Origin of the sequence: Paenibacillus sp. FSL R5-0519 (genome assembly GCF_037974275.1) — a bacterium.
In the GTDB taxonomy this organism is placed as follows: domain Bacteria; phylum Bacillota; class Bacilli; order Paenibacillales; family Paenibacillaceae; genus Paenibacillus.
The window spans coordinates 4,784,975-4,841,348 of the sequence record NZ_CP150234.1 but is presented as its reverse complement, the minus strand read 5'-3'; the positions used below and the strand labels follow the sequence as shown (position 1 = coordinate 4,841,348).

The 56,374-nt window shown below is 43.4% G+C and carries 72 protein-coding genes and 1 pseudogene (1 of these 73 only partly in view); 68 read left to right on the top strand and 5 right to left on the bottom strand.

Features of this window, described 5'->3' with window-relative positions; translation table 11 throughout:
* Window positions 1-499 precede the first annotated feature (499 nt).
* Both MKY73_RS21820 and MKY73_RS21815 read left to right on the top strand, forming a co-directional pair.
* Window positions 500-2,115: pseudogene (locus MKY73_RS21820) on the top strand (FGGY-family carbohydrate kinase).
* 293 nt (window positions 2,116-2,408) lie between these two features.
* Entirely contained in the window at window positions 2,409-3,050 is a 642-nt protein-coding gene (locus tag MKY73_RS21815) for a FusB/FusC family EF-G-binding protein (protein ID WP_339303428.1), read from the top strand.
* A gap of 102 nt (window positions 3,051-3,152) precedes the next feature.
* On the opposite strand, the gene MKY73_RS21810 is transcribed toward MKY73_RS21815, so the two are convergent.
* Window positions 3,153-3,740 carry an NAD(P)H oxidoreductase gene (locus MKY73_RS21810; RefSeq protein ID WP_339303427.1) on the bottom strand — a complete coding sequence of 196 codons (588 nt, stop codon included), beginning with the start codon at window positions 3,738-3,740 and terminating at the stop codon, window positions 3,153-3,155.
* A gap of 247 nt (window positions 3,741-3,987) precedes the next feature.
* Between MKY73_RS21810 and MKY73_RS21805 the strand changes: the two genes are divergently transcribed.
* The 14 genes from MKY73_RS21805 to tnpA all read left to right on the top strand — a co-directional run bounded on the left by MKY73_RS21805 (window position 3,988) and on the right by tnpA (window position 16,344).
* Complete coding sequence (locus MKY73_RS21805; RefSeq protein ID WP_339303426.1) at window positions 3,988-4,386, top strand: helix-turn-helix domain-containing protein; 399 nt, start codon at window positions 3,988-3,990, stop codon at window positions 4,384-4,386.
* Complete coding sequence (locus MKY73_RS21800; protein WP_339303425.1) at window positions 4,383-4,877, top strand: NUDIX domain-containing protein; 495 nt, start codon at window positions 4,383-4,385, stop codon at window positions 4,875-4,877. Before MKY73_RS21805 ends, MKY73_RS21800 begins: the two co-directional genes overlap by 4 nt.
* Before the next feature lie 2 nt (window positions 4,878-4,879).
* Window positions 4,880-5,326 carry a hypothetical protein gene (locus MKY73_RS21795; protein ID WP_339303424.1) on the top strand — a complete coding sequence of 149 codons (447 nt, stop codon included), beginning with the start codon at window positions 4,880-4,882 and terminating at the stop codon, window positions 5,324-5,326.
* 59 nt (window positions 5,327-5,385) lie between these two features.
* Window positions 5,386-5,901 carry a hypothetical protein gene (locus MKY73_RS21790; RefSeq protein ID WP_339303423.1) on the top strand — a complete coding sequence of 172 codons (516 nt, stop codon included), beginning with the start codon at window positions 5,386-5,388 and terminating at the stop codon, window positions 5,899-5,901.
* A 28-nt stretch (window positions 5,902-5,929) separates the two neighbouring features.
* The gene (locus MKY73_RS21785; RefSeq protein WP_339303422.1) at window positions 5,930-6,793 is read left to right on the top strand and encodes a DUF4085 family protein; all 864 of its coding nucleotides are present in this window, start codon (window positions 5,930-5,932) and stop codon (window positions 6,791-6,793) included.
* Between the two features lie 30 nt (window positions 6,794-6,823).
* Complete coding sequence (locus tag MKY73_RS21780) at window positions 6,824-7,264, top strand: oxidoreductase (protein ID WP_339308683.1); 441 nt, start codon at window positions 6,824-6,826, stop codon at window positions 7,262-7,264.
* A 12-nt stretch (window positions 7,265-7,276) separates the two neighbouring features.
* Window positions 7,277-7,564, top strand: a complete 288-nt coding sequence (locus MKY73_RS21775; RefSeq protein ID WP_339303421.1) for a hypothetical protein — start codon at window positions 7,277-7,279, stop codon at window positions 7,562-7,564.
* 22 nt (window positions 7,565-7,586) lie between these two features.
* A complete protein-coding gene (locus tag MKY73_RS21770) occupies window positions 7,587-7,802 on the top strand; it encodes a hypothetical protein (RefSeq protein WP_339303420.1) in 216 nt (71 codons plus the stop codon).
* A gap of 60 nt (window positions 7,803-7,862) precedes the next feature.
* Entirely contained in the window at window positions 7,863-8,411 is a 549-nt protein-coding gene (locus tag MKY73_RS21765) for an HAD-IIIA family hydrolase (protein ID WP_339303419.1), read from the top strand.
* A gap of 21 nt (window positions 8,412-8,432) precedes the next feature.
* Complete coding sequence (locus MKY73_RS21760; RefSeq protein WP_339303418.1) at window positions 8,433-8,906, top strand: NUDIX domain-containing protein; 474 nt, start codon at window positions 8,433-8,435, stop codon at window positions 8,904-8,906.
* Between the two features lie 23 nt (window positions 8,907-8,929).
* Window positions 8,930-9,793 carry a phosphotransferase gene (locus MKY73_RS21755; protein ID WP_339303417.1) on the top strand — a complete coding sequence of 288 codons (864 nt, stop codon included), beginning with the start codon at window positions 8,930-8,932 and terminating at the stop codon, window positions 9,791-9,793.
* 637 nt (window positions 9,794-10,430) lie between these two features.
* A complete protein-coding gene (locus MKY73_RS21750) occupies window positions 10,431-12,932 on the top strand; it encodes a X2-like carbohydrate binding domain-containing protein (protein ID WP_339303416.1) in 2,502 nt (833 codons plus the stop codon).
* 4 nt (window positions 12,933-12,936) lie between these two features.
* Window positions 12,937-15,687: an InlB B-repeat-containing protein gene (locus MKY73_RS21745; protein ID WP_339303415.1), complete on the top strand. Its 2,751-nt coding sequence runs from the start codon at window positions 12,937-12,939 to the stop codon at window positions 15,685-15,687.
* 183 nt (window positions 15,688-15,870) lie between these two features.
* Window positions 15,871-16,344, top strand: a complete 474-nt coding sequence (tnpA, locus tag MKY73_RS21740) for an IS200/IS605 family transposase (protein ID WP_339303414.1) — start codon at window positions 15,871-15,873, stop codon at window positions 16,342-16,344.
* A gap of 597 nt (window positions 16,345-16,941) precedes the next feature.
* Here the strand turns inward: tnpA and MKY73_RS21735 are convergent.
* Window positions 16,942-17,925, bottom strand: coding sequence for a cation diffusion facilitator family transporter (locus MKY73_RS21735; protein WP_339303413.1), 984 nt, complete (start codon window positions 17,923-17,925; stop codon window positions 16,942-16,944).
* Between the two features lie 290 nt (window positions 17,926-18,215).
* Between MKY73_RS21735 and MKY73_RS21730 the strand changes: the two genes are divergently transcribed.
* The 7 genes from MKY73_RS21730 to MKY73_RS21700 all read left to right on the top strand — a co-directional run bounded on the left by MKY73_RS21730 (window position 18,216) and on the right by MKY73_RS21700 (window position 24,543).
* On the top strand, window positions 18,216-18,893 hold the full coding sequence (locus tag MKY73_RS21730; RefSeq protein WP_289391667.1) for a response regulator transcription factor: 678 nt from the start codon (window positions 18,216-18,218) through the stop codon (window positions 18,891-18,893).
* Window positions 18,890-20,266 carry a HAMP domain-containing sensor histidine kinase gene (locus MKY73_RS21725; protein WP_339303412.1) on the top strand — a complete coding sequence of 459 codons (1,377 nt, stop codon included), beginning with the start codon at window positions 18,890-18,892 and terminating at the stop codon, window positions 20,264-20,266. The genes MKY73_RS21730 and MKY73_RS21725 overlap by 4 nt, the downstream gene beginning before the upstream one ends.
* 67 nt (window positions 20,267-20,333) lie before the next feature.
* Window positions 20,334-21,464, top strand: a complete 1,131-nt coding sequence (locus MKY73_RS21720; protein ID WP_339303410.1) for an ABC transporter permease — start codon at window positions 20,334-20,336, stop codon at window positions 21,462-21,464.
* On the top strand, window positions 21,461-22,138 hold the full coding sequence (locus tag MKY73_RS21715) for an ABC transporter ATP-binding protein (protein ID WP_339303409.1): 678 nt from the start codon (window positions 21,461-21,463) through the stop codon (window positions 22,136-22,138). The genes MKY73_RS21720 and MKY73_RS21715 overlap by 4 nt, the downstream gene beginning before the upstream one ends.
* Before the next feature lie 127 nt (window positions 22,139-22,265).
* Window positions 22,266-22,841 (top strand): NUDIX domain-containing protein, encoded by a 576-nt coding sequence (locus MKY73_RS21710; RefSeq protein ID WP_339303408.1) that lies wholly within the window; start codon window positions 22,266-22,268, stop codon window positions 22,839-22,841.
* 382 nt (window positions 22,842-23,223) lie between these two features.
* The gene (locus tag MKY73_RS21705; protein WP_339303407.1) at window positions 23,224-24,231 is read left to right on the top strand and encodes a phosphotransferase; all 1,008 of its coding nucleotides are present in this window, start codon (window positions 23,224-23,226) and stop codon (window positions 24,229-24,231) included.
* Window positions 24,232-24,249: 18 nt separating this feature from the next.
* Window positions 24,250-24,543: an RNA polymerase alpha subunit C-terminal domain-containing protein gene (locus MKY73_RS21700; protein WP_339303406.1), complete on the top strand. Its 294-nt coding sequence runs from the start codon at window positions 24,250-24,252 to the stop codon at window positions 24,541-24,543.
* Between the two features lie 19 nt (window positions 24,544-24,562).
* On the opposite strand, the gene MKY73_RS21695 is transcribed toward MKY73_RS21700, so the two are convergent.
* Window positions 24,563-25,501 carry a hypothetical protein gene (locus MKY73_RS21695; RefSeq protein ID WP_339303405.1) on the bottom strand — a complete coding sequence of 313 codons (939 nt, stop codon included), beginning with the start codon at window positions 25,499-25,501 and terminating at the stop codon, window positions 24,563-24,565.
* A 290-nt stretch (window positions 25,502-25,791) separates the two neighbouring features.
* On the opposite strand from MKY73_RS21695, the gene MKY73_RS21690 reads away from it, so the two are divergent.
* From MKY73_RS21690 to MKY73_RS21500, 39 genes are all read left to right on the top strand, one after another.
* Window positions 25,792-26,298, top strand: a complete 507-nt coding sequence (locus MKY73_RS21690; RefSeq protein ID WP_339303404.1) for a DUF2569 domain-containing protein — start codon at window positions 25,792-25,794, stop codon at window positions 26,296-26,298.
* A 142-nt stretch (window positions 26,299-26,440) separates the two neighbouring features.
* Window positions 26,441-27,055, top strand: coding sequence for a histidine phosphatase family protein (locus tag MKY73_RS21685; protein ID WP_339303403.1), 615 nt, complete (start codon window positions 26,441-26,443; stop codon window positions 27,053-27,055).
* 52 nt (window positions 27,056-27,107) lie between these two features.
* Window positions 27,108-27,764 carry a pyridoxal 5'-phosphate synthase gene (locus MKY73_RS21680; RefSeq protein ID WP_339303402.1) on the top strand — a complete coding sequence of 219 codons (657 nt, stop codon included), beginning with the start codon at window positions 27,108-27,110 and terminating at the stop codon, window positions 27,762-27,764.
* Between the two features lie 76 nt (window positions 27,765-27,840).
* A complete protein-coding gene (locus MKY73_RS21675; RefSeq protein ID WP_339303401.1) occupies window positions 27,841-28,413 on the top strand; it encodes a GNAT family protein in 573 nt (190 codons plus the stop codon).
* A 32-nt stretch (window positions 28,414-28,445) separates the two neighbouring features.
* Window positions 28,446-29,078 carry a hypothetical protein gene (locus MKY73_RS21670; protein WP_339303400.1) on the top strand — a complete coding sequence of 211 codons (633 nt, stop codon included), beginning with the start codon at window positions 28,446-28,448 and terminating at the stop codon, window positions 29,076-29,078.
* 140 nt (window positions 29,079-29,218) lie between these two features.
* Complete coding sequence (locus MKY73_RS21665; protein WP_339303399.1) at window positions 29,219-30,175, top strand: radical SAM protein; 957 nt, start codon at window positions 29,219-29,221, stop codon at window positions 30,173-30,175.
* Between the two features lie 284 nt (window positions 30,176-30,459).
* Window positions 30,460-31,473 (top strand): phosphodiester glycosidase family protein, encoded by a 1,014-nt coding sequence (locus MKY73_RS21660; protein WP_339303398.1) that lies wholly within the window; start codon window positions 30,460-30,462, stop codon window positions 31,471-31,473.
* Window positions 31,470-32,483: a bifunctional glycosyltransferase family 2/GtrA family protein gene (locus MKY73_RS21655; RefSeq protein WP_339303397.1), complete on the top strand. Its 1,014-nt coding sequence runs from the start codon at window positions 31,470-31,472 to the stop codon at window positions 32,481-32,483. Before MKY73_RS21660 ends, MKY73_RS21655 begins: the two co-directional genes overlap by 4 nt.
* 121 nt (window positions 32,484-32,604) lie before the next feature.
* Window positions 32,605-33,315, top strand: coding sequence for an AAA family ATPase (locus tag MKY73_RS21650; protein ID WP_339303396.1), 711 nt, complete (start codon window positions 32,605-32,607; stop codon window positions 33,313-33,315).
* A 73-nt stretch (window positions 33,316-33,388) separates the two neighbouring features.
* Window positions 33,389-33,877 carry an isochorismatase family cysteine hydrolase gene (locus MKY73_RS21645; protein ID WP_339303395.1) on the top strand — a complete coding sequence of 163 codons (489 nt, stop codon included), beginning with the start codon at window positions 33,389-33,391 and terminating at the stop codon, window positions 33,875-33,877.
* Between the two features lie 259 nt (window positions 33,878-34,136).
* Entirely contained in the window at window positions 34,137-34,658 is a 522-nt protein-coding gene (locus MKY73_RS21640; protein WP_339303394.1) for a GNAT family N-acetyltransferase, read from the top strand.
* 24 nt (window positions 34,659-34,682) lie between these two features.
* The gene (locus tag MKY73_RS21635) at window positions 34,683-35,093 is read left to right on the top strand and encodes a hypothetical protein (RefSeq protein ID WP_339303393.1); all 411 of its coding nucleotides are present in this window, start codon (window positions 34,683-34,685) and stop codon (window positions 35,091-35,093) included.
* A gap of 149 nt (window positions 35,094-35,242) precedes the next feature.
* Window positions 35,243-35,725: a hypothetical protein gene (locus MKY73_RS21630; RefSeq protein WP_339303392.1), complete on the top strand. Its 483-nt coding sequence runs from the start codon at window positions 35,243-35,245 to the stop codon at window positions 35,723-35,725.
* 70 nt (window positions 35,726-35,795) lie between these two features.
* Window positions 35,796-36,260, top strand: coding sequence for an NUDIX domain-containing protein (locus MKY73_RS21625; RefSeq protein WP_339303391.1), 465 nt, complete (start codon window positions 35,796-35,798; stop codon window positions 36,258-36,260).
* A 48-nt stretch (window positions 36,261-36,308) separates the two neighbouring features.
* Complete coding sequence (locus tag MKY73_RS21620) at window positions 36,309-36,944, top strand: hypothetical protein (protein ID WP_339303389.1); 636 nt, start codon at window positions 36,309-36,311, stop codon at window positions 36,942-36,944.
* A 47-nt stretch (window positions 36,945-36,991) separates the two neighbouring features.
* On the top strand, window positions 36,992-37,495 hold the full coding sequence (locus MKY73_RS21615) for a DUF4188 domain-containing protein (RefSeq protein WP_339303388.1): 504 nt from the start codon (window positions 36,992-36,994) through the stop codon (window positions 37,493-37,495).
* Between the two features lie 25 nt (window positions 37,496-37,520).
* Entirely contained in the window at window positions 37,521-38,021 is a 501-nt protein-coding gene (locus MKY73_RS21610) for a hypothetical protein (protein ID WP_339303387.1), read from the top strand.
* A 209-nt stretch (window positions 38,022-38,230) separates the two neighbouring features.
* Window positions 38,231-38,677 carry a LytTR family DNA-binding domain-containing protein gene (locus MKY73_RS21605; protein ID WP_339303386.1) on the top strand — a complete coding sequence of 149 codons (447 nt, stop codon included), beginning with the start codon at window positions 38,231-38,233 and terminating at the stop codon, window positions 38,675-38,677.
* Window positions 38,674-39,084 (top strand): hypothetical protein, encoded by a 411-nt coding sequence (locus MKY73_RS21600; RefSeq protein ID WP_339303385.1) that lies wholly within the window; start codon window positions 38,674-38,676, stop codon window positions 39,082-39,084. The genes MKY73_RS21605 and MKY73_RS21600 overlap by 4 nt, the downstream gene beginning before the upstream one ends.
* Before the next feature lie 15 nt (window positions 39,085-39,099).
* Window positions 39,100-39,498 (top strand): hypothetical protein, encoded by a 399-nt coding sequence (locus MKY73_RS21595; RefSeq protein ID WP_339303384.1) that lies wholly within the window; start codon window positions 39,100-39,102, stop codon window positions 39,496-39,498.
* 126 nt (window positions 39,499-39,624) lie between these two features.
* On the top strand, window positions 39,625-39,972 hold the full coding sequence (locus tag MKY73_RS21590) for a hypothetical protein (RefSeq protein WP_339303383.1): 348 nt from the start codon (window positions 39,625-39,627) through the stop codon (window positions 39,970-39,972).
* Window positions 39,973-40,344: 372 nt separating this feature from the next.
* Complete coding sequence (locus tag MKY73_RS21585; protein ID WP_339303382.1) at window positions 40,345-41,187, top strand: adenylyl-sulfate kinase; 843 nt, start codon at window positions 40,345-40,347, stop codon at window positions 41,185-41,187.
* Between the two features lie 68 nt (window positions 41,188-41,255).
* Window positions 41,256-41,753: a YcxB family protein gene (locus tag MKY73_RS21580; protein ID WP_339303380.1), complete on the top strand. Its 498-nt coding sequence runs from the start codon at window positions 41,256-41,258 to the stop codon at window positions 41,751-41,753.
* 15 nt (window positions 41,754-41,768) lie between these two features.
* Window positions 41,769-41,954, top strand: a complete 186-nt coding sequence (locus tag MKY73_RS21575; RefSeq protein ID WP_339303379.1) for a hypothetical protein — start codon at window positions 41,769-41,771, stop codon at window positions 41,952-41,954.
* Window positions 41,935-42,573 (top strand): histidine phosphatase family protein, encoded by a 639-nt coding sequence (locus tag MKY73_RS21570; protein ID WP_339303378.1) that lies wholly within the window; start codon window positions 41,935-41,937, stop codon window positions 42,571-42,573. The genes MKY73_RS21575 and MKY73_RS21570 overlap by 20 nt, the downstream gene beginning before the upstream one ends.
* A 20-nt stretch (window positions 42,574-42,593) precedes the next feature.
* Window positions 42,594-42,737 carry a hypothetical protein gene (locus MKY73_RS21565; RefSeq protein ID WP_339303377.1) on the top strand — a complete coding sequence of 48 codons (144 nt, stop codon included), beginning with the start codon at window positions 42,594-42,596 and terminating at the stop codon, window positions 42,735-42,737.
* A 22-nt stretch (window positions 42,738-42,759) separates the two neighbouring features.
* Window positions 42,760-43,272, top strand: a complete 513-nt coding sequence (locus MKY73_RS21560; protein WP_339303376.1) for a nucleoside deaminase — start codon at window positions 42,760-42,762, stop codon at window positions 43,270-43,272.
* A complete protein-coding gene (locus tag MKY73_RS21555; RefSeq protein ID WP_339303375.1) occupies window positions 43,269-43,643 on the top strand; it encodes a hypothetical protein in 375 nt (124 codons plus the stop codon). The genes MKY73_RS21560 and MKY73_RS21555 overlap by 4 nt, the downstream gene beginning before the upstream one ends.
* 41 nt (window positions 43,644-43,684) lie before the next feature.
* Window positions 43,685-44,227, top strand: a complete 543-nt coding sequence (locus MKY73_RS21550; protein ID WP_339303374.1) for a GNAT family N-acetyltransferase — start codon at window positions 43,685-43,687, stop codon at window positions 44,225-44,227.
* A 20-nt stretch (window positions 44,228-44,247) separates the two neighbouring features.
* Window positions 44,248-44,913, top strand: a complete 666-nt coding sequence (locus MKY73_RS21545) for a Type 1 glutamine amidotransferase-like domain-containing protein (protein ID WP_339303373.1) — start codon at window positions 44,248-44,250, stop codon at window positions 44,911-44,913.
* Entirely contained in the window at window positions 44,906-45,799 is an 894-nt protein-coding gene (locus MKY73_RS21540; RefSeq protein ID WP_339303372.1) for a PhzF family phenazine biosynthesis protein, read from the top strand. The genes MKY73_RS21545 and MKY73_RS21540 overlap by 8 nt, the downstream gene beginning before the upstream one ends.
* A gap of 25 nt (window positions 45,800-45,824) precedes the next feature.
* Window positions 45,825-46,586: an aminoglycoside adenylyltransferase domain-containing protein gene (locus MKY73_RS21535; protein WP_339303371.1), complete on the top strand. Its 762-nt coding sequence runs from the start codon at window positions 45,825-45,827 to the stop codon at window positions 46,584-46,586.
* 95 nt (window positions 46,587-46,681) lie between these two features.
* Window positions 46,682-47,272 (top strand): HD domain-containing protein, encoded by a 591-nt coding sequence (locus tag MKY73_RS21530; RefSeq protein ID WP_339303370.1) that lies wholly within the window; start codon window positions 46,682-46,684, stop codon window positions 47,270-47,272.
* A 43-nt stretch (window positions 47,273-47,315) separates the two neighbouring features.
* Window positions 47,316-47,645: an HIT domain-containing protein gene (locus tag MKY73_RS21525; RefSeq protein WP_339303369.1), complete on the top strand. Its 330-nt coding sequence runs from the start codon at window positions 47,316-47,318 to the stop codon at window positions 47,643-47,645.
* 178 nt (window positions 47,646-47,823) lie between these two features.
* Entirely contained in the window at window positions 47,824-47,982 is a 159-nt protein-coding gene (locus tag MKY73_RS21520) for a hypothetical protein (protein ID WP_162158967.1), read from the top strand.
* A gap of 107 nt (window positions 47,983-48,089) precedes the next feature.
* Complete coding sequence (locus MKY73_RS21515) at window positions 48,090-48,869, top strand: hypothetical protein (protein WP_339303368.1); 780 nt, start codon at window positions 48,090-48,092, stop codon at window positions 48,867-48,869.
* 133 nt (window positions 48,870-49,002) lie between these two features.
* Window positions 49,003-49,692, top strand: a complete 690-nt coding sequence (locus MKY73_RS21510; RefSeq protein ID WP_339303367.1) for a zinc dependent phospholipase C family protein — start codon at window positions 49,003-49,005, stop codon at window positions 49,690-49,692.
* A gap of 91 nt (window positions 49,693-49,783) precedes the next feature.
* Window positions 49,784-50,206 carry a hypothetical protein gene (locus tag MKY73_RS21505; RefSeq protein ID WP_339303366.1) on the top strand — a complete coding sequence of 141 codons (423 nt, stop codon included), beginning with the start codon at window positions 49,784-49,786 and terminating at the stop codon, window positions 50,204-50,206.
* Between the two features lie 27 nt (window positions 50,207-50,233).
* Window positions 50,234-50,794, top strand: coding sequence for a GNAT family N-acetyltransferase (locus MKY73_RS21500; protein WP_339303365.1), 561 nt, complete (start codon window positions 50,234-50,236; stop codon window positions 50,792-50,794).
* Between the two features lie 117 nt (window positions 50,795-50,911).
* Here MKY73_RS21500 and MKY73_RS21495 read toward each other — a convergent pair whose 3' ends face one another.
* Complete coding sequence (locus tag MKY73_RS21495) at window positions 50,912-51,139, bottom strand: helix-turn-helix transcriptional regulator (protein ID WP_339303364.1); 228 nt, start codon at window positions 51,137-51,139, stop codon at window positions 50,912-50,914.
* Between the two features lie 20 nt (window positions 51,140-51,159).
* Window positions 51,160-51,483 (bottom strand): DUF2975 domain-containing protein, encoded by a 324-nt coding sequence (locus MKY73_RS21490; RefSeq protein WP_339308682.1) that lies wholly within the window; start codon window positions 51,481-51,483, stop codon window positions 51,160-51,162.
* A gap of 418 nt (window positions 51,484-51,901) precedes the next feature.
* On the opposite strand from MKY73_RS21490, the gene MKY73_RS21485 reads away from it, so the two are divergent.
* From MKY73_RS21485 to MKY73_RS21460, 6 genes are all read left to right on the top strand, one after another.
* On the top strand, window positions 51,902-52,399 hold the full coding sequence (locus MKY73_RS21485) for a PH domain-containing protein (protein ID WP_339303363.1): 498 nt from the start codon (window positions 51,902-51,904) through the stop codon (window positions 52,397-52,399).
* On the top strand, window positions 52,396-53,964 hold the full coding sequence (locus MKY73_RS21480; protein WP_339303362.1) for a PH domain-containing protein: 1,569 nt from the start codon (window positions 52,396-52,398) through the stop codon (window positions 53,962-53,964). The genes MKY73_RS21485 and MKY73_RS21480 overlap by 4 nt, the downstream gene beginning before the upstream one ends.
* 75 nt (window positions 53,965-54,039) lie before the next feature.
* On the top strand, window positions 54,040-54,816 hold the full coding sequence (locus tag MKY73_RS21475) for a Cof-type HAD-IIB family hydrolase (protein ID WP_339303361.1): 777 nt from the start codon (window positions 54,040-54,042) through the stop codon (window positions 54,814-54,816).
* 112 nt (window positions 54,817-54,928) lie between these two features.
* Window positions 54,929-55,099: a YHYH domain-containing protein gene (locus MKY73_RS21470; protein WP_339240672.1), complete on the top strand. Its 171-nt coding sequence runs from the start codon at window positions 54,929-54,931 to the stop codon at window positions 55,097-55,099.
* Window positions 55,100-55,134: 35 nt separating this feature from the next.
* Window positions 55,135-55,797, top strand: a complete 663-nt coding sequence (locus MKY73_RS21465; RefSeq protein WP_339303360.1) for an HAD family hydrolase — start codon at window positions 55,135-55,137, stop codon at window positions 55,795-55,797.
* Window positions 55,798-55,894: 97 nt separating this feature from the next.
* A protein-coding gene (locus tag MKY73_RS21460; RefSeq protein ID WP_339303359.1) for an NUDIX domain-containing protein crosses the window boundary here: on the top strand, window positions 55,895-56,374 show its 5' portion. 45 nt of this gene lie beyond the right edge of the window; the window shows 480 of its 525 coding nt (coding positions 1-480); the start codon lies at window positions 55,895-55,897; the stop codon falls past the right edge of the window.

The following is a 56,374-nucleotide window of genomic DNA, read 5'->3' as shown; positions in this document are numbered from 1 at the left end:
TCTAATTACTGGCCATTTTCCATATATCATCATACATTATTTAATTTTAACATACTGTAAATGGAAATTTCATATTTATAGTATTAAAAATTTGTGCAAATATCACTCAAGATACGAGGTTTTTGATACAGTATACAAAGCTCGGGCAAAGGGAAAAGGAGGAAATCCAAAATAGAATCTAGAAAAATAACCTGGATACTTTTATCGAAAGCATTGAACTTAAAGTCACTCCAGACCAAACAAAGATTCATATCCTCGAACCTCACCTACAAACCTGAGAATGTAGTTGCGAAGAAAATTTATGATTCTCTTGGCTTTATTCAAACAGGCGAGATATTGGCATGTGGCGAAGTACAGGCGGTATTAACCTTGTAATTGTACGTACACCCCGCGATTCTGTTCGTTGTTCGTAAAATTCACACCATGACTTGGCCTACTAGTGAGATGACTTTATTCTCAAATCGGCTGAATTCCAAATTCAGAGAGGATGAATACGATCATGGATCAAAGCTTGAAACAAGCAATACTCAGGGGAGAAACTTCGCTGGGCATTGAATTTGGATCCACACGAATCAAAGCTGTACTCATGGATTACCATTTCAACACCATCTGTTCCAGCAGTTATGCGTGGGAAAATCAATTGATTGATGGTTACTGGACTTACCATATGAATGATATGATTCACGGGTTGCAACAAACCTATCGTCAATTAAAGCAAGAGATCGAAAAAAAATATGGTGTAACGATACAAAAAATCGGTTCAATTGGATGTTCTGCCATGATGCAGGGTTACATTGCACTTAATCAAGCAGGAGAGTTATTGGTTCCGTTCCGTACATGGCGCAATGCCACAACGGGTAAGGCTGCATCGGAGCTAACCGAGAAATTCCAGTTTAAAATTCCAGAGCGCTGGAGCATCGCACATTTGTATCAAGCGATTTTGAATGGAGAAGAGCATGTCACTAACATCAATTATATTACGACACTATCGGGATACATACATCGGCTGTTGACTGGCAGTAAAGCCATTGGCATAGGGGATGCCTCAGGCATGTTCCCCATTGATGAATCCACACGGGGATATCATGAAGTTATGTTGAAGAAGTTTGACGATATCATTGCCGATCGAGGCTACGCGTGGCATCTTATAGATATTTTACCTAAAGTGTACACTGCCGGTGAACATGCCGGATATCTTAGTGAAGCTGGTGCACGACTGTTAGATCCATCAGGTAACTTGGAATCCAATATTCCACTGTGCCCTCCGGAAGGCGATGCTGGAACAGGCATGGTCGCTACGAATAGTGTTCAAAAACGTACGGGCAACATTTCCGTAGGTACATCGATTTTTGCCATGATTGTATTAGAGAAAAACGTATCTGCGGTGTACCCTGAGATCGACATTGTGACTACACCTGATGGCAATCCTGTGGCTATGGTTCTTGCGAATAACTGCTCCAGCGATTTAATGCCTGGGTTAACATGTTCCGTGAATTCTATGAGGCAATGGGGCTGAAACCCGATATGAACCAGTTATTCAGTGTGTTGTTCAATGAAGCGCTGAAAGCTGACGCGGATGGCGGCGGCTTACTGAGCTACGGCTACTACTCAGGCGAGAACATTACAGGAATTGCGAAAGGTCGTCCGTTGTTCGTGCGTTCTCCAGAGAGTCGCTTCAATCTGGCAAACTTTATGAGAGTCCATCTGTTTGCTGCGTTTGCTGCACTAAGGCTTGGGCTGGATATTCTTACACAGAAGGAGCACGTCACGATTGAGCACATATGGGCGCATGGCGGATTGTTCAAAACCCCACTAGTCGCGCAAAAAATATGCGCTTCCGCACTGAACATTCCCGTTTCGGTCATGTCTACCGCGGGCGAAGGCGGCGCATGGGGAATGGCTATTTTGGCTTCCTACATGGTGAATAAGCAACAGAACGAGGGTTTGGCGGAGTACCTTACCACTAAAGTGTTTGAAGATGCAGAAGGACAAGAGGTTTTCCCAGATCGTGTGGACGTGGATGGATTTGCCTTGTTCATGGAACGTTACACGGAAGGACTGGCCATTGAGCAGTCAGCAGTAGATCATTTCGTGGAAAATTGGAAGAAAGCCTAAGATGTAATCCTATTTCTTGAAAAGAGAAAACTGGAACGAAGTCCGTTGCCTACGCTATGCTACCCTGTTATAATTCCGATATATCTATCGTATTGGGGGTTATGACGTGGCAATAGGGATGATGCCGGATTGCTCGTTCGCTAGAAAGCCTTACGCAAAGCCTGAATAGGGGCGGACTTTGTGTAGGGCGCGACATATGAGATCGTGTGCCCTGGAATCAACATCAACATGGTTCAATCCGCAGGCTTTGCACCTTACTTTATTTTCTTAATAAATATAAGGGGCTGAAAGCCATGCAAACACCATTTATTCACAATCATCAATTCAATTATATTCATAAACAAGCTGATTTCCTGCTCAAAACGTTACGCTCGGTCGTTGATCCCAAAGTATTGGAGACCGTCCGTTATACGGTGGGCACGAATGCCGTAGGCATCTTCAATGAACTGACGCCGGAACAAAAGCAATTGCTGGAGCAGTTATCCACGTCTGAGACGACGCATGAGTTGCAGACGTATCTAAACCAGCTGGAAGCATATCTGATTCCGTTTCCACAAGTATCCGCGAAGCAGATTCAGAAGCTGTACCCGAAGGCGAAGAAGCTCAAAATGCCTGATCTCGAATCCATCGATTACGCACGTACAACCTACCTGAGATGGACCGACATTGCAACCAATCGCTTGTTCATCGTGTACCCGTACGAGGGCAAATTCCTCGGTATTGAGGGACGGCTTACAGCCACGAACAAGAAAGGGTACTGCATGTTCTGTCATCGTCATCAGGAGCTCGGATTTTTCAACGTGAAGACGAAGAGCCATACGCCGGACAACATTTCTTCCGTGGCCCAGTACGTATGCATGGATAACACAGCTTGCAACCATAGCATCACCGATACCACTATGCTGGAGAAGTTTCTTCTCTCGACCGTAAAATAATTACATTTAAACAAACAGGGTCGCTCTTCGGAGCGACCTTTTTGCCGCGTTCAAGCGGAGTTGCGGCGTCAGGCGTCATATCGATGTAGCGCTATAATACCTTTATAGTGTCGAAGGATCGTTGGCAAAATTCAGTCCCAGGTTATGCGCCTGATTCAGTAATGCCTCATAATGCTCAGGCTTGGATTCCAACGTTTCATATAGAAACTCGACCCTTGATTGGGACACGCCGCAATAATCGGCAATACCTACATTGAGCAGATTGGCAATTGACTCACCATAGTTGCGCTTGTGCATCTGTTCTTCCGTCACACCTGAAAGAGAGAGCCACAATATCTGCTGATGAGGAAGTTTGTTCGCGCCGTAGGCAAACCCGTTGTTCATGACACGATCCACATAACCTTTCAACATGGCTGGCAGATGCCACCACCAGAGAGGAAACACAAAAGCCACAGCATCGTGCTTCTTCAATCGCTCCATCTCCGTCTCAACCTCAGGTGAGAATACCTGATTCTCTTGGGTATAGTCTGGTTCGTCCATCTCACGAAGAATCGGGTCGAATCCAATCCCATGCAAATCCAATATCTCATAACCGTGACCAGCCTCGGTAAGCCCTTTTGCAAAACGTTCAGCTACCTGGAAGGTCAAGGAATCTTTACGTGGGTGGGATACTACAACGAGTACGTTCATCTTAACGTTCACTACCTTTCTGGATTACGGTCTTGTAGCCATGAATCAACGGCTGATGCTATTATAAACAGGTATGAAAACATCTGGAAGTACGCACTTTGATGTTCTATAAGAAGAATAAAGTGCCATAGGAACATTGAAGTACCCTACATGGATGCCTCGAAATGGAGTTTAAATAATGGAAAAAGAGCAGCAAGAAGATGATGATTTCACCTTGGATACAGCCTGATTATGGAGGGGGACAAAAATGACGGAACATGGAGAAACAAGTACTCCAAAGAAATATAGAGTAGGCGTGGAAGCGGCTTTGGAAGTGATGGGTGGGAAGTGGAAGCCTTTGATTATTTATCACTTGATGACTGGACGGAAACGCACGTCAGAGCTTCGACGATTGATACCGGACATTACGCAGAAGATGCTGACAACACAGCTCAGAGGTCTGGAAAAAGACGAGATTGTGCAGCGCAAGGTATATTCGGAGGTTCCTCCCAAAGTGGAGTATGAGTTAACGGACTACGGCTGGGGACTCAAACCTGCCCTGGATCATTTGTGTTATTGGGGAGAAGATCATCTGGACAAAATCCACGGGGATAAGTTTAAAGTGTTGGAGGACTTCGATTCTGAAGAGAAGGGGGCGAGAAATTGAATGGTGCAGAGTACGTGAAACAGGCAGTCCCCATCCGTTGTGAAGGGATGGCTGTAGTTCTGTTGAAGAAAAGCCTCGATCAATACCGTGTACTGATGCTGAAACGGGCTGGTCGTATGCTGCATAATGAATGGTGTTATGTTGGCGGCGGGATAGAGCAGGGCGAGAAGGCATGGGAAGCTGCACTCAGAGAAGTTCACGAGGAAACAGGCTTTACGAAAGTCCGGTTGTATTCTGCCAATCAATTCGAACAATATTATTCACCGATGGGGGAGTATATCTATACCGCTCCCGTATTCGTAGGGTATGTGGATGAAGGGCAGCCTGTCCTGTTAAATCATGAACATACCGAGTACCAATGGATGACGTTTGACGAAGCCAAGGAAAATGCGGCATTGCCCGGCATTGATGATATTTTGGATTTTGTTGAAAAGCATTTTGCCAAGAAAGCTCCTTCCGAGTGGCTTCGGATACATGGAGAGAATGATTAGGAGTGGAACTCATTACATATAAGACGATTTATCCAAGAGCATGGTTGAGTCTGCTATGTATGTTGGTCATGGAAGCAATACTCCTCAGGGATGGTATTTACGATGAAAATGGGATTCTGAAGTACCTCCTGCTAGTTATATCGACCTATATTCTCGGTTATATCGTTTTCCTGATCTGGCGTTTATTTTTCACGAAACCCCGTATTACGCTGGCAAGCGATCATGTGATTTCTACAAGAAATCAGAGATATGATGCATCTCAGATTGAATGTATTTATATGAATTACAGGCGGATTGGCATCAAACTCTACGGTAAACGTTTAGTGCCGATCGATCTATGTTTTTATTTTCAACGAGGCCAGGAGTCCGCAGGTGTAGAAGCTGTGCACGAATGGGCGGCGCGAAACGACAAAGAAATAAAATACAGATTTTTTCAAACCTTGGCGTAGACCCGTACGTCTGTTGAGTATAAGGAATTGTTAAAGGCTAAAGATTTGGAGGCGAAGTGATGCAAACCATAGAGCAATTTCTAACGAGTGATTGGTATAAACAGGTAACAGCTGAAATCATTCAGCTTAAACCTCAGGTCCAATTTGTCGAGCATGCCAGTTTTGAAGCATCGTTGCTGATGGATTCATTTAAAGAACGTAAATATGTACTGGAGGGTTTCAGCGTCTCTGCTCCAACCGAGGAAGAGTGTATACAGTGGATCATGGAGCAGATGGACGGAGACAAGGATCATATCATTTCCTATGTTCTGGCTCGTTTAACATTCAGTGAACAATTGGAAGATGATCCAGATGGAGAATTTCCAGAAGGCGAGCAGCTTGAGGCAGGCGATCGATCTGAAGTGGTCGAGGTATTAGGTTTTACAAGATCTGTTATCGCTAACACCATCATTGAATATGATATGGTCAAAAATCATCCTAAACAATTAACTGCTTTTTTTAAACGCACACATATTCCAGGTGCAGCTAAATTCTCGTCACAAATTAAAAAGCTTTACGCTCCAATCGCAAAGTAAATTTTAAAAATCAGCAGGAGAGATGCATATGAGATTTTTAACGAAAGAATGGTATGAGCTGTGTCAGCAGACACATCTTCATTTTGGTATAAGAGTACATAGTGGAGCGTGTGAGTTCGATGAGAATCTATTTTTAAGGCTATATAAACGAAAGGAAAAAGCGCATGTGGAGCAGGAGCGAGAGTTATATAACTTGGACCCGCGTTTCATGCTGGAGCATGATGGTCAGGTCATGACTCGTGTAGAGAAAGCTTTTAGCGGGGAAGAGATAACGGAAGAGGATCAGATGGTATTTCGCATGCCGCCGGAACAAAGAGCGCATATCGAGAAACTTATTGCAGAATATGATGTACGCCCTCCGTTTGATGAGAAGAAATGCAAGGAAGAGTACAAAGAATCAATGGAATGGAATTTTCGATATAAGGCGGAGAATTTGCCACAGGAAATCGTTGAGCAAATTGCAGATATCCGTGTGTTTACGTTGGGTTATTGTACGAAAGGAGTTATGTTACAGCTAAAGAAACAGAGTGCAGAAAATTGGAGAGAGATGGAGCGTGTATCCGATGAATACAGGGAAGTAATGATTGCACAGGATATCCCCGATGAAATACATAGCCGAGTTCAATTTCATGATTGTACGGTAACCGAATTACTGACGGGAGAGGAAGTGCTCATTCGTTTTGACACCCGCGGGGGCTTCACCAATATAAACAAACTTACGCTGGTTGCACCCGAAATCATCAAGCAAGACGGTGGGATTGTAGGCACTTACTGGCTGTATCAGGAGCTGTACCGGATCGATAACGGATATGAGCTTCATGTTCTATTTGATGGAGAGAATATGCCTGAGCTGATTGTTCGTTGTGCTGACATTCTTGTAGAGGAAGAATGAGGGAGCGATAGAGAGGAGGATGGAGGGAATATAGTGAAAATAAGCACCATAGAAACCAAATTAGCTTCAAGATACGACGAGTTTGATCCTGAACAGGATGGGAATAAAAATACGAGATTTGCTGACATCATAATTGATGGCACATCGCTCTATCAAAGATTGAAAAAACATGATCTGATCCCTTGTCTGGGATGGGGTAGCGATGAATATCAAAGACTTCTTATTGATTATTTTTTACTTAAGAAACCACATGAATCCATGTATGATAGATATCCGATTTTAGTATGTCCCTGGTGTGGGGATGAAGAATGTGGGTTTATCTCTGTGAAGATTGATAGAGAAGATGATGTGGTGATCTGGAGAGATTTCATATTGAGTGACAAGAAACTACAGGTAGGGCCGTTTTATTTTGATTGGGAAAATTATAAAAAAGCCATCGAAAGTACGTTTGGTACGGCAGGAATTCAGTAAGGAAAAAGGAGGATGGAGAGAATAGAGATAGAATGGACCACCAGCACCTTTGGTTATTTATCTACTCCCGTATTTATCGTGGGCGTTGCGTGTTACTTCTTTCCCGATTTTCTATACAAAATATTTGTTCTGATGAGATATCGAGAAATTAAACCGAATTGGGAGTTCGAAGATAACCCACCTCATGGTGATATCCCTAAACATATTGAAATAATATTAAAAGTACTAGGCACCATTATGGTGATCCTGGGGTTTATATGGTTTTGGTTTTCAGAAGAGTTTTACAACTTATTATTTTGACATCAAGGAGTTGAGCAACAATATGGAGTTATTCTGGGCTGTAATTGTACCACTTATAAGTATTATTGTAGTTCTTATCTCTGCGGCAATCATTCGTTATGCCATAGATTCATCCAAAACATCCCAAAAGCTGGATCTACTCATCAAAGAAGTACGCTATCTTAAAACTGAAATCAAAAAACAGCAACACCATAAGCAGCAAGATGATAGCAAGCATATTTTTGACGAGAAAGTATAGGGAACTAATTTTAGATCGATGCGAGAGATACAATAATATGTCCTCGGAAAGGAACAGACCATGATGAAAGCAAATGGGAATGTACAAGCTGTTTTTATAGACAGAGATGGAACCATCGGTGGTACAGGACATTTTATTCATCCGAGAGATTTCAGCTTATACCCCAAAGCTCAAGAAGCCATTATGTGTTTGAAGCGAGAAGGAATTATGGTACTGGCGTTTACGAATCAATATCGAATCTCACGTGGAGAAGCAAGTGTTCAGGATTTTGAAGCGCAATTTCGCGAGTATGGATTCGATCACTCCTATATATGTCCACATGAGCAAGAATGCAGTTGCCGAAAGCCGAAACCCGGAATGTTACTGCAAGCTTCCGAGGAACACGGTCTGGATTTATCCCAATGCATCGTTATTGGAGATGTGGGAGATACAGACATGCTTGCTGCCCATGCCGTAGGAGCGACCAAGATCATGGTGAGAACAGGCTGGGGAGAGTCTTCATTAACGAAATTCAGAGACAAATGGACGGAGACCGAACCTGATTATATCGCAGCAGATATTTGGGACGCCGTACAATGGATCATTCATGGAAGGGAATTGAGAAAATAAAAAAACAGGAGGTAACTGTGTATGGGCATGTCAGACTATTACAGAAACCTGAGGGACAAGATCGGCAACGAGCTTATTTTTATGCCGGGTGTAGCCGGGATTATCCGAAATGAACAAAGGGAAATCCTGTTCGGTCGTAAACATAACGAATCAACCTGGGGTTTAATTGCCGGAGCAATCGAGCTTGGTGAGACACCGGCGCAAGCGATGGCTAGAGAGGCACTGGAAGAGACGGGTCTAGTTGTTGAACCGGAGAAGATTATCGGAGTATACGGAGGTGAAGCAAGACGGTTTATATACAGTAACGGTCATCAGGTCGAATATTTGACTATCGTATTTGAATGCAGGATCCAATCTGGGCAACTCACGCCCGATAATGAAGAGATGAAGGATTTGCAGTTTTTCCCCGAGAATCAGCTTCCACCCATGGCAAACCAGTATCCTGATTATATTTTTAGTTCCAAGCAAGAAGAACGAGCCCATTTTGAAAGATAATTCAGCGTGTTGAGGAGAAGCGTATGTTAATCAATCCAACGATAGATGAGATCAATGACCTATTCAAGATGCATCATATCAATGAAGAAATATCTGAAATTCAACGTTTGTCAGGTACCACAGCTGGACGTATTTATCGGTTAAGTACGACTCTGAATAAGCATTATATTCTGAAATCAGATGAACCCGAACAGATTCGCATCGCCCAGCAATTTTTGGACACATATAAGAATTCTTCGTTATTGCCTGAAGTTTTGCTGACTGATCCAGAGAATACTTATTTTATTTATACGTATATGGAAGGCACGACCCATTTCAACCGTGGACTGAAGAAAGAATGGTTAACTCGTCTGGTGAAAGAGTTATTCAATACATATGTGCGTTCTACAGATACGAAATCATGGGGCAGAATGGAGCTCCCGCAGAGGACATGGAAAGAATTCAATCAGATTAGTATTCAGGAAGCAAAGATGAATATCGGAAGTATTTTAACGACAGATGATTATCATCTGGTTCAATCCAAAGTGGATCGTCTCTTTCATGAGGAAGAGGAGAAGTTTCTTTTACATGGCGATACGGGAGTCCATAATTTTGTATATGATCAAAATAAACTCATCGGTGTTATTGACCCTTCTCCAATGGTTGGACCTATCCTCTATGATTTCTTGTATGCTTTTAGCTCCTCGCCGGATGATATCAACATCGAAACCTTATTTGCTACGTTCGAACTGTTAGAACATGTAGATATGGATAAATCCAGATTGATCGAGGAAGTTCTGGTCCATCTGTATTGCCGAATTGGGCTGAGTAACAAGCATCATCCGGCTGATCTGCCTGAGTATTTGAAGTTATGGCAGGAATGGAAACGACTATGTCAGGAAATTTGAACCAGTAAAGTTTCTACAGCTATGCAGCAGTGGCAGCTGGAATACTTCTTGGAAGTACGTTTTACTGAACCAGTAAACTGGGATCATGCCTGTGCACTCTATGGCATCCAACGATCGAAGAAATGGAAACATTAGCCAGCATCTCCAAGTTCTATTCCTCAAACTTCAGCTTTCACCGATCTTCTCGGCAAATCTCCTGTAATCGTTATTTCCCAGTTGCTGAAGCGTGTGTTATGTCCTCCCTTTGTTAAAAATAGTGGACGTCAGTTAATTTATTTTTTTGAAATTTGTGCTTGCCTTCATGTGAACATTTAGGGTTAGTTGGCTACTAAAGGAATCTGAATAGAAGATGGGAATTATACGTCTGATCCTTAGAAAAATTTAAAGATTGATTAAGCGCCATGATTATGAATTGCATGGCGTTTTTTGATGTTCTTGGCTGGAGAAAGAACAACACATGTTCAGAATCGGTTCAGAATCGTTTGTTATACTCTACGTGAAGTTAAAAATTGAAATGTATATGAGGAGGAACATGGTTTGAAAGGGAACTTAACTAAAAAGATCCCAGATTGCGATGCTGGGGCAAGATTTTTTACAATCCAATATTGAGAAGAATATAGGCATAGGGGGTAAGAAGATGGCATCTTTCAAACGGGGACTAGTAATTGTACTGGTATTCCTGATAACGGTAGCTTTCATAACGCAAAATTCTGCGCAAGCTGTTTCTGGAGAATGGGAACAGGCGAGCCCATTTCCAACAGCTAATTCGATTAGTGATGTAGCTTATGGCAACAACCAATTTGTCGCTGTGGGACGAAATCAAGTAATTATTACTTCTACTGACAGTAAGAATTGGATAGTCTCGGACCATCCACAGGCAGTGAATTCCAACCTGGCAAGTATCACCTACGGTAATGGTAGATTTGTCGCAGTTGGATCAAGTGGTTTAATAGTAACCCTAGTAGATGGCGAAACTCAGTGGAAAGTCCAGAGACAAAATATTACCTCTTACGCTATAACTAGCGTTGTATTTGCCAACGGGAAATTTGTAGCAGTAGGGGCTCTTGGAAATGTTATGACATCCACAGACGGGATAACCTGGACAGGGCAGCCAGTAACAAGTACATATCATATGGGTGTTACTTACGGCAAAAATAAATTCGTTGGTGTGGGACAAAGAGGATCTGTGATTCAATCTTCTGACGGAACTACTTGGAGCACGTCAACAGTCAACAATACCTATATGTTTAATGGAGTAACTTATGGTAATAACAAATTTGTAGCTGTTGGTCAAGGTGGATTGATTGTTACATCCAGTGATGGAAATAGTTGGACTACTGCAATAAGTAATAGTTCTGTCACATTCAATACAGTAACTTATGACAACGTTAATAACTTATATGTGGCAGTAGGTGGAGGCGGAACTATTGTGACCTCTGTTAACGGAACGAACTGGACGGTTCAAACTACAGGCACTATAAAAGATCTTAATGGTGTTTTTGTTAAGGATGGTCTCATTTTTGCTGTTGGTTACAGTGGTGTGATATTAACCTCTAACGATGGAATCCTATGGACAGATCAGTTGAGGGGAACGGCTGCAGGTCTTGAAAGTCTGACTTATGGCAATGGCATGTTTGTTGCAGCTGGTTATGAAATGATAGGATCAACGAGTATGATAGGCGTAATTTACACATCTGAAGATGGACAAAACTGGGTGAACCGAAAAAAGGCAGTTTTCCCGTATAAACGAGATTATATTAGTAGTGTTAACTATGGTAACGGCAAATTCATAGCCGTAGGGTATAAAGAACTTTCCGGACTCTCAAATACTGGACTTATTATGACCTCATCTAACGGTGTATCTTGGACAGAACAATTATTAGATGAAGGAACACTCTTGGATAGCGTATATGGTGACCAACAATATGTGACTGTAGGGGCTTTTGGCAAAATAATGACTTCACCGGATGGTGAAACTTGGACGAGCCGAACAAGTGGAGTGTCAGTTCCGCTTACTGACATTAGTTATGGAAATGGTTTATATGTTGCGGTAGGCGGGAGTACAGTTGTGACATCACCTGATGGAGTCACTTGGAAGGAACAACCGAATGACTCATCAAGGTATATCTATGATATCGCATACGGTAACGATATGTTTGTTGCCGTTGGACCAAGTGGAAAAATCATCACTTCTACCAATGGGGAAAATTGGAGTACTGTAACGAGTACAGTAAATACTGTGCTTCAAGGTATTCATTATGACGTAAATGGATTTAAAGTTACTGGGAACTCTGGAGTCATACTTACTTCACCAGATGGTATCACTTGGACTAAGCAAATGAGCGGTACAAAAGTTGACCTGCGTGGCAGCGTCTCAAGCGGAAGCGAGGATGTAGTGGTAGGTTTGGATGGACTTATTTTGAGAAGACCAGTTATGAACAGCACGATCAATCCTACAACTGGTTCTTTTGATAAAAACAGTTCTTCTGCGGATTACAAGGATCTCGAAACAGAAGTCCTTTTAAATGGAAATGTATTAACTGGAATTGAGAATGGGGCTGAGAAGCTTGTACTGGACACCGATTATGAGGTTGTTACCGGGACTGTGACGATCAGTAAAGAGTATCTGGCTAAACAAGCAGAAGGGACAATAGACCTGAAATTCATCTTTAGTACAGGGACTATACAGAAGATGGTAGTTACAATTAGTGACACTACCCCGAAGATCTTAATGGTTAGCTACTTACCAGGAGAGCATGGGACAATCGACGGCACGAACGAGCAGGTAGGGATCGGGGAACATCCAGTAAACGTGCCGACAGTTACGCCTGCTAAGGGATACCATTTTGCAGGATGGAGCAGCGATGATGGGGTCACTAAGCTTAGTAGTCATGAACTAGCTGCTTCTATAGTGATAACGGATGTAACGTATACTGCACAGTATACAGCGTTTGTTAAGGGAGATGCAGATGGCGACGGTAAAGTGACTGCAGCTGATGCACTTTTGTTAACTAAATACATGAAAGGCAAGATTACACTTACGCCTGAGCAATTGCACGCGCTTGATATGAATGGTGATGGAAAATGGGACGATGAAGATGTCAAAGCGATTCTTGCCATCGCCGTAGGAAAGGGTTGATATTATGGCTTGGAAAAAATGGGTCTCAATAATGATGGCAGTCGTTGTATTTTTAACTTTTGGAACAATAGGTTATGCCGATTCTAGTTCAGATGTAGCTTCAAACTCAATTAAGGTAAGCAGCGAACAAGGATATCCCGGAGATTTCGTTGATATTTCGGTACATTTGACACCGGAGGATCTGATCAATCACTATGACATTTCAATTGGGTTTGATACCGCTACATTGGCATTGGTACCTGGAAATGAAGTAACGGATGAATTGGGAGTCATTTCAGTTGAAGGAGGTTTTGAATCGGATTTTTCTAGTAATGGGATGATTAATATCAAGGCTAATCCAGTATTCATTACCGAAGCAGATACAAAGGCATTCACCCTTCATTTCAAAATTCTGGACTCTGCAGAGCCTGGAGATTGGAATTTGAATGTGATAAAACATGATCTTTACGAGGGTAATGAGCTCGCTTCCACCTCAGTTGAGACTGGGAAGGTAACGGTAAAAACAACAAGTGCGATTAAGCATACTGTGACATTCGACTCACAGGGAGGCAGTGTTGTAGAGAGTGTGACCAACGTGGACAGCGGTAAGACGATCAGTGCTCCGCCAGCGCCGACGAAGGCGGGTTATACGTTCGCAGGCTGGTACAAGGATGTGTCCGTTGCGGATACTTGGAACTTTGAAGAAGACGCGGTAACATCCGATATGATGTTGTATGCACAATGGACGCGGCACGCGGTGCAGATTCAGATTGGCTCGGTGAGCGGAACTCCTGGCTCTACGGTGGACGTACCAGTGACAGTGACCGAATCAACTTATGGAATAGCAGGCTATAGCTTGCAGCTCGATTATGACACAGAAGGTTTGGAAGTAACGGGGGTTAAGGGGAACTCTGGAGATTTCTTCGACTCCAATTACGACAACGCCACAGGCTGGCTTAAAACAGTATGGGTTGATAATGATGGGGGAGATACACCGATCCTGGCAGGAGAAAGATTGTTCACCATTAGTTTCAAGGTGAAGAACGAGGCAGTGTTAGGGGAAAAATCACTTACAGTGCAGACAGAAGATTCCGATCTATTCTCCATTATGGAGTCATCAGGGCTAGAGTTGAACAAAATGCTGATCCCTGGAAAAGTAATGGTAATCGATGGACCAGTGCAACATACTGTTACTTTTAACTCGCAGGGAGGTAGCTTGGTTTCCAGTATTTCCAATGTGAACAGTGGCACGATAATCAGTGCTCCGACAGCACCGAAGAGATCTGGTTACACATTTGTAGGCTGGTACAAAGAAGCAGAGGGCACCAATGTCTGGAACTTTGCAGCGAATGCGGTCACGTCGGATATGACTTTGTATGCAAAGTGGACAAGCAATGGTTCGAACAACTCAAACAATTCGAATAACTCAAACAATTCGAATAACTCAAACAATTTGAATAACGCAAATAACACTGGCAGTCCATCTGTTCCAAGCACGTCGTCCGACAATAAACCTGTCGGTTTCCAAGTTATTGTTGACGGTATTATCAAAGACCAAATTGCTACAGGATCGACGACTAAAGAGAACGGAAAATCGGTGCTAACGGCTACAATCGATTCATTCAAGCTGGATGATCAACTCAAGCAGGCGGCCGAGAAATCCACTGTGGTCATTCCTGTGACTGCCAAGATGGACAAAATATTAGTGGTTTTGACCGGTGAAGCAGTGAAAAGTATGGAAAATAAGCAATCGATTTTGGAGATACAAACGACAAACGGTACCTACAAGCTGCCTGCTGGGCAAATTGCCATTGATAATATTTCGTCCAAGCTGGGCGAACGTGTTAAACTCTCCGACATTGTCGTTCATGTGGAGATTGCCAAGAGCGATGAGAATACAGCTGTTCTCGCCGCGACCTCTTCTGCTCAAGGAGGCTTTGAGGTTGCGGCCCCGCCGGTCACTTTTAATGTAACAGCTTCCTATAATGGTAAAACGGTAGCTGTTGAGCAGTTTAGCAGCTATGTGGAACGTGAAATTCCGCTTCCTGCCGATATCGATGTGAGCAAGGTAACAACGGCAGTCGTGCTGGATTCAAATGGAAGTGTACGCCACGTACCAACCTATTTCACGATTCGCGAAGGGAAGAGTTATGCGACCGTGAACAGTCTCACCAACAGCGACTACTTCCTGATCTGGAATCCAAAGACCTTTGCGGATGTGGAAAGTCACTGGTCGAAACAGGCCGTTACTGATATGGCGTCCCGATTGATTATCAAAGGTAAAGATGAGAATCATTATGAACCCAATGCAGCCATTACCAGAGCAGAACTTACAGCCATTGTTGTTCGTGCATTGGGCTTGTCTGACAACGGCAGCGAGAGTGCATTCACCGATGTCATGCCTAATGATTGGTATGCGGGTGCTGTTGCCAAGGCTATGGAACATGGCTTGATCGAAGGTTATGAGAACAGGACTTTTGCTCCTAACCGAAACATTACTCGCCAGGAAGCCTTAGTGATCATAAACCGGGCGATGAAACTGGCGGGGGTAGAAGCTAATGGAACCAATCTAGAGTCTTTGCTCTCTCCATTCACAGACCAAGCAACAGTTTCATACTGGGCGAAGCAGGCCATGGCTGCAGCTGTGAAGAGCAGACTTGTGGAAGGATCAAACAAAAGCTTGATGCCTACGAAAGATCTTACCCGAGGTGAAACTGCTGCGATAGTACAAAGGCTTTTGCTAGAGAGCAGTTTAATTGACAACCAGAATGACTGATGCATATTTACTGATATAAAAACTAGGCTCTATGTTTTTAATAGAGCCTAGTTTTTTTGTTATGGCTTTAGCCAGTTGAGTGCGTGAAACGCGCGAAACAAAAAACCACCCGCTATGCGGGTGGAGGGACCTGAGGTTTGACCACCCAGACCATTCCGATAAAATTGAAAGGAATGTTCTTAGATGGCAATCAAGAGCTACAGCCTAGCTCACACAAAGTGGATGTGCAAATACCACATTGTATTCACCCCGAAGTATAGACGGAAAGAAATCTATAATCAAGTCAGAAAAGACTTAATCGAAATTTTCAAACGTCTATGTAAGTACAAGGGAGTAGAAATTATAGAAGGTCATATGATGCCCGATCATGTTCACATGTTGGTAGCGATTCCACCGAAAATAGCTGTCTCAACATTAATGGGATATCTAAAGGGAAAAAGTTCGCTCATGATCTTCGAGAAGCATGCCCAGCTCAAGTATAAATACGGCAATCGAAAGTTTTGGGCAGAAGGGTACTATGTGAGTACAGTGGGTCTAAATGAAGCAACGGTAAGAAAGTATATTCGTGAGCAAGAAGCACATGATCAGGCGGTAGACAAGCTGATTGTAAAAGAATATGAAGATCCATTCAGCAGTAATCGGAGCAAAAAAAAGTAAAACCAGTTTAACTGGTAAGTGAAAGAGACAAATAACACTGAGCCTGAACAGCCCTGCTGTCAGGCTAGCGTCTTTAGGCGCAGTTTGGCAACAGGGGGTTATACCCCAAGAGCAAACCACCCGTTGGACGGGTGGTCCTGATTGTTAATCGATGATGGGGAGGGAACGTAGAAAAGATCAACTGGGAGGCTATACTCTACCTGTCTACTATTGTTACATCGCAGCAGGATTACTAATTAATGCAGTAATTTTTATTCGGCATAAGAAGAGGATATTTTTTGTTGAAAACGAAGTAAGTATAGACGAAAAAAGTACTAAGCTGGGAAACTATCTGGAATCGTCCGAGATTAAAGAGGACGATGAACAACCAGGTGAATTAAAAGAGAAAAATATCATATCAGAGTATGAATTCGATCAAAAGAAAGAGAAGTTACTCTCCATATACAAGTAGTTCATAGCCCGCAGCGATGAGGTAAAGGCTATTCCATTTTCTACTCATACCAAAAAGCTGAACTTAGGCAAATAAAAACAGGGCGTTCCCTTACCGGGGAATCTGCCCTGTTTTCATTTAGAAACAACTAATATTTATTACCCATCTCAATGGTGATGATGTGCATGTGCATCGGGTGCGTCGCCCTTGACGGTACATAGTACCGAGGTGTCATGCAGATGTTTCTCGGACTCCACTTGAAGTGTTACATGTTTGATCTCTTTATGCTCCAGCATATGTTCAATCTTCTGAACCAGGATCTCGGATGCATAGACATCGATCGTTCCATCTACGACGATATGAGCAGTCAGTGCGTTCAGGTTACTGGTAATGGACCAGACATGCACATCGTGTACGCCTTTGACGCCATCGACTTGTTTAATGGTCTGCACCAGGTCATTCACATCTACATTGGCCGGCGTGCCTTCCATCAAGATATGCAGAGATGATTTGGTGACATAGAACCCACTACGCAATACCAGTGCCGCGACAATGACACTCGCCAGTGGATCGGCCCAACCCCAGCCAAAGAACATCATTAGCAGTGCCGCCGCAATGGCCCCAACCGATCCCAACATGTCGCTGATGACATGCAGATAAGCACCGCGCATGTTCAGGTTATTCTCCGTATCGCTACCACGCATCATGATCCAGGCCACCAGAATATTGACGAGCAATCCAATGACGCTGATGATTAACATGCCTACGGTTGCAACTTCTGGCGGGTTAATGAATCGACCAATGGCTTCGTAGAAAATGTAGAGCGCAATGGCGATTAACGTAATTCCGTTTAACGTGGCAGCCAGAATTTCAAATCTTCTGTATCCGTACGTTTTGCCGGTATTCACGGCTTTTTCACCAAACGTGAACGCCAGCAAAGCGATCCCGAGTGCAATGGAGTCGGACAACATATGGCCTGCATCCGAAATAAGTGCGAGACTGTTGGTAATAAATCCACCAAAGGCTTCAACGATCATATAGACGGTAATAATAATGAAGGAAAACAACAATACTTTTTTGTTATTGGTGGTGTGAGCGTGGTTGTGTCCATGATCGTGCCCCTGGTTATGACTGTGTTGATGTCCAGACATATGAAATCCTCTCCTTTGGAGCGAGGCTCCGTTATGTAATATGAATTCTAGTGTGACTATAAATGATCCTTAACAAGGATTAACCACCTACAAATGAATATATGAGCGTTTATTCATATGTTATGGTTTTATTATAGTTGCGCCTCATAGTAGTGTCAACCAGATTTAAGGAAATGTAAACATACCAAGGTATCTCCATGCACGTGCTGGCGAATGGGATTGCTTTTGTGCTACCATCTGTGCAGGATCATAGTGAGATGTTCTCGCTACATAGAAGGGCGGACAACGATATGAAACATCTGCTGCTGGCAGACGATGATGCGAATATTAGAGCACTCCTCAGGCATGTCATGACCAAGGAAGGCTATCGGGTTCATGAAGCGCAGGATGGACTGGAAGCGGTGAAACTGATGCAAGAAACGCCGATCGATCTGGCGATCCTCGATGTCATGATGCCTGGCATGGACGGACTGGAATTATGTGATTACATTCGGCAGCATTACGACATTCCAATTATGTTGCTGACGGCACGAGATCAGCTATCTGACAAGAGAGACGGTTATTTGAAAGGAACAGATGAGTATGTGACTAAGCCGTTTGAACCCGAAGAACTGGTTTACCGGGTAAAGGCATTATTTCGCCGCTACCATCGCACGTCCAGTGATATCATCCGTATGAACCGGATCGTGATCGACCGTAACAATGTGGAGGTTACGGATGGGCAATCCATTCTCTTTTTACCAATGAAGGAATTTGAATTACTCTCACAGCTTGCCCAGTTTCCGGGACGTTTGTTCTCTCGTGATGAACTCATTCGACTTGTCTGGGGAGCAGATTACGAAGGAGATGACCGTACTGTTGATGTACATATTAAGCGACTCCGTGATCGGTTTGCTGATTATACGGATGATTTCGTGATCCAAACGGTGCGGGGCATTGGTTACAAAATGGAGGTGAAAGCACCTTGAGGACCTTGTATGTCCGAGTATTCCTCATAACGGTTGCGGTGATTGTGGTCAGCGGCATGCTTGGTTTCCTTTTGTCGAATATCTATTATCATGCGAAGCTCAAGGACTTCAATGATGAGAAGTTGGTGGGCATTGCAACGCAAATGAAGCAATTTGTGGAGCAGCAACCCGGGACGATGCAGCAGTATTTGAACAATGCTGCCGATCTTGGATACGAAATCTATGTGACGGATGGGAAAGGCAACGACCAATTCTACGGCCGCGAATTCCGTGAGAAGGACCTGGACAAGCTAGCTGTAAATTTGGTGCTGAATGGTGAGGTATACCATGGTGTCGCGCAGTTTCCAAGCAAACCTTTCATTACCGGCTTCTTCGATAATCAATTAAGCAACACCGTGGGTGTTCATTTACAGTTGGGCAATACCAATTACGCCCTCTTTATGCGTCCGGATGTAATCCTGCAGTTCGGTGAGCTGCGTATCTTTTTTGCACTGATTGGTGCATTTACCATAGGCATTAGTATTCTGATCTTTCTGATCAGTACCCGTTATCTGGTCAATCCGATTGAACGTCTGTCCGAGGCGACCAAGCGGATTGCACAAGGAAAGTATAATCTGAAATTGCCTACCTCAAGGCGTGACGAGATTGGACAATTGGCTCAGCATTTCATGACCATGAGTCGTGAATTGGAGAGAGTGGATCAGGCGCGGCAGCAGTTTGTATCCAACGTATCCCATGAGATTCAATCGCCGCTGACCTCCATTCAGGGGTTTGCCCAATTGGTGGCAGATCGGGATCTGCCTGAACAGGAACGGGAGCACTATGCATCGATCATTGAGGAGGAGAGCCGTCATCTCTCCTTGCTCAGTAAACAACTGCTTCTCCTGTCCTCTCTTGAACAAGGCAACGAAGATCTGTCCAAAGTGGAGTTCTCTCTGCGGGATCAATTCCGGCAAGCGGTTCAGGTGCTGCAATGGCAATTGGAAGAAAAAGAACTGCTGCTTCGGATTTCGGTGCCCGAATCCATTCAGCTGATTGGTAATGAAGTGCTGCTCATGCAAGTCTGGATGAATCTTCTCGGTAATGCGGTGAATCATCTTCCACAAGGAAGAAGCATCGAGATTCATGCCAAGCAGATGGATAACCAGTGTGTGATTCAGATTCGGGATACAGGGGACGGCATTGCTGCGGAGCATCTGCCTTTCCTGTTCGATCGATTCTACCGGGTGGACCGTGCGCGGGAACGTTCTTCCGGACGAACCGGGCTTGGACTTGCCATTGTGCAGAAAATTATTCGAATTCATGACGGTACAATTGAGGTTGCCAGTTCGCCAGCGGGTACGGTCTTTACCGTGACACTTCCGCAGATGTAATCTGTTATTCATTTTCCGTTCATTTTCGCCTCCTATACTTGGGTTATCAAGAGGGAGGTCACACAACATGTACTTGGCTATTCGGGAAATGAGGTATGCCAAAGGGCGGTATGCCTTAATTGCTACAATCATGGTGCTGGTTTCATTTCTGGTACTGTTTGTTACAGGTCTTGCACAGGGGCTGGCGTATGACAACGCAGCTTCGGTCAAAAATATGGCAGCAACCCATTTTGTGCTGGAACAGGATTCGAATCATCGTTTTACCCGGTCACAAGTGGATCAGGATCAGCTTAATCAAGCTCGCTCCGTGGTGGGGCAAGAGAACGCCGAGCCGCTCGGTGTGAAAATGACAACCGTCAGTCCAAGCGGCGACACGAAGAAGATCGATGTCACGTTGTTCATGGTGAACCCGGAAAGCTGGCTTGCTTCAACGGTTACCGAAGGGTCTCCGATTACGGACCGGACGAACGGGCAAGTTGTGGTGGACCATAAACTGACTGAATCAGGCGTCACGATTGGCACGGTTCTCGTCGATCAAGCTTCGGGAATGGAGTGGACCGTTGGTGGATTTGTACAAAATGAGTCATTCTCTCACTCCCCGGTAGTGTTCCTGAATGAACAGGAATGGCTTGCGCTTCAAGGAGGTTCACGAACTTCACAAGGTTCAGCTGACACCAACGCCAATGCTACAATGTACAATGCTATTGCGATCAAGGGTGCAGGCGAGCAGGTAGATAGTCTGAGTGCTGCAATGCCTAATACGGAAATCATCACGAAGTCGGATGCCGTATCGGCTATTCCTGGATATAAGGAAGAGCAAGGATCGTTGCTCATGATGATCGCTTTTCTATATGTCATCTCGGCGTTTGTGCTTGCGGTATTTTTCTATGTCATCACGATTCAGAAAACGAGTCAGTTCGGCATATTGAAAGCGATCGGAACGCGGAATGGATATCTGGCGGGTAGTGTTTCTTTACAAGTATTCATTCTATCGGTTGGTAGTCTGGTCATTAGCGTGCTGTTGGTTCGACTGTTTGAGTCCATTTTGCCAGCATCGATGCCGTTTCAATTAGGTTTATCCACGCTTGCCTTGACCTGTGTATTATTCATCCTCATGTCTGTGGCGGGTTCGTTATTCTCGGTGTGGAAGGTTACCAAAATTGATGCACTTGATGCGATTGGGAGGACTGCAGCATGAGAAACCGATTGGTATTGCAGGGAATTACCCAGACCTTTGAAGATGGCGGCAGTAAACGCACGATTCTGGATAAGCTCGACCTTGAGGTGGCCGAAGGGGAACTTGTGGCTGTGATGGGGCCTTCCGGCTCGGGCAAAAGTACATTCCTGTCCATTGCTGGCGCACTTCTTGAACCAACGGAAGGACGGGTTCTGCTGGACGGGGCTTCTATTATGGGCAAAAGCAAACAGGACATATCCGATATGCGACTACAGCAGCTTGGTTTTATATTTCAAAGTGCCAATCTCATCCCTTATCTGAAAGTAGAAGAACAACTCATGGTCGTTGCAAAGCTCGCTGGAACGGATAAAAGCAAGGCGGAGAAACGAGTGGATGCGCTGCTGGATACGGTAGGCTTGACTCATCGGCGGAAGGCGTATGCGGAGAAGCTGTCTGGCGGGGAACGTCAGCGGGTCGCCATTGCACGGGCCTTGATGAACGACCCGGCTGTCCTGCTCGCAGATGAACCGACAGCTAGCTTGGATGCGGAGCGCGGGCTGGATATTGTCGGCATGATTGCACGGCTTGTGAAAGAGCAGGGCAAGAGTGCAGTGATGGTTACGCATGATGAGCGGATTTTGCCGCTCTGTAGCCGGGTTCTTTTTTTGGAAAAGGGAAAGCTGGTACAGCATTAGACATTAGGTAAGTTTGTCAGGAATGGAACGATCTGATGTGGTTAAGGACGAGAAGGTCATGTATTCCCTCAAGGGGAAGGTGGCCTTCTTTCTTCATTTTCATCTATAATTGGAAGAGAAGATATAAATGAGAGATTTTATTTTACATAGAGAGGAACGGATGCGGTTGAGCAGCTTGAATGCAGAACAATTCCCGGCACTGACGACGTCGATTCATTGGGGCATTATTGAGGCAGAGTTGATATTAAATGACATCGTGGATGAAAAGCTGGTGAGCAATATTAGCATCATTCCATTTGTCGGGGATCAATGTGTTGTTTTTCAACTGGATAATGGAGACTGGGAGCTGCCTGGGGGGACGCTTGAAGCAGGTGAGCCGTATATGGACGGACTGAAGCGCGAACTGATGGAGGAACTTGGGGCAGATATGCGCTCCTATCAGATTTTTGGTCAATTCTATTGCACATCCAGTGCGTTGGAGCCATATCGACCGCATATTCCGCACCCCCATTTTGTAAGAATCATCGGTTATGGAGACGTTGAACTTGTAGCTGATCCGCTGAATCCAGAGGATGGCGAGCAGGTAGTTGCGGTGGAGGTAGTAGAGATTGATGAAGCGATTCGAAGATTCCAGAAGCAGAACAGACATGACATTGCGGAGATGTACTTACTGGCTCATATGCTGCGAGAAGAAGCTAAATAGTCATTTGAGGGACCAGATAGTTTAAATTCCGATATCCTCTACGGAGGTAATGATGATTCGAGATAAATTTAACGAGCTGCTGGATACTTTACCCGAATTGGAACTGAACCGCGCTATTGGGGGATTGAGCGTATTCATCAGGAATATAAGTTTAAGAAGAATTTGCAGGATAAAGGGGTTGTTGTCTCCGAACTGTACGAGGAATCTGAAGGGATTGTAAAGCAATGGGATGAAAGAAGCCAAGTATTATCTAAAGCAACTACATGCCAAATACGGAGACGAAAAGAGCTGGGCCATATTTGACAAGAAATATGCAGCCATTTTGCTGAGTACGGAATGTAAGCTTTGCTCCAGACAAATAGTCAAAATGAGGGGATGACATATGAACGATACTCAATATAATTTGAATTTCAATAAACTGTGTAGCGAATTACAGCTTGGTGAATTGATCAGTTCGCCCAAACCAATCTCAGGTGGACTTCTTCATCGAATGTTCAGCATTGAAACGACGCAAGCTAATTATGCAGTTAAGGCATTGAATCCACAGATCATGATAAGACCTTCTGCTGTGCAAAATTATATGGATTCAGAAAAAATAGCAAACGTGGCAGCTGAACATATCCATGCTCAACCTGCAAAAATGTTAAAGGGCGCTTCTATGCATAACATTGATAATCAATTCTATCTAATATTTGATTGGATTGAGGGTCAACGTTTGGAACAAGATGAAGTCACGATCAATAACAGTTCTCTGATGGGAACGATCCTTGCAGATATCCATAAAACAGATTTTAGACAACTAGAATTAGATCGTTCACAGGTGACTAATTCTAAAAAAATAGATTGGATGTTTTATCTAGACAAAGGAAAAAAGGAGAATATGGAATGGATTGAGATTCTGGATTCCAGTATGGATAAGCTGTATGAGTGGAGCACAAAGGCTAAGAAGTCTTCTTCACAGCTAGCGTCGGATAAAGTTATTAGTCACAGAGATCTGGAACCTAAGAATGTGATGTGGAGACAAGGCGAACCTATTGTTATAGATTGGGAATCGGCAGGTTATATTAATCCGATGCATGATCTGGTAGAAACAGCTGTGTATTGGTCAGTAGATAGCTCTGGAAATATAAACAAGGAAAAATTCTTGGCTTTTATAGGTGGATATAAGAAGCGAGTGGGCAGTCTAACAGCCAACTGGGAAGTGGTTCTGGATCATGGTTTTGCTGGAAAGTTGGACTGGCTCGAATATAGTCTTAAACGGTCACTGTGGATTGAATGTACGGATATAGAGGAACAGTTAGTAGGAACATCACAAGTCATTTACACTTTAGAGGCTTTAGAACAATACGAAAACATGATTTCTGATATGAAGAACTGGTTGAATGCTTAATTCAGGAGAGATGCCCATATGGCAAACGATAAAGGAACACTCAGAACATGCGAACAAGGACATTCGTATTATAAAAAAAGTGATTGTCCAACCTGCCCGACGTGCGAAGCTGAACGTAAACCGAAAGAGGGATTTCTAGCTTTGCTGTCCGCTCCCGCCAGACGTGCCTTGGAGAATGAAGGCATTGCGACACTACAGCAACTATCAGAGTACACGGAGAAAGAGATCCTAAAGTTGCATGGAATCGGACCATCTGCCATACCTAAACTGCGAAACGCATTGGAAGAAGAGGGATTATCGTTTAAGAAATAACCCTCTTCACTCCTTTACTTTAATCCAAAACAGAAGTAATCTCCTCCATCGTTACCTGGTAAAACAAGTTACCTTCACTGAGTAGCAGACGATGTTGGCGAAAATCCTGCCGTGCCTGCTTGAAGGGCTTATCAACTTCATTTAGCAAATCAATTCTCTGCCCCTTGCTGAATCTTCCGGGCTTCTCCATCTTCTTAAGCACAAACGTCCCATGGTTACCGTACCCGGCATCGAACAAGAAATGATAACCATCCGTACTGAAGCCGGAGGAACCGGAGATGTTTGGATTCATGAATGTAACGTTGGGTTCACGGGTGCCCCCTGAGATACAACCGAGTTCAAAATCGGTATAGAAGTAGAACCAGACTTGCTTCTCATTCACCACATTGAGTGCGTAACAATCCGCGATGTCAGCTTCACGATTTTCATATAGTTTATTCCCGTGCTCATCCCAGGCCAGCAGACCATATGATCCAATCGGATCGCTCCAACCGTAGTTACCAAATACCCCTTCATCAAAGTAACTGGTCCAGATCGTTCCCTTTTCTGTGACCTGCACACTTTGGATTCCGTCTCCCAACAAAAACTCGCGAATTGTATTTCCGTCCAGATCACACACTTTGGCGTTCAGATCAAACTGTTCATTCCCATAATTCGCACACCGTGCTCCGACGAGCAGCAGATGATCATGTAATGGTTGTACGTAATGATAATTAAAAGTCTGTCCCCAAATGACAACTTCCTCAATAGTTTGATCAGTCACAATAAGCACTTTGTACGTATAGCTTTGATTCAATTTACTTTGGACGAACATACCTAGTTTTCTTTCGGGGATCTGATTAATCAGCAGCACATAGACAAGGCCATCGCCGCCCCACTGGGTGGAAACGATATCGAAGCCTTCGACATAATTTGAAATATCGGCAAAAGGCAAAAGTTTTACTTTGGGATTGGACATATCCATATCCTCCTTTGTAGTCAAATGCTGAGTCACCATCTGCACCTGTATAAGAGGATTATGACGTACACGTACTAAACTGAACATGGCGGAAGTATAGCGAAGGTCTTCTTTGGCTTTCTTGACACACGTAGTACAATAAGGAAGTTGTGTAAAATTCTATATAAGAGGAGGAATGGAGAGATAGCTATAAGAAGTGTGAGAATACATAGTAGATTTGATTTGTATGAGTACGATTACGTGGAAGAATCATCTCTGAAAAACTAAAATGTATAAGGAAGTGTTACGAAGTGGAACCACATATTCAAGAACCAAAAACAGACTACCGTCCACTAGGTGTATCGGGTTTAGGTGGTTGGCTGATTCTCGTCCAGATCGGATTATTTCTTACGTTGATTTTCCTGGCGCTCCAATTGGTTCTGTATTGTTTGCCCATGCTTACCACAGAGACTTGGGAGTTGCTAACTTCGGAGCAATCTGAATATTATCACCCGCTATGGGGACCGGTCGTTATTTTTGAAACGGTATATAACGCACTGTTTTTAGTGTTTAGCATATATACCATCATTGCTTTGTATAGTAAAAAATCGATCTTTCCTCGTCTGATGATCATGTTTTATAGTGTCAGTCTAGCCGTTAGTGTCATTGATTATTTATTGTTGCTCCAGATTCCAATGGCAAGAGAACTTGAGGATGGAAGTTCTTTAAGGGATATTGGCAAATCGGTGCTCGCTTGTGCCATCTGGATTCCTTACTTTATCAAGTCGGAACGAGTTCATAACACTTTTGTAAGATAAATGGGTCGCAGGAAATGCCCGATTTTGGATAGAAGCTATCTGAGGTCGGGTTTATTTGATTCTATTGAAAGCATCTATAAACGTAAAGTAGGTATGTATGTTAAGGAATCTGTGCAGTGGAATCTGAAAAGGAGGAGAGATCTTGAAAATTTATCTGGTAAGGCATGGGGTGGATGAGGAAGGGTATCGAGGCGGATGGAGCGATCGTGGACTTACGGAACAGGGGATCAATCAATCCAAGAAACTCGGAGAGCATCTGCATCATCACGCTGAGGAATACAACATACATACGATCATGAGCAGTGATCTTGCTCGTGCAGCACAGACAACACGAGAAATTGAGAAGAGATTAAACATGCAAGCAATCTTCATGGAAGAATGGAGGGAGATGAATAACGGAGAGTTGGCAGGTATGCTTCATAAGGATGCAGAAGTTCATTACCCAGGAGTGTATTTCAACACCCTTGAGATGCATTCCCCTTTTCCGGGAGGAGAAAGTCCAAGAGACTTTTATAGCCGGATAAGCACCGCTTTCGAGAATCTTTTCAGAGGTCTAGAGGAGAATACACTCAAGTCCAATGTTCTGTTAATTACTCACGGCGGAGTGATTAACATCCTGTATTATCTGCTTGAGCATCGGGAATGGAGCAATCAGTCCAGCTTTTATCCCATGGGCAACACCAGTGTACATACCGTAGAAAAGGGAAGGCATGGTTGGAAACTTAGCAACGCAAATGTGTTGAGTCATCTAGATTAGTTGTTTACTTAATTAATTGAACTAAACATTCACACAAAACGGAGGCGATGACATGAGTAATCAACCCATTGAACTGCTACAACATTTGAAGTCTTTATCTGGACCATTTCCAACGTGGGATATGGGGCAGTTGCCGGAGCGGCCAGGGAAGCTATTTTTGGAGTGGTTGAGATTGGCGGTTGAGAACGAAGTGAAAGAACCTCATGCCATGACGATCTCCACCGTGGATCACGATGGTTATCCTGATGCGCGGGTGTTGATTTTGAAAAACGTAATCGACGAAACGTTCTATTTTGCCTCCAGTTCGGAGAGCCGAAAAGGGCAGCAGTTGAAGGAGAACCCTCATGTGGCTCTCACCTTCTACTGGCCTTCACTTGGAAGACAGATTCGGATAAAGGGAATTGCTGAGGATCAGGGAGATCAAGCGGGCGCTGATGATTTCCGCAAACGTTCAGCTGGAGCGCGAGCAGTTGCCATGACAGGGCATCAGAGTGAGGTTTTGAATAGTGAGGAAGTGCTGGATAATGCCATTGAAGCTCAGAAAGAACGTATCCAACGTGACCCCGATGTCGTTACATCTCAATGGCGTTTATATGCCGTAAATGCACAAGAGGTGGAGTTCTGGCAGGGAGATTCAGAGCGCAAGCATGTGCGAGTCCAATATGTGATGCAAGATGGGCAGTGGAAGACACGCAGGTTGTGGCCTTGATTGTATAACAGATGAGGCAGCGCGGATCGAACGGTTATGGATTTCTTTTCTTAACAATCTCAGGGAGGGCGAATCTATGAAAACGATTGAAAGTTTCTTCGAACCATTTCCGGTGTTGAAGACCGAAAGGACGATACTCCGGCCGCTTACCTATGATGATCTCGATGATATGTATAGTTATTGCGTTGTACCTGCTGTCTCGGAGTTCACCACCTGGGAAGCGCATCAGAGCAAAGAAGATACCAAAGCTTTTTTGGATTTTGTCATGAGCCGGTATGATGTGAATTTAATAGGTCCATGGGGCATTGAAGATAAACAAACCAAGAGACTGATTGGGAGTTGTAACTATCTAGGGTGTGATAGCGATAACAGGAGAGTCGAGTTGGGATATGTGTTATCTGATCAATATTGGAATCAAGGCTACATGACCGAAGTGGTGAAACGAATCATCCAATTTGGATTTGACGAAGTGGGATTGGAACGAATCCAGGCGCAATGTTTAGTGAAGAACACGGGCTCCGCGAAAGTCATGGAGAAGGCAGGCATGCAATTTGAAGGTGTGCTGAGGAAATATATGAAGGTGAAAAATGAACTTCAGGATCTGAAGATGTATGCCATTGTAAAAAAAGATTTCTATAACTCGTATTAAATATAGAAGGTATTTTGAAAGGGAGATCTAGGTTGAACAAAGGAATTCTTTATCTTATTCTATTCATGACTTTTTTAAGTAGCTCAGAAGGGGCATACAATCGTAATGCCGTTTCAAAAGAACCTCCTGCATCTCATGCAACTAAGATATTTACTGAGGATGAATTCCAATTTCAGATTAAATCCAAAGATATTACGATTAAACTCGGAAGTACTCGTGAAGTGGTTGAGCAGCAACTTGGACCCCACGTGGATTATTTCTACTATACTAATGTCTACCATTACAAAGATATGAGAATTCATTACAAAGATGGCATTGTGGATGGCATCATAATTGATGACTCGGCAAAGTTCAAAACGTATAAAACGCGAAGTGGGATAGGTTATGGAAGTACAGTTCAAGAGGTCTTCCAACAATACGGCAAAAAAGCTTTTATAGATACTAAAAAGGGAAAAGTACAAAGTATTACATATGTTATGGAGAAAAATAAACAAGGCAATTACCATGTCATACCGTCCTTTGATCATGCAATATTGGAAGGCGGATTTGAGAACATGAAAGGGTTGTCCATGAATTTTGATCAAAAAGGTCGTGTCTCATTCATCATGCTGGCGAGCCATGAGTTTGCCTATAATCCTGAGTTCAACATGGATGACATGCAATAGAGAGATTCTGAAATTACCTTATATCCCACCTGTACAACAACAAACGTACATAATGTCATATCGTGAACCTGATGCCTTCCGCTATAATCTTCAAGTTATCCAAATGTGGATTAAATGAAGTAACCAGGAGGTACAACAAATTGACGGCCAAAAACAAATATAAATCACTCGAACTGGAAACACCCGGCATATATGAGCTGGAAGGGCTTGAAGTGGGAGTGACATCGAACTGCAATTATAAATGTGACTACTGTTGCGCCTACAATCGGGATGATGGAGCATGCATCGATAGTCAGGAAGTGATCCGTATTATTCGTGAGCTTCCTCGTCTCAAGCGCGTGCGATTGTCTGGGGGCGAAGTTACCCTGAAATACCAGGATTGCTTGGAGATCGTGACGTACTGCGCGGCACATGGCATTGATACACAATTGAACAGTAATGCCAGCCTGCTGACAGAAGAACGGATTCTCGCGTTGCGTGATGCAGGCTTGTCCAACATCCATATCTCGTTCAATTATACGGATGCAGAGGCCTATGCTGCGTACTACCGTGTGCATCCTCGCATGTATGAGAGACTGGAGCAGAATATCCGCTTGTGTACGGAAGCTGGTCTGGAGACGGTACTGGAAACGTTACTGTTTGAAGGCAACCAAGCGAACATGCAGGCCATTAGCGATAAGGTGTATGATCTGGGAGTGCGCATCCATGAGATCCAGAACAGCATTAAGATGCCGCATACCGATTGGAGCCAGATTGTATCCAAAGCGTCTCTCATTCGATCTGTAACGGAATTAATTGAGCATAAAAAGCCAGATACAACGCTCTATTTCACCTGTATGGACCGGTTCGCTGAACAGTTGAATTTGCGGGATCAACCGGGCGTGTATTTCTCTAATTGTGTGGATGGCACGAAACAGCTGCACTTGCATGGCAACGGGGATATTCTCATCTGTGAGTTATGCCATCCTGTCGTCATTGGCAACATCTATAACGGAACGTCGTTGAAGGATATCTATGTCCAGCAGCCACCGGCGTTAACGGAATTTTTGGAAAAGCGCCCTTGTCCCGCATACGATGCTCTTTTTGCAGATGCATAACGGGAAGATTTGTTGAAGATATGTGATATGTATGTTGAACGAATATGTACATGATAACAGCGGCATTTAGGGTTATATAGATTAAAAATCAGGGTGATCTGATTTCCTTAATAGGAAAACGGATGGCCTTTTTTGTTATAAATTGAACCAGCGATTGGAAGGGTGGTTCTGTCATCGTAGTATCAGTGTGAATATTCTCGACTTCAATGGATTTGGTTTCAGATTCATTTAAGCTACCCGGCCTAATATGGCCTTAAGAACTTAGATGAAGAGGTGAGCTTCACATGATGAAGATGTATCAGAAACCAACCCGGAAAGACCCACATAAAAGACCAATCTCCCCAAGAAAGCGAAGATGGCTCATCATCACACTTGTCATGGTGCTCGCGGTAGGTGGAATCCTGTACAGCCTGGCTGACCGTTATCTGATCCGGCATGTGCAGGTGGTTGTAGCGGATGAGAACACGGCAACGGCAGCAACAGGTAACACGAATGATTCCACCAGCACTTCGACCACCGCAACTGAAGTGAATGCAACGTCAGATGATTGGAATTATTCGAGTGATGATATGAAGGTCCATATTGATAAGGTCCAGTCAGGATCTGGCTCGGACCAGATTACGTATTATGTCGCTGATGTTCAGCTAACAGATGCAAGCAGCTTGCGATCCGCGCTGGCGGACAATAGTTTTGGAACAAACATTACCGAGAATACGTCAGAGATTGCCGCAGCCAACAATGCGATCTTTGCCATTAACGGTGACTATTACGGATTCCGTGATGATGGTGTCATTATCCGAAATGGGACATTGTATCGGGATAGCCCGACACGGGATGCACTGGCCCTGTTCAATGACGGAACGATGAAAACATATAACGAGAACGAGATTTCCTCCTCGGAACTGCTGGCCGAAGGCGCAACCAATACGTTATCCTTTGGGCCCATACTTATTCAGGATGGCGAGATTGTCAGTGATTTTAGCAGTGTGAAAATTGACAACAACTTCGGCAACCGCTCCATCCAGGATGCGAACCCAAGAACTGCGATCGGCATGATTGCTCCGAATCATTATGTCTTTGTGGTGGTGGACGGACGGCAGGACGACAGCCGTGGCATGACTTTGGCAGAACTGGCGGATGTCATGAAAGGCCTCGGAGCAACTGAAGCCTACAACTTGGACGGCGGCGGTTCATCCACGATGTATTTTATGGGCAGAGTCGTCAATAACCCGCTGGGACGTAACCAGGAACGTGGCGTAAGTGACATTCTATATCTGACGGAGGGACAAGGATCATGACGATATTAATTCCATCATATGAACCCGATGTGCGTTTGCTGAATCTCGTTCTGCAACTACAAACATTCAAACTTGGACCCATTATAATTGTGGATGATGGCAGCGGCCCAGGTTACCGTGGCATTTTTGAAACGGCAGAAGCCTATGGTTGTACGGTCCTGACACATCCCGTCAATCTGGGTAAGGGCAGGGCGTTGAAGACAGGATTTCAGTATATCAAAGAGTACGGACCACAGGGCGGTGTGGTGTGCGCAGATAGTGACGGACAGCATCTGCCACATGATATTAAGCGTATCTTCGAAGCGCTGCTCGCACAAACGACAACAGGAATTGTACTCGGCAGCCGTCGCTTCAGCGGTAAAATTCCAGCACGCAGCCGCTTTGGCAACACCGTCACACGGGCGGTCTTTTCCCTCACGACAGGTACCAAAGTATATGACACGCAGACCGGTCTACGCGGTTTTCCTTACGCCATGCTGGACTGGTTGAACCAGATTCCGGGGGATCGGTTTGAATACGAGATGAACATGTTGTTAACGGCACACAAGGAAGGGTATGAGATTACGGAGGAGTTCATAGATACGGTGTATCTGGATCACAATGAGTCCTCCCATTTCCGCCCGCTGGTCGATTCATTCCGGATCTATAGGCCAATTCTGATGTTCAGCACATCTTCGTTGCTGTCTGCTCTAATTGATTTTGGACTACTATTCGTCATTCAGTATTTCAGTCACAATCTTTTTCTCTCGGTTGTTGCAGCGAGACTATGCAGCTCACTCTTCAACTACACGATGAATCGGAGGTACGTATTTTCAGCTGGACGAACCTCGAAGGTTCGGCAGTCTTTGCCCAAATACTTCTCACTTGTTCTACTGGTGCTGTTATTAAACTATGGTTTACTGTATTTTTATAATGAAAAACTGATTATTCCGCTGCTAGCAGCCAAGCTGTTAACCGAGGTGTCCATCTTTGTATTCAGCTATTGGGCGCAGCGCAGATTTGTCTATTAAACTGAAGAAAGAGTAAGCCTATGGCTTGCTCTTTTTTTGGTTGATACGGTTTCATATGATCCTGTAATAGGTTACGATGGCAAGGGAATGAATTTGAGCTAGAACACATAGGGGGACGATTATGTATCTTCGAAGTGTAGAACTCATGTCGGCCAAGATTGAGAATCGGAACCAATATCCTTTTGACATCCCCGCGATTCGTTCATTGGAACGTTTGGAGCTCACGAATAACATTACTTTTTTTGTAGGTGAAAATGGTTCTGGGAAATCTACGCTGCTAGAGGGCATCGCTCATCAATGTGGATTCAATACCGCAGGGGGCGGCAGGAATAATACCTATGAGACACATGCTTCGGAATCCTCGCTCGGGAATTATCTCAGGCTGGCATGGTTGCCCAAAATAACGAATGGTTTCTTCATGCGCTCTGAATCGTTCTATCAATTCGCATCACATGTCGACGAGATGCCAGAATCACTTCAATATTATGGCGGGCGTTCATTGCATGAACAATCTCATGGTGAGTCTTTTCTCAATCTGTTCGTCAACCGCTTCAATTCCAAAGGCATTTATCTGCTCGACGAGCCCGAAGCCGCTTTATCTCCAGCAAGGCAGCTCTCGTTATTGCGTATCCTTCATGATCTGTCAGGCACTTCGCAATTCATTATTGCAACACACTCACCTATTCTGCTCGGATATCCGGGGGCGGAAATTTTAAGTTTTGACGATAGCCATATACAAGAGGTAACCTATGAGGATACCGACCATTATCAGATTACCCGCAGCTTTCTGGAGAACCGCGACCGGATATTGAATGAACTTTTTAAGGACTAAATTAAGTTATTCGTGTAAACAAGGAAAAATACTAAACCATGCAACGTAAAATGTATTGTTGAGGAGTGATCGGATGAAAGTTGGTTTGCTAATTGTTGATATGCAAGAGAGTATTGTGCGGAAAAAGATGGATCAGACTTCGATAGACCATGCATGTGAGTACATTAATCATGTTGCAGGTGTGCTGCGCACGAATAATCATGTGGTCATTCACGTACAGGATGTGGAAGGGATGGAAGAGGCAGCGCCAGATGAGTATCGCATTATTCCCGAGGTGGATGTGAATGAGAAGGATATCACGATTACGAAGGAAGCATCCAATGCCTTCTGGCAGACTGATCTGGAGCAGGTGTTGAAGAGTCATGGCATTGAACTATTGATCATCGCCGGGTTTGCCGCAGAGGAATGTGTTCTATTCACCTATAACGGAGCGATGGAGCGAGGTTTCCGACCGGTAATGTTGCAAAATGGAATTCTAAGCACACATCACGAAGCGGTGATCTCAACGTACAGAGACCGCAATGTGATCTCATATCCTGTGGTTGATTATCTAATCCATTAAGGGTTGGCTACATGCCAGAGGATAATTGGTGGAAAATAAAGATAAGACCAATAATTGGACTCTGTAGGGAGTCTTTTTTTTGTACATATGTGCATGTCGACCGTGAATGTATGGTTACTCTATGGTTTAAACCAAACTTTGCCTATATCTGCTAGGGGTGAAACGATATATTGAGAACAGGGCGCAGCAAGCTCTTTGTGGATATCGGGAAAGTCCTGTATGGGTCACGAACCAACTGATTAACTAAGGGAGATGTGGAATGAAGATGAATGTGCAAATTACGCGTATTTTGGCAGAACAAAAGGAATTGTTTCTCAACCTGTTCAACTTGTATTTATATGATCTGTCTGAATATTCTGGAGAAGATCTACTAGAAGAGGGGAAATATGATCCAACGAACACCTATTTATATCTGGAACGCGATGAATTACATCCGTTTTTCATTCAGTATGAAGGGAAGGTTATTGGATTCGTACTGGCGTGCTCACCTCCATATGTGCCGGAAGATGTGGATTATACCGTGCAGGAGTTGTTCTTGGTCAAAAAGTATCGCGGACAGGGACTTGCAGCACAGGCGGTCGACTTGGTTTTAGCTCAATTTCAGGGTAGATTCAAAGTAGAACAGCTCGCTAACAATGCAGCAGCAGTTTCGTTCTGGAAAAAGTATTATGAGCAACATCAGATTGAATATACCGAGTCTGAATATAATATAGAGATTGACAACATCACTGGAAGCCACCGGATTTTGTCTCAGACTTTTGTGCGTGAAAGAGAGAAATAATATGTAACTTAGAAGGTGATTAGCTTGTTTATTATCGTTGGAACTAAGGGGAATTTGAAGTGGATCTCTGGTGTGTTTCAGACAGAAGATGTCGCTAAACAGTACATGGATCTTATACCTGATGAGCTTAAGGTATACCAAGAATTCATTCAGAAAGAGAACATCACCTATCCTTTTTATATTATAGAGCGTCAGGAATCTCTATTTAGGTTTCTAGGCAAAGATGAAGTGATTTCACTTTTCGATCATACGGAAGTATCAGAGGACGAAGATGAGGTGCACTTCAATATCTACACAGTGGATTCAGATTATAGACCGAAGAAACCTGGAACAGATTACATGGGAGCACTGAGGCATGATCATGTGACCAATGAATTTATAGAAATGTATCGTAAAGAGGGAACAGAATTTCTGAATAGACGAAGGGTTTTATGAATGTAAGGAAGTTTTTTCACGGTCCTATTTTGCTTCTCCTAATTTGGGAGTTAGATAGGATCTTTTTCAATTTCCATTTACCAATACATGGGTTATGATGAATTAAGAGGAGTCTATGGGAGTGAGCGTGTAAGGGGGCGTATGTAGGTATGCCGAAGCATCATTTTGTTATCGAAAACAAATCGCAAGTAGACGGGAATATTCATACTTCCTACTCCTGGGATTCTCATGGCATGATACATAAAAGTGGGTTAACGCCAGAGAATCATGCAACCTTGGAAGACGAATTCATTGCATACCTCTATGATTCTCTTCAATGGTTGGATACATGGAATCCATCTACCTGTATGCGATGTAGTGGACTAAACAACGATGGAGTAACTATTATTGAAGAACAGGATGCTTTGTTAAAGTTTCATCAACTGATTCAGGCTTGGATTGATCTATTCAGCCATGCTACCGATCCGATTGTTCTAACAGGGAGTTACTGTTTTGATGGAAAAGAACAGAAGGGCTGCTACGAGAAACTCGTGTACAACAAAGTTGAATTAATCGACGAATTACATAAGCTTGCGAACATGGCAAAGTATGCAGGGGTAAATGGAAAATGTATTGTGCATTTTGGGATATAAATCAATAGAAATGTTTTCTGATTAAAATCGTATGCTGTTGAGAAGCAACCCAACAGAGAGGAGCAGAGATATGACTAGTCGTATTGTAGTTACGGGTGGAGCTATTATTCGAGATCATATGGGAAGGGTTCTGCTGCAAAAGAGATCAGATTATGGAGATTGGGGATTACCCGGTGGTGGTATGGAGCCAGGTGAACGAATCGAAGAAACCATGATTAGAGAAGTGAAAGAGGAAACAGGGCTTGAAGTGAGCTCTTATGAATTGTCCTCGATCTACACGGGCGAGAGAATGCACTATACGTATCCGGATGGAAATGAAGTAGTCTTTGTAATGTTTTTATTTGACGTTATTGCGGAGTTGGAAGGAAAACTCTGTGATGACCAGATGACTCTTTTATTTGAAGATGAACAAAAGGAATCATTACAGCTTGTTTTCAGATATCTTGATGAGATTGATATTTCGACAATAAACAATGTGCAGAAGCCTATATTTGTAGATTTGAAGCAAGGAGAGTCTAAACTATTACGCGAGTGATAGCGTAAATACAGTAGTTTTACATTGATATCGAAAGGAGCTTTTACATTGCCTTGGCCTATGGTTCATTTTGCAATTGCATCCGAATTGATCTCCGAGCCATCCCCGGAATTGTTATTGGGAAGCCTCGCTCCTGATTCCATCCATGTAAGAACCAATCTTCGTACCGAAAAGGCAAAAACCCACCTCATGCCAGAGGCGGGAAGGTTTGCAACAGATGAAGAACTTAAAGCTTTTTTTGAGTCGAACAAGAAGTTAGCTTATAGAGATCCCAAATTCATGCAATATCTGTGCGGTTACATCGCCCATATCTATACGGACCGCGTGTGGACATTCGATATATATCCTGCATATGAAGTTCACCCCAATGGAAGAAACGTGTATACAAAGGATGTCACGAAGCTTGAATTTTTGATTTTACGGAATTGGAACGGGGCCGATGAATGGTTAAGTGAACTGAACGTGGGAAAAGCATATGATTTAGGCGGATTGCTGGAAGCTGAGGTGTATCAGTACAGGGGAGAGAAACTTGAGTTTTTAGCCAACCCTGGCAACGAACCTTCGGGTGACTTCAATGTTATATCCTTGGAAGCTATGGAGGAGTTCTTACATACAACAGGATTAGCGCTAAAACAATTGTTTACCGAATGGAATGTGTATGAAGTTTTATGTGAAAGGAAATAGCATAATGCAGAAAACAAATCCGATTTTATGTTGAAAGGAGGAGTGACGTGGTCAATATTCATAAGGGAAGATATTCAGCTCAGATTGAGGGAGAATTTGTTGTTTTTATCATCGGAATGAGGATTAATCGTCTGTGGGCTATACATAAATGGCTGCCTGTTCTACAGTCTATGGGCCCGATGATTAAAGAGCTGTATATGAATCCGGAGACCGGATTTCTGAGTACAGAGTATTTTGTAAGCTGGCGTGGGGTGACGTTACTTCAATACTGGCGATCTTACGATGAATTGGAGAAATACGCACGGGGCGGACTGCACTTGGAAGCTTGGAAAAGATTCAACCGCTCCATTGGTTCCGATGGAACTGTGGGCATCTATCATGAAACTTACAAGGCTCAATCGGGTTCCTTCGAGACCATATACGCCAACATGCCCGAATTCGGATTAGCTAAAGCGTCTGAACACGTGCCTTCGACAGGCAAGATGGAGACATCCAGAAGCAGAATGGGCGGAGAGAATGACCCGGCCGTGGATACACTAGAGAATCCTTAAATTAGTGAATAGAGAGGAGCATGTTATGAAGGCTAGAATTCGGCCAGAAGATATATATTCCAAGCAATTAAGCTGGCTGTGTATTGAACCGATGCTTGTTTCCGTGCGGGGCAGAGATATGGCTGCCAAAACAGAGATATACCGACAGTTACATGAGGGGCAACAAGCTTTATTTTTGTTCTATTCCTATCACAATCACACGAAGAGTCTGGCAGAATTTTATTGGTTTTCGGCGTATAACATTACTCAGATCAAGAGTTGGAATGGGATTAAAAATGGGATGCGGTTTTTTCATTTAGATGAGATGGTGAATGTACTGGATCAGATAGAGAGCCTGATTACGGATCACAATTGGGTGGATGAAGTGTGGCGTGAGGTGCTGCCAACCGATCTGGAGAAGGACCCGATCCTACTTCAGAGAACAGAAGCATTATATGCTAATTATCAAGCCGTGGCACAAGAAGCTATTACACACATGAACGAGATGATCCTGCAAAATCAGGAGATGTATCTGGAGATCGATTAACATTAACCTAGCACCATTATATGAAAAGACTAACTCATGCCTTGAATGCTCCGGATGAGTATATAGAAGAACTGCTCCCATGGAGTGGTTCTTTTTGGTATCTATGAAGTAGCGATGCAACAAACCTGCAAAATCCTGCAACAAAACGCAATACAGTGGGATTGTTGTAACTATGCTTGTAATATGAGTTGTGAGAGGAGGGCCAACACATGAAAGTCATTTTTGAAGAGGACACGTCAGTTGAAAAAAGAGTAGCCAAGGTCACTACACATCCGGAGGAAAAGTCGAAGTGGGATCGTATTCAGAAGGCGATCTGCGAATCAGAAACTCAATTAACGGTCATCCATGCCAAAAATAATCGCAATATGCAGATCCAATTGAGCTCGGTGGTTGCCTTTGAATCAGAGGATCGGATGTGCTGTGTCCGGGTGATCTCAGGGGAGAGATATTTGCTTAATAAACGTCTGAAATTTGTAGAAGAGGATCTGGATGACGTTCATTTTGTGAAAATTAATAATCAAACGATCATCAATACACGATACATCACCGCATTCACTGCAACAGACCATGCCCGAATTAAGGTAGACCTGAGCGATCGCTCCAGCTACTTTGTCAGTCGATTTTATATTAAAAACTTTAGGGGGAAATTATCATGATGACTCAACTTAGACATTCTTTTTTTCAAGTATTCACGATGATGACGCTATGGATCACACTCTTGGCAACCATATTCTTTGATGATCTACCCATTCAGATGTCCTATTTATGGAACATAGCGGGTATTGCTCTCATTGCAGCTGTGTTGTTTGGAGTGATGTATAACCTGCTATGGAACCATTTTACGTTAAAACCGGTATGGAATATCGTCATTTCTTCCACATTCAATATTGCTGGAGGTATGGCGATGGTATGGTTATTTTCGGTAGATATGTTCCAGTTCATCGCTCCCTGGTTCCCCGGTATGTGGTTATTATCCATCGTGCTGCACATCATCGCTTTTTATTTTTATGCTAGAATAGATAGCAGGAAAAAAGCGGAAGAGTTAAATAACATTCTCAAGTAGGCAGGGAGTGCACGTATGAACGAGGAAGAACTGTTGCAGCTGTATGGATTGGAACCAGATGAGCTTAACCGGAAGGACATCCGACAGCTGCTACACCAAGAGATAGAGAATCGAAACTTAGAGGATAACGAAGTTCTAAAACTGTTGTGCATTATGTTGTTCTGTATCGGGATTGTAGAGGACACCACGCTGATCTGGCAGGCCAAACAAAAGAATCAGGATACGAGCAGTTATATTGATGTGCAGTTATTATGTGGTGCAGGGTACGAGGAGACATTGTTTTACCTGGAAAAGATGGACGGGGAACAGGCGCACAAGGAGTTGCTGTATCTTAGACAGTGCGAGCCATATGATTTTGTTGATTTCTCCAAAGTGGAATGGGTCTTGGACTACAAACGATATTACGGTGTTTGAGGATAAACGAGTTAACGGACATATCGGAAGGAGGGGGGAGTATGCCAAGTTTGCATGACATGATTGAGTGGTTGGGTTTTGGCGAAGAGCGTAGAGATTTCTGTTCAAGAAGCGAGGTGAAATGGGATGAAGCCTGAATACACGCAACATGGTAGCAAGAGGAAGACAGGACTTAGAACAGGCATTGTTGTATTTGTTGTTCTGCTCGTTATTCTAGTCATGACTAATCCAAACGAAGAGAATTTTGTCGCCTGGCTCTCAAGTGAACATGGTATCCATGCTTCGTATAATGTGGATGAAGGCAGGACGTTTACGCAGACGATCGACGGTGACGAAAAGAGGCTTCACTACAAAGGTGGACACATACGTCATATGGGGATCTTTTCAACGTATAGTTATCTTTTCTTGGATCATGAAGAAAAAGAGATCCAGATTGAAGCGGTTGGCATAATGAACATGCTATGGAATCGATAGTTAGATTCACTATGGACAGTTAAAAAAGTTAGGAAAAAGTTCTGCTGATATCCACGCTCTATGCCTGATGTAACTTGTGCAGAGAAGCGTGTTTTTGGCGTGAGATGCTTTATACGTTGGAATGGCTAATTTAGTTCGTTCGCAAATCCCACATTATGGGTTATGATGTACCTTGAGAGAAAATTTTACATTGATAGGAAGTCTTCTTCTTGAATATACAAATACCCGTATGCGTTATTTATACGATTTTTGGAAAAAGAAGAAAGATGGCGATTCTGCACAATGGGTTATTGCAGATATTGATTAATAACATAATGTCTGACACATGGAAGATTTATATCTTCACATTCACACAACATAAAGGGTGATGCAATGATGACAAGGCGATTAATACTGATTGAAGGTTTACCAGGTTCAGGCAAGTCAACGGTTGCCCAAATGGTATCCGAAATTTTAAAGGGACAAGGCAAAAAGGTACAACTATTTCAAGAAGGGAACCTGGATCACCCTGCTGATTACGAAGGTGTTGCTTTTTATGATGCTGGAGACTTTGAAGTTTTATTGAAAACGTATGAAGAATACAGAGAAATTATGGTAAGCAATGCAACTGCCCATGGCGATGGTTTTCTGATTCCTTATCGTAAGATGAGAGAACAATGGGGAATAGAGCTTCCCGATCACATTGTACAGGATATTTTCAACCGAGATATTTACGAAATTCCTTTTGAGCAGAATGTGAAGCTGATCACTGAGAAGTGGCAAGATTTTACGCAAAACGTGTTAAGCACGAATGATGACTGCATCACGATATTTGAGTGTTGTTTTATCCAGAATCCACTGACCATGGGTCTCGTAAAATGCAATCAATCCAGAGAGCAGAACGTGCAGTATGTATTGGAACTGGGGCGTATCATTCATGCTCTGAATCCACTGCTCATCTATATCGACCAGAAAGATATATCCTTTACCTTTGATAAGGCGGTTAGTGAAAGACCCAAAGAATGGTCAGAGGGATTCATTCATTATTATACGAACCAGGGTTTGGGGCAAGCGCAGGGGTATCATGGTGTTCAGGGTACGGTTCAAGTTTTACAAGAAAGAAAGAAGCTGGAGTCCGAAATCTATGACTTACTTCAGATGGAAAAGGTATGGCTGGATAATTCGCAATATGACCGCGAGGTTTGTAGAAACAAACTAGAAAAGATTCTGGAGTAAGGAGAATTTGTTAGCTTCAATTTGGAATGAATTGATAAATTACAACGAGTGGAGGAAAAAAAGAAAACATGATGCATATTCAGCTGACAGAAGAAGATTACTGGGAAATGAACAAATTTGCGATGTTTAAACTGTATGGGAAGGGGATGCTGATCGCTGTATGTGTGCTGCCTGTGGCTATTGCCATCATATTTAGACAACTGGATTTTTCATGGATACAAGCTACTATTGCTGCGCTGCTTTGCAGTATTTTTGCCAATGGTATGACCTACATACGAACCAAAAGGAAAATTAAGAAATTGGCACGTGAGAGCAAAGGCATACTGGGTGGTCATCAACTTGAAATTACAGAGCAGGAGATTCGCTGGAGCAACGATATGACTTCAGGTGTAACGCAGTGGAAAGGTTTGGAAAGCTTCAATGAGACAAAACAATATTTCTTTATTTTCATTAATAAGGCAAGTGCACATGTGATTCCGAAACGATCTTTTGAAACGGAGGCGGAAGCAGTTCGGTTTGCAGAACAGGTCAGAACATATATGAAAACTGCTCAGCATAATACATAACGGAGGTTTATTTGCATGGTTTTGTTGGAAGTAGCATTGATTGTTGTAACAGCTTTATTGTTAGGGATTGGTGCAAAAAGCAAAAGGAAACTATTGCTTAAATGGGGGATAGCCAGTTTTATTTTATTGCTCGGACTTGTTATTTTTTCATTCATCACGGGATTCATAGATGGAGTGTCCGATGGATGGTCAGCAAGATGAGTATTTAGAAAACAAAAATATACGTATGAGAAGCTTCAGGAATAGAGGGATTATGGACATTACATTTATTCGTCATGGTCACGGTGAACACTTGGTAGATTACCCTTATCAATTAAATGGCCTGCATCCTGGTCTCACTGAATTGGGAAAACGTCAGGTTATAGCGTTACGTAAACAAGTGGTTGTTGCACCTGAAGACGTCATTTTGGTTAGTCCAACCAAACGTACGATTGAAACGGCACTCCTTTTAGCTGAAAATATCAATCTTACGTTCAGCCCGCTGGTTGGCCCAAGAATGTTTCCTCAGAATCCGGATTTTGTTGCTTATGTCTGCGATCAGACCTATTCCAAGGAAGAACTCAGCCATAAGTATCCTGGCATAAGAATGCTTGATTTGGGGCTGGATTGTTGGAAGGAAAGCATTAATCAGATGGATGCATATCGATTCAAGATATTAGCTGAACAGCTTCTGGAGTGGTGCAGGAAACAGAGGGGCAACACGTTTATCATTTCCCACGATGGCACGATTACAAGCTACAGGATGTTGCTTGGAGAAATAGGATTAACCAGAAGTGATTTTCTTGGTGAAGCAGGTCAGTACACAATGAGGAACGTTTAACGAGTCAAGGAGATCCGGTCATGACTTATTTTCCTAATATAGAGACTGAACGATTGCACCTTCGGGAGTTAACCATTGCGGACCGAAAGGTTGTGTATGAACATTTTGCTAAACCGGAAGTGCCCGATTTATGGAGAAGCAATCTGCTGTATAAGCGACTATAACTGTACTTAGGGAGGATATTCAATGAAGTTATCGGATTATGAATATTTAACTTTGGCTATGGAAGAAGCAGAGCAATCACTGATTGAAGGAACGTATCCGATTGGTGCGATAATCGTTGATGTAGATGGGAATGTCGTGAGTAAAGGCAGGAACCGGGTCTACTCTGCTTGTGATCCCACCGCACATGCTGAAGTGGATGCCATTCGTCGGGCTGGACAACATTTGCTGGATGTGGAGAAGAAGAGATACACGAAGAACGATCTGACACTCTATACTACCTGTGAACCTTGTCCTATGTGTACCTGTACCATACTAATGTCGGGTATTAAAAAGATTGTATGGGCAGCGGATGATGAAGAGTACGGAGGGCTTCGACGTTTCAAGGAAGGGCCTCATTTTATCCATATGTTTGACACGTTATCCTGTGTTGCAGCACCATACCTTGATCTGGAAAATAAACAGAGAGCTTTGCTCGCCAAATGGAATATTGGTAGAGGGGTACTTAATACAGAGTGGGAGATTCCCAAACAATGAAATCTGTTCCGTTCTCTATCCTGTTATCCAGTGTCGTTTTGGGTATCTGCTTTATCATTGGCTGTATAATTTTAACCACTCATGAGAGAAATAGTGAACTCACTCAGGCAGTAGAGCAAGTAGTACCAAACGATAAAGTATTATTGACGATGCAAGAAACTGCCGAGTATCTGAGTATGACTGAAGAACAGGTGATGAGTATTATTAAGGCTGAGCAAGGGAGTTTCAAGGTGGCAGGTTTCTTTGATGGGAGAATGTTTCCGTTCATTAAGGTTCAGGATCAATTTTTTGTGAGTAGAGTTGAGTTGGACTTGTGGGTTCAAGAAGCATCTGCAAGCCACAGAAGATATATTAACGGGCTGATGCAGTAGTCTATGGGAATGGTGGCATAATCCTAAGGAGATGAATTCACATGGAATTCGTGGGACAGAAAATTAAAATAACTACAGTTACAGAACAAGACCTCAACTTCATAGGTCAACTTGAATGTGACACAAGCGTATGGAGCTTCGAGGAAACTGTTGAAACAGATGAGGAAAAGGTCCGTGAGAAATATCGCAGCCATTTTGCTGTCGCAGATGAGAAACCGTATGCTTATGATTTCGTTATACGGCGCGTGAATGATCCAGAGGATACATCCATTGGTATTGTTCAGATGTGGAGTTACGTGGATCACCGAAAAAGCTGGGAACTTGGATTCGCTGTACTTTCGGAATACGCAGGTAGAGGATACGGGAGTGAAGCTACCCGACTTTTGCTACATTTTGCATTTCAAGAGTTACAAGCTCATAAGGTTGTCGGCATGTGTAATTCACAAAACGTCCGCTCAGCAGCACTGATGCAGCATGTGGGTATGACACGGGAGGCCGTCTTCCAGGAAGAACTATGGTGGAACAAACAGTGGACAGACCAGTATTTTTTCTCGATTTTGGATAGAGAGTTTAAGCCAGTCTAATAGATACGGGAGGAAATCAGATGACTAGTTTGGTTCTGCTAAGTGATTTGGTGTTCGAATCTAACGATACATTGGATCAGAGAATACGAAGCTTATTCCACAGTGAACAGCCTTCCATCGGCTATATACCTTCATGTTCCGACGCGGAGCGAAGTTATTTTGAGCACACTAGACGTTACTATAACCAAATAGGAATAGATAACATTCAATATTATGATCTTGATCTGCAGTACGAGGAGAACACATTTGGCTCTATTTTAGAGTGTGATGCAATTCATCTATCCGGCGGAAATACGTTTTATTTTCTAAGTCTATTACAGAAGAGAAATGTGCTAGGTTTGCTGCGTTCCTATGTGAAGAGTGGTGGCATGCTGATTGGGGTCAGCGCAGGTAGTATTCTGACTACGCCTACGATCGAGATCGCTGGGCATGGGGAAGATGCAGATGAGAACGAAGTGGGTTTGAAAGATATGAAAGCACTGGGGCTTGTTGATTTTGAATTTGCACCGCACTGGGATGGTTCGGAAGACACCCTGGATTCATTAAGAGAGTATACCCGTGTTAATCGTACGGCGGTTTATGCGTGCCAAGATGGTGGCGGGCTTGTAATTGATGGTACAAGCGTAGAGTTATATGGAAATGTGTGTCTCGTAGATTACAGAGAAAGTGGGTCAAGTGATGAGTAATATTAAGGTCTATCATTATGATGCTTTCTCCACAGTTCCTGGTCAAGGTAACCCGGCAGGAGTGGTCTTTGATGCTGATCATTTCAGTGAGGCGGAGATGCAGCAGATCGCTTATCAAGTTGGTTTTAATGAGACGGTATTTGTGTTGAAATCTGAAGTAGTTGACGTCCGATTACGTTATTTTACGCCGGGCCATGAGATTAATCTGTGTGGACATGCCACAATGGCATCCCTGTATGGATTAAAGACGCGTGGTATGCTGGGTGACCGAGAGTTAATCACGATTGAAACCAATGTAGGCATACTACCTATTCGATTTGAGCGAAATGATAACATCATTTACATGGAGATGAAACAGGATCATCCGCAGTTTATACCGTTCCAGGGGGATATCGAGAAGCTGGTAAGCGCCATAAACCTCACTCTGGATGATGTGGACCATTCTAAGCCAATCGTTTATGGGAGTACGGGAACATGGACGTTATTGATTCCCATTCGTGATTTGAACTCTTTTATGAAAATGAAACCGGATTCTTCCCTGTTCCCAGGAATTTTAATTGAGAATCCCAAAGCTTCCTTACATCCCTTTTGTTTCGAAACTCGTGATTCCGATGCGTTGATGCATGCCAGACATTTCTCTTCACCTTACTCAGGTACGACGGAAGATCCAGTGACTGGAACAGCCTCCGGGGTGATGGGTGCTTATTATTTAACCTATGTGAAACCGGAGATCGATGAGGTACAGTTTGTGGTAGAGCAGGGGCATGAGATTGGAAGAGATGGAAAGGTTCAAGTGAGCGTAATTCGGGATGGAGAGGATATGGATGTCAGAATGAAGGGGACAGCTGTTTTTGTGCGTGAACTGAACGTTGAATTGGATACCTGATCTATACATAAGGGAGTTGCTTCTGTTGAATGAAAAGACGGTTTTAGATAGCGTTACTCGTGTCTTGAAAGAAGAATTAACGGATGCCTTGGTGGGAATCTATCTACACGGCTCTATGGCCATGGGATGCTTTCATCCGAATCAGAGTGATATCGATATATTGGTCGTTAGCCGGGAACAGCGATCTGCCGACACCTATCGAAGGATTGCACAAAAGTTAATGCAGATTGAAGATGAGATGCGCATTACGAAAGGGTTTGAACTCAGTATCGTACTGGAATCTATAGTTGTTGCTATGCCTTACCCTACACCTTTCGAATTTCATTATTCTGCTTATCACCGGGAGAAATATCGGACGGATGAGCAATATCTATGTGGTGGATATGAAGATCCAGATCTGGTAGCACATATGGCGGTCATCTATGATCGAGGTATTGTGCTGGATGGTACACCCATTAAGGATCTGTTCCAACCGGAAAATCGTGAACATATGATTGCTTCAATTACATCGGACGCGAGTTCAGCTTTGGAAGAAATTGTGGACAACCCAGTCTACTATGTACTGAGTCTGTGCCGTGTTCTTTTATACGTGAGAGATTCAGTCATTCACTCCAAACGAGAAGCAGGAGAATGGGCGCTCACAGAGCTTCCCTCTAAATACAAGGGTGTCATCTCACAATGCCTTGCGAAGTACAATGGTAATTTGGAAAATGTGAATGTGAGTGAATCCGTACTTCTGGAGTATGCGGAATATATGTTGAATCAGATCCAAGTGAAGGGAGATTAACATTGCCTATATCGGTAAAGGATATCTGCTTGATGATGAAGAGACGAAAATCTATGAATATCAGATTCAATTACTGACATGAAGGAGGATGTGCTATGAGTGAATTATTACAGGATCAGATTCAATTTCTCATTGAGATTGATAAATTGAAAACGATTGAACGAAAGACGAGAATTATGCATGGTGATAGACTTGAAAATGATGCAGAGCATTCATGGCATCTGGCGATGATGGCTTTGGTTTTACAGAGTCATGCCAACACGGATGTGGATATGCTCAAAGTCATTAAGATGCTTCTCGTTCATGATCTGGTTGAGATCGATGCCGGCGATACTTTTGCCTACGATACGGTGGGGAATACGGATAAATATGATCGTGAACTCAAAGCGGCTCATCGGCTGTTTGGTATGTTGCCTAAGGAACAGGCTGAAGAACTGCTCCAGCTGTGGTTGGAGTTTGAGGCAAAACAGACGCCTGAAGCGCAATATGCCTCCTCTCTCGATCGGTTGCAGCCGATTATCCATAATCATCAGAATGAGGGAGATACGTGGCAGAAATATAACATTACAAGTGAACAGGTGTTAAACAGAAACCGTGAGATTGCGAACGGTTCCGAGACATTGTGGGAATATGCGCAGCAGCTTATTCAGACCTCCGTGGATCAGGAAATCTTGAGAAAAACATAGAAATACGTTTTAACGTATGCATTTCGAAGATGGAGGGCATGTAATGACGCAGGATTTCTATTGTGATGAGGTGTTAAGTGGTAAAACGCAAGTCAAAGTTGTGATGGAAACCAATAACGTTATGGCTTATCACCACACTCGGCCATACTACAAGCATCACATTGTTGTAATTCCCAAGATACATATTCAGTCCTTCAGTTCAGAAGAGGAAGAGAATAATGATGAGCTGCTCTTAGAAATGATGCAAGTCATTAAAAAGGTAGCTGCTGGCATGTTAGCTCAGACAGGCTCATCAAAGATTGTAACTAACCTGGGCAGCTATCAAGATTCAAAGCATCAGCATTGGCATATAGTCAGTGGTGAACGAACTTAGGAAACGGTAGACCGGATTATAAATCTTCCACCTTTCATAAAGAGACGTGGAAGTTTTTTTATTTTTCAGCCACTAAAGATTTTCGCGGTCCTTATGTATACCCATAAGAATAACTGAGGAAAAATATGCTAGAATAGGGAGTGATATTTTAAAAGGTTTATTAGGAGGAATAATAATAATGATGGTTGGTTCTATAGTTACGATATTTGCAATGTTGATTAATGTGCTGTTATACGGACTGGGTGTGTATGCGCTTATCCTGTTTATTAAGCTGGCCCGGCGTGGGATTCAGGCACTGGATATCTACCTGTATGAGAAACGCGGAGAGCGGTTCTAAAATTCACCAGATCACATTCGAACAGGATTATCATTTTTCTCTCAGTGTTTTATCTTTACTAATCTAGTATGATTAACGCATCATTCCAGTAAAGAGAGGTTCATGACATGGATGCTTTTCTAGAACAAATTAACAAGTTAAACGAACTTCAGAAAGACTTGGTTAGTATACATCCTTTATTTGCAGAACATTATCCAGTGGTTGTAGCCTATGAAGCTTTATTATATATCTATGATTATTCGTCCAAAACGCAGCAATACGAGTGGGTAAAGACGGTGCCGGACGATTTATATATTCCTGATGAATGTCTTGCCGCAATGCCGGTGCATCATATGGATGAACGAATGTGTGCGATCGTAACGGATGCAGCGTTCAAAGATCTGGAGCAGAAAGTTTATCTGTTCCACGAATATGTTCATTGTTATGTATATGAGAAATATGATGAGCGGATCGTGAACCGTCTTCAGATTAAACATAAAATGACGCAATTGAAGCGTGTGAAATGGGAACTGGACTATGAGTTTCCGTATGAAGATGAAATCGTTGTGGAGCGGATTAACTCATTGTTGTCTGCTTTGAAGAGTAAAGACCTGACACAACTACACACAGCTAGAAAGGCGTTGTTTAGCTCATTAAATAAAGAGCAAGCCGAGTACTGGAGCTGGTTGGAGTGGAACGAAGGTTACGCGCGTTATATTGAGAATCTGATTCGGGCAAAATTTGGACAGGAAAGCAATCATTTTGGAGATACAGCTCCGTTTAATCGTCTAGTATTCTATGAGTGTGGGTCGGAATACATTAGTCTGCTTGTGAAGGAGCACCCGAAGTACCATACGGATCTGGAGCAGCTGTTTGACCGAATGCAATTGGAGAGAACACAGGGTTAATTACGCAATTACGATGAAAAAGGACTAGCATAACGGAGTCTCACTATTTAAGTGATCTGTACGTTGCAGCAGTAGGTTATATCATTTTTTCTAAGTATAGTAGAATACTTCCCGATAAAAGGAGATTAACTCTATGCCGTTACCTATGGTTCATCTCAATATTGCTAATCTGATTGCAGACTCGCTGCAAATGCAGACTGATCGAGGTTCATTCTATCTGGGGAACATCGCCCCGGATTCCATACATATGCGCGAAGGTACAACCAGAGAGGATAAGGAATACACCCATTTTAACCCGAAAGATAATGGAGATTACGTTGGTGAACTGAAGGAACTCTATTCATTCTATATGCAACAACTTACCGATGAAGGATGGAAGTGGTTTGTGCGAGGATACATTATGCATGTGCTGACAGACTATTACTGGTTCCGGAGTGTGCATCCTGAATTCGTCGAGCGGGTCAACAAGGAAGATCAACATACAGGCATTAGTAGGTCCAAGGAAGAACTTTCACGTTTATATTATCAGGAGACGGACCAGATCGATTTCAATCTCTATCAAGGTTCAATTTGGAGCGAAGAGGTATGGCAGATGATCAACTGCTCACCGGGTTATGACATGGCGGATCGTTTAACTGCTGATGAGATTGTACGCTGGCGGGACCATACGTTTTCTTTTCTTAATGGAGAAGAACCGGGAATTACTCCTGAGTTCATTACGGGTGAGAGAGTTCAGGTATTTGTGGAAGAGACGGTAGAGCGACTGACCGCTTTGTTGTCTTCATGGGATCCGGAGTTAGTAACTGGAGATGACTACAGATAGTTTAGTGCAGTTGAGTTATTAGAAACTGTATCTATTACTTCTGTTCATTACTTGTCTATTTATTTAACACGAAGTCAGTGGGGCACGCAGTATGGTGAAATATGTAGGAGTGTTGCTCATATTTGTCATTGCCACGTTCATTGCAGGTTGCAGCAAACCGAATGAATCGAACGTGAAAGAAGGGCTTCCTGTACTGATCATTTTAACGTGTAATCCCAACCATGGCTTGGAACCATGCCAAGATGTTAAGTTTGATCGACCTGACGAGATTCAAATTATGATGGAGGCCATACATAAGGCTGTGCGTTTGCCGGGCATTCTTGATTATGGTACAGAGTACGTCATGAGCATAACAAATGCGGACAGCTCGATAACACGGTATGATTTTTCATTAGGAATGGATCCGAAGATGCAAGGCCTGTTAGTAAACCAGGAAGACTCGCATACCGGATATAGCATTCCTCTTGAGGATGCGAATCAACTAAGAAGACTGATTCAGCGACGTACAGATTAAGAAGATATATGGAACGGAGAAGAACCTGTGGATGACAAAATTACCATTGAACCTATGACACGATTGGATGCAGATGGAGCGTATCAGGTGTTTGAGAGAACCATTCCCGCAGCATTCGAACAGGAGGGAATAGGCTCGCTTCTGGATGATATTCAGGAAGAAATAACACACAAAAAAGCGATGATTCACACGGCATTGCAAGCAAAGGACAACATCAAATCAAGTGTATTTTTCCTCGTCGCCAAGAGGGGAGATGTTATTGTAGGCACAATCTCGTATGGACCTTGTGGTGAGGAGATTCGAGAATGTACAGAGGGCCGACTGAACGATATCGGGGAACTGGGTAGCCTGTACGTAATGCCCGAGGTGCAAGGTCAGGGGATTGGTTCAGCGCTCATAGTCGCACTGGTTAACGAATTGCAGCAGCAGGGAATTCAGCAATTCTGCCTGGATAGCGGCTATCGAGTTGCACAGAAGAAGTGGCAACGCAAATTCGGTGAACCCTATGTGGTGGCAAAGAACTACTGGGGCGAAGGAACAGATCATATGGTATGGCTGTGTAAAGTACAGGATTTTATAGTTAAATGAAATGAACAAAAGAGATGACGACCTGTATGGTACAGGGGTCATCTCTTTTACTGGTTAAGTCCAACTAAATATTTTTAGTAGAACTTGTATGGCCAAATCTTTTGCATCAATCGTGGACTATTCTTCGTACAGTGTATCATGTGTGTCTTCGATGTACTCCAGCAGATCGCCAGGTTGACATTGCAGGGCTTTGCAGAGTGCATTCAAGGTGGTGAAACGAATGGCCTTACCATTTTCATTTTTCAGGATCGAAAGATTGGCTGGAGTAATGCCTACGATTTCAGACAGCCGGTTCAGTGACATCTTCCGCTCTGCCATCATCACATCCAATTTGATACGAATCAACGTTATCGCCTACTTTGCGGTTAGATTGTATTTTTATTTTCCTCTACGGCGTGAACGGCTTTCTTCAGTGCGGAAGCAATGATTAGAAGAACCACTCCGCCCAGTACAAAGTCGATATACGACAGGGAACCCACCATCAGTTGACCATTGGTGATGTCTAGTTTACTCAATGCTTTGGAGAACAGGAGATCGTCGGAATAGGAAAAGAGGGAACCCATCACGATGATGAAGAGGCCAAGTCGAGATAAAATGGCAACATTCTCATACATGAACAAGCTGTTATTCCCCACATGACGAAGAAGGCGATGCATATACCATAGAAACATATGAGCCAGTACTATCATACTCATGTTTGAGAGGAATGAAAGTCCGATAAATCCTGATTCCGTATACAATACCGGGTCCTGATTAAAGGTAATGTACCCATAACTGAATATGGGTTGAAAGGGCCCTAAGCTCTGTGTGAACCCGCTGTCTGGGAACCAAAGATGTGCGACATGATCCATAATAATAAAGAAGGTAACAATAAAAAGTGCATAAAACAAGATCTTACAAATTTTAGATCCAACACTAAACATCCAATTTGATTTCATAATAAACCCCTTTGACAATTAGTTTGAGGAAGGTGTAGTGGCCGCCTCTTAACCTTAATATACGGGGGAGAAATATAAAAATCAATAATTATTTATTGATAAACGATAAAAATATATTGAAATATAGAATTGTTATTGTTAATTTACAGTTAGGAAAAGGAGTGAACATATGTCTATCCAGTGGAACATACCCGAGCAAAGGCTTTCCCCTCATGCGGTGAACTTATGGAGAATCAGCGCCATCATATGGAATGTGATAGGTTTCCTGATCCTTGCCGTACTGTTAATACTCGACTCCATCTATGGATGGAAGACGTGGGTCAGTTGGATCCTGTGGGGGGTTACGGCCATATCCGTGCTCTATGCGGCGTGGGATATTTTCATCCAGCCTGCATGGTTATATAAGCATTGGTACTATGATGTGAATGAGGAGTTTCTGCAAATAAAGCGTGGGGCGCTAACCAAGGTACATCAGATCATCCCCATGGCTAAGATACAATCAGTTACAACAAATCAGGGACCGTTGATGCGAAAATATGGACTCTATTCCGTATCGGTTGGCACGATGGGGTCATCGCATGAAATCCCGGCATTGCCCGAGGAAGTCGCGCTTGCGCTCCGTCATCAGATTGCGTCCTATGCACGGATTAATGAGGTGGATGAATGATTGATATGAAGCGACATCATCCATTAACCATACTGTGGAGTCTGTGGAGACTGGTGAAGAATTCGTTTGCCATCATCCTTTTTTTGTTTGTTTTCCGTCAGGGCTCAGAGTCCAAATGGCTTTTCTATGGAAGGATCGCCTTTTATGCAGGTATCTCCATCGGCATCGTGTCAATCATCTGGAAGTGGTTTACCTCTCGTTATACCGCTGACGATACGGCCTTTCACATCTATAGTGGTGTGTTTAACCGCACCCGAAGAACGATACCATATACCAAAGTGCAAAATGTGAATCGCCACACGACTCTATTTCACCGTCTGTTCAATGTGACATCGATCCGATTTGAGACCGGGATTAAGGGAGAAGATGCTACCTTTCAGTTACATGTTGTTTCACTTTCCGAAGCAGAACAGTTGGAGAAGATTGTGGCGGGTTATATGACAGAAGATGCAGAAGCAGAAACGGTAGAAGCAACAGAGGAACATGAACCGTTGGATGCAGTTAAAGATATGGAAGAGGGAGAGGCGAAATCCCACTCTGTTATAACCGATCAAGCCATGTCTCTGCCTGCAAAAGAGAAACAAGAACGGGTTGTTCATTATCATTCGACGCGGAAGGACATAATCAAAGCGTCGTTTACCTCGCTCAGTTTTCTCGTACTGATTCCGGTTCTGGGCACGCTGTATTCCTGGGTGAAAGATTTCTTCCCCGATGAAGAAGTAACGGAAAGTTTATTGTTAACCTGGCTTAATTCCTGGTGGATTGCCAGTTTGATGATTTTGGTTTTATTGATTATATCTATTGCTCTAGGCATAGTCAGAACCTTCGTAAAATATGGAAATTTTCAGATCACCTCGGATGCCAAGCGGATCTATATCACGAAGGGAATGATGGAGCAAACGTCATTTTCAATCCTGAAAGAACGCGTTCAGGCCGTGAAAATTACACAGTCTCCGATGAAAAGGTTGCTTGGATTAGCGGAAGTAGAACTGACCACTGCGGGTAGTCTGGGGGAATCCGAGCAGGAGGTGAACTCGCTCTATCCTTTCTTGCCTGTGAAGCAAGCTTATATCCTGATTGAGGAGATCCTGCCATCCTATCGGGTTACGCAGGAGATGGAAAAACTTCCACGAATATCACTATGGCTGCGCCTGCTCAAACCAAGCTGGGGGTGGATTGTGATCACAGGTTTATTGTGGAACTTCAAACCATTGGTGCTGGGGCAGAAGCATGCCTGGTGGATGATTTCCGCGATTCTGCTCGTGTGCATTGCAACATGCAGAGTGATGGACTTTTTCCATACCCGATACATGCTGAATCAGAATTTCATTCAACTTCGAACCGGTGCGCTCACTTCAACACTCTTCATCTCCAAACGTGAGAAAGTCATCGAAGTGCAGATTACCCGTAATGTGTTACAGCGTTGGTTCGGTGTAGCTTCCATTCATACCGTAAACCGTGCCAAACCTGTACTGCATCATCGGGCACATGATGTTCCCTTGGATACGGCGGAATCATTTCAATTATGGTACATGGGACGTACCCAAGATGTTCAGACCCGGTAAATCGCAAGAGCAAGTGCAGGAAGACCGCATCAGGTTATTCTGTACTTGCTCTTTTAATAGAGGAGGAAGGATATTTTGTTGAAAGCTGTGTTCTTTGATGTGGATGGCACATTGCTGAGCGAAATAGATCGGAGTTTGTCACCGCGTACAGCAGAGTCGATCCGGGAATTGATTCGTAAAGGTGTTCAAGTCGTACTTGTAACAGGTAGACCCTATAATCTATGCGAAGAATTCAGAAATCTCGGAATCGAGACGATCATTTCGGCTAATGGGGCATTGATCAAAGCAGGTAATGAAGTGATACATAAGTCTGTACTTTCTGCACAGATGGTAAGAGCATTCAGTGAGTTTGCCGAGTTGCAGGGGCACAGTATTTCATATTTTACAGAATCATTTGAGACGAACGGGTTGTGTACAGCAGATGGTCGTGTTACTGATGCCTTAAGAGATACGCTTGGACTCATGGTTTCCCCGGAGAAAATCAACACGTTGGAACAGGACGTATATTGCATCTGCTTATATGCGGATGAAGCGGAGACGGAGAAATTCCAATCCAGATTTCCTTCTTTACGATTCGTGAGATTCCATCCGTATGTAGTGAATGTGCTGGAAGCAAGGGAAGTCAGCAAATCGATAGCCGCAGAGAAAGTCCTCAATTACCTGAAGATATCCAGAGAGGATACAATGGCCTTTGGCGATGGGGAGAATGATGTGGATCTACTCACGTATGCGGGAATCGGAATTGCGATGGGTAATGGCGGAGAACGAATTAAACAAACCGCAGATTATGTTACTCTACGAGCAAGTGAAGATGGCGTCACCCATGCGCTGGAGCAATTCAAGCTCATATGAGGATTCACACATAAAATAAAAGATGAAGGATATCCCAATTGTGGATTTTCATGTAGAATGATATAGCACGTATTAAGTCCTAAAGCATAGGGTGGTTATCGAAGGGTGACTTATGAAAAAGGTTGTTATTGTAATTCTGTCTCTTGTCGTTCTTGTTGGTGTATCCTCTTCCGCTTATGCTCATCCAGGCAGACTGGATAAGAACGGTGGACATAACTGTTCAGCCAAATCCAAGCAAAAGGGTCTGTGCAAGGGTTATCACTATCATAAAAAGAAAAAATAAGCACTGCTTTACATTCTTGAACAGGGGGAAGAGGAATGAATCATATTAAAGCCGTTATTTTTGATTTGGACAATACAATTCTAAACAGAACGATGACTTTTGACGGATTCACGCAACGTTTAATGAACACTTATTTTGGTCACCTTGAGTCAACTGAAGAGATAAGCAAGCGAATTATTGAACTAGACCAGGATGGTTATAAGGACAAACCCCTCCTGTTCAACGAATTGTTGCATGAATTGCCATGGGCAGAGCATCCGCCACATGCAGAACTGATGGAGTTCTACGGCAGAGAGTATGTACGAAGTTCAGTTCTAATGGACCAGGCGCGAGAAGTCGTTCAGCATCTGCGGGGGAAATATCAAACCGGGTTAATTACCAATGGGCAGACTGATATTCAGTATGGGAAAATCGATCAACTCGGTATCCGGGATAACTACGACCATATTATTGTTTCAGAAGAGGCAGGAGTCAAGAAGCCTGATCCACGCATCTTTCAGCTTGCACTTGATCATTTCGGTCTAACCCCAGAGCAGTGCATCTACATTGGCGATCATCCGGTGAACGATATTCAAGGTGCAGCAAGCGTAGGCATGAGCACCATCTGGATGAAGGTCAACCAGCCTTGGCAGGACAGCATCACGATTAGTCCTTTACATACGATTGAACATCTAAGTGAGCTAAAGGAATTGCTGTAGAAGGCGATTCTATTAAATAAATATAACCTTTACACAAAACGGAGTAGACTTTGATAATCACGGTCTGGAAAGCGAGGAACATATGGAGATTAGACAGATGGCTACAGCGTTTTTGAGCAATGGCTCAGACATGCTGATGATGAAGAAGGCAGGCAGCAGATTGTTTGATTTTGAATTTTGGGGCGGTATAGGCGGGCATCTGGAGCAAGGGGAACTGAACGCACCCATGACTGCCAGCTATCGGGAGATTGAAGAAGAGACCGGATTCAAGCCAGGGGATATCGAACACTTTCGACTTCGAACTATTCTGTTAGAGGTTAGCGGTGGTGAGATTTGGCAGCAGTTTGTCTATTTTGGAGAGACGAAGCATCGACATTTTGTGCCCTCCGATGAAGGGGAGTTATTCTGGATCCCACTGGATGACGTACTGGATTTACATGCGTCTATTTTGGTCAAAGCGACGCTTAGGCACTATTTACAACAGCCGGGAGCAGAAGACATCTGGATTGGCAACGTTCAGAGCGGAACAGACTTAAAGGGCACTCCACAGGTCATATGGAACAGGATGCAGGAAGCG

Excerpts from the sequence above, each read along its gene's own strand:
- MKY73_RS21815 (WP_339303428.1), top strand. The coding sequence starts at position 2,409 with ATGCAAACACCATTTATTCACAATCATCAATTCAATTATATTCATAAA.
- MKY73_RS21810 (WP_339303427.1), bottom strand. The coding sequence starts at position 3,740 with ATGAACGTACTCGTTGTAGTATCCCACCCACGTAAAGATTCCTTGACC.
- MKY73_RS21805 (WP_339303426.1), top strand. The coding sequence starts at position 3,988 with ATGACGGAACATGGAGAAACAAGTACTCCAAAGAAATATAGAGTAGGC.
- MKY73_RS21790 (WP_339303423.1), top strand. The coding sequence starts at position 5,386 with ATGCAAACCATAGAGCAATTTCTAACGAGTGATTGGTATAAACAGGTA.
- MKY73_RS21785 (WP_339303422.1), top strand. The coding sequence starts at position 5,930 with ATGAGATTTTTAACGAAAGAATGGTATGAGCTGTGTCAGCAGACACAT.
- MKY73_RS21775 (WP_339303421.1), top strand. The coding sequence starts at position 7,277 with ATGGAGAGAATAGAGATAGAATGGACCACCAGCACCTTTGGTTATTTA.
- MKY73_RS21770 (WP_339303420.1), top strand. The coding sequence starts at position 7,587 with ATGGAGTTATTCTGGGCTGTAATTGTACCACTTATAAGTATTATTGTA.
- MKY73_RS21765 (WP_339303419.1), top strand. The coding sequence starts at position 7,863 with ATGATGAAAGCAAATGGGAATGTACAAGCTGTTTTTATAGACAGAGAT.
- MKY73_RS21760 (WP_339303418.1), top strand. The coding sequence starts at position 8,433 with ATGGGCATGTCAGACTATTACAGAAACCTGAGGGACAAGATCGGCAAC.
- MKY73_RS21755 (WP_339303417.1), top strand. The coding sequence starts at position 8,930 with ATGTTAATCAATCCAACGATAGATGAGATCAATGACCTATTCAAGATG.
- MKY73_RS21750 (WP_339303416.1), top strand. The coding sequence starts at position 10,431 with ATGGCATCTTTCAAACGGGGACTAGTAATTGTACTGGTATTCCTGATA.
- MKY73_RS21745 (WP_339303415.1), top strand. The coding sequence starts at position 12,937 with ATGGCTTGGAAAAAATGGGTCTCAATAATGATGGCAGTCGTTGTATTT.
- tnpA (WP_339303414.1), top strand. The coding sequence starts at position 15,871 with ATGGCAATCAAGAGCTACAGCCTAGCTCACACAAAGTGGATGTGCAAA.
- MKY73_RS21735 (WP_339303413.1), bottom strand. The coding sequence starts at position 17,925 with ATGTCTGGACATCAACACAGTCATAACCAGGGGCACGATCATGGACAC.
- MKY73_RS21730 (WP_289391667.1), top strand. The coding sequence starts at position 18,216 with ATGAAACATCTGCTGCTGGCAGACGATGATGCGAATATTAGAGCACTC.
- MKY73_RS21720 (WP_339303410.1), top strand. The coding sequence starts at position 20,334 with ATGTACTTGGCTATTCGGGAAATGAGGTATGCCAAAGGGCGGTATGCC.
- MKY73_RS21715 (WP_339303409.1), top strand. The coding sequence starts at position 21,461 with ATGAGAAACCGATTGGTATTGCAGGGAATTACCCAGACCTTTGAAGAT.
- MKY73_RS21710 (WP_339303408.1), top strand. The coding sequence starts at position 22,266 with ATGAGAGATTTTATTTTACATAGAGAGGAACGGATGCGGTTGAGCAGC.
- MKY73_RS21705 (WP_339303407.1), top strand. The coding sequence starts at position 23,224 with ATGAACGATACTCAATATAATTTGAATTTCAATAAACTGTGTAGCGAA.
- MKY73_RS21700 (WP_339303406.1), top strand. The coding sequence starts at position 24,250 with ATGGCAAACGATAAAGGAACACTCAGAACATGCGAACAAGGACATTCG.
- MKY73_RS21695 (WP_339303405.1), bottom strand. The coding sequence starts at position 25,501 with ATGTCCAATCCCAAAGTAAAACTTTTGCCTTTTGCCGATATTTCAAAT.
- MKY73_RS21680 (WP_339303402.1), top strand. The coding sequence starts at position 27,108 with ATGAGTAATCAACCCATTGAACTGCTACAACATTTGAAGTCTTTATCT.
- MKY73_RS21675 (WP_339303401.1), top strand. The coding sequence starts at position 27,841 with ATGAAAACGATTGAAAGTTTCTTCGAACCATTTCCGGTGTTGAAGACC.
- MKY73_RS21660 (WP_339303398.1), top strand. The coding sequence starts at position 30,460 with ATGATGAAGATGTATCAGAAACCAACCCGGAAAGACCCACATAAAAGA.
- MKY73_RS21655 (WP_339303397.1), top strand. The coding sequence starts at position 31,470 with ATGACGATATTAATTCCATCATATGAACCCGATGTGCGTTTGCTGAAT.
- MKY73_RS21650 (WP_339303396.1), top strand. The coding sequence starts at position 32,605 with ATGTATCTTCGAAGTGTAGAACTCATGTCGGCCAAGATTGAGAATCGG.
- MKY73_RS21645 (WP_339303395.1), top strand. The coding sequence starts at position 33,389 with ATGAAAGTTGGTTTGCTAATTGTTGATATGCAAGAGAGTATTGTGCGG.
- MKY73_RS21640 (WP_339303394.1), top strand. The coding sequence starts at position 34,137 with ATGAAGATGAATGTGCAAATTACGCGTATTTTGGCAGAACAAAAGGAA.
- MKY73_RS21630 (WP_339303392.1), top strand. The coding sequence starts at position 35,243 with ATGCCGAAGCATCATTTTGTTATCGAAAACAAATCGCAAGTAGACGGG.
- MKY73_RS21625 (WP_339303391.1), top strand. The coding sequence starts at position 35,796 with ATGACTAGTCGTATTGTAGTTACGGGTGGAGCTATTATTCGAGATCAT.
- MKY73_RS21610 (WP_339303387.1), top strand. The coding sequence starts at position 37,521 with ATGAAGGCTAGAATTCGGCCAGAAGATATATATTCCAAGCAATTAAGC.
- MKY73_RS21605 (WP_339303386.1), top strand. The coding sequence starts at position 38,231 with ATGAAAGTCATTTTTGAAGAGGACACGTCAGTTGAAAAAAGAGTAGCC.
- MKY73_RS21600 (WP_339303385.1), top strand. The coding sequence starts at position 38,674 with ATGATGACTCAACTTAGACATTCTTTTTTTCAAGTATTCACGATGATG.
- MKY73_RS21595 (WP_339303384.1), top strand. The coding sequence starts at position 39,100 with ATGAACGAGGAAGAACTGTTGCAGCTGTATGGATTGGAACCAGATGAG.
- MKY73_RS21590 (WP_339303383.1), top strand. The coding sequence starts at position 39,625 with ATGAAGCCTGAATACACGCAACATGGTAGCAAGAGGAAGACAGGACTT.
- MKY73_RS21585 (WP_339303382.1), top strand. The coding sequence starts at position 40,345 with ATGATGACAAGGCGATTAATACTGATTGAAGGTTTACCAGGTTCAGGC.
- MKY73_RS21580 (WP_339303380.1), top strand. The coding sequence starts at position 41,256 with ATGATGCATATTCAGCTGACAGAAGAAGATTACTGGGAAATGAACAAA.
- MKY73_RS21575 (WP_339303379.1), top strand. The coding sequence starts at position 41,769 with ATGGTTTTGTTGGAAGTAGCATTGATTGTTGTAACAGCTTTATTGTTA.
- MKY73_RS21570 (WP_339303378.1), top strand. The coding sequence starts at position 41,935 with ATGGATGGTCAGCAAGATGAGTATTTAGAAAACAAAAATATACGTATG.
- MKY73_RS21565 (WP_339303377.1), top strand. The coding sequence starts at position 42,594 with ATGACTTATTTTCCTAATATAGAGACTGAACGATTGCACCTTCGGGAG.
- MKY73_RS21560 (WP_339303376.1), top strand. The coding sequence starts at position 42,760 with ATGAAGTTATCGGATTATGAATATTTAACTTTGGCTATGGAAGAAGCA.
- MKY73_RS21555 (WP_339303375.1), top strand. The coding sequence starts at position 43,269 with ATGAAATCTGTTCCGTTCTCTATCCTGTTATCCAGTGTCGTTTTGGGT.
- MKY73_RS21550 (WP_339303374.1), top strand. The coding sequence starts at position 43,685 with ATGGAATTCGTGGGACAGAAAATTAAAATAACTACAGTTACAGAACAA.
- MKY73_RS21545 (WP_339303373.1), top strand. The coding sequence starts at position 44,248 with ATGACTAGTTTGGTTCTGCTAAGTGATTTGGTGTTCGAATCTAACGAT.
- MKY73_RS21540 (WP_339303372.1), top strand. The coding sequence starts at position 44,906 with ATGAGTAATATTAAGGTCTATCATTATGATGCTTTCTCCACAGTTCCT.
- MKY73_RS21530 (WP_339303370.1), top strand. The coding sequence starts at position 46,682 with ATGAGTGAATTATTACAGGATCAGATTCAATTTCTCATTGAGATTGAT.
- MKY73_RS21525 (WP_339303369.1), top strand. The coding sequence starts at position 47,316 with ATGACGCAGGATTTCTATTGTGATGAGGTGTTAAGTGGTAAAACGCAA.
- MKY73_RS21520 (WP_162158967.1), top strand. The coding sequence starts at position 47,824 with ATGATGGTTGGTTCTATAGTTACGATATTTGCAATGTTGATTAATGTG.
- MKY73_RS21515 (WP_339303368.1), top strand. The coding sequence starts at position 48,090 with ATGGATGCTTTTCTAGAACAAATTAACAAGTTAAACGAACTTCAGAAA.
- MKY73_RS21510 (WP_339303367.1), top strand. The coding sequence starts at position 49,003 with ATGCCGTTACCTATGGTTCATCTCAATATTGCTAATCTGATTGCAGAC.
- MKY73_RS21505 (WP_339303366.1), top strand. The coding sequence starts at position 49,784 with ATGGTGAAATATGTAGGAGTGTTGCTCATATTTGTCATTGCCACGTTC.
- MKY73_RS21490 (WP_339308682.1), bottom strand. The coding sequence starts at position 51,483 with ATGATAGTACTGGCTCATATGTTTCTATGGTATATGCATCGCCTTCTT.
- MKY73_RS21485 (WP_339303363.1), top strand. The coding sequence starts at position 51,902 with ATGTCTATCCAGTGGAACATACCCGAGCAAAGGCTTTCCCCTCATGCG.
- MKY73_RS21480 (WP_339303362.1), top strand. The coding sequence starts at position 52,396 with ATGATTGATATGAAGCGACATCATCCATTAACCATACTGTGGAGTCTG.
- MKY73_RS21470 (WP_339240672.1), top strand. The coding sequence starts at position 54,929 with ATGAAAAAGGTTGTTATTGTAATTCTGTCTCTTGTCGTTCTTGTTGGT.
- MKY73_RS21465 (WP_339303360.1), top strand. The coding sequence starts at position 55,135 with ATGAATCATATTAAAGCCGTTATTTTTGATTTGGACAATACAATTCTA.